Below are 57,105 nucleotides of genomic sequence, written 5' to 3'. Positions count from 1 at the left end.
GAATTACATTTTGAACTTATTAACTACGACTAAAGTCGAATCCCTGTTCCTGAAACGTTCCCGCAACAACGGGGTAACACGATTGATAAGGTGCGAAATATTGTTGAGTACGTCAACAGTTTTTTTTAAACGCCCGTTTTTTCGATATGGTTAAGTTGATGTTTTTTATTGCTTTATTGGATTGGTATAAAAGCTCTACGCAGATGGTTATGCTCCTGCTTTTTCCCATCGGACAACGGCTAATTTGGGCCGTTACCCTGCCCCTCATTTTGTAACTTATTACGTAATAAAATTACAAATGCAAAAACAAATCCCGACCTAACTCCAGGCTGTGACAAAACAGCCGTATAAAGCGCGTTTGAATGTGGTAATGAATGTTTTGCTAATGCTAGACCTGATGGGTGAACGTGCGTTTTAAACTTGGTGTGGTGATGCAGGCTCTGTTGGCACCAGAGGTTGCAGCGATAGAAAGTGAAGCGCAATAACGTAGGTTTGTATCAGTTGTCGGGGGGAATGCCGGAGAGGGAAGGGGGAGACACATTAGTCAATAATACTGCCATCCTTGATAGAATTAGCAGTTTGTCGTTTTTTGCAGATTTCTCGCCAAGGGCCTGAAACTGAGTGCGTTGAACAGGCGATGTGCTGGTGATTGAGCGGCCATCTGGCCGGGCTCAATAGTCATCATCCGGTTCGGCAAGATCGATCACATCCAGCTGGATGACCTGTTCGTCTTCGCTTTCGGTGTGGCAAGGGGTGTCATGAGGAACGGAATAAAGTGTAATGGCGGGTGCGAAATCGGTGTTCTGGTTCATGCCTGGTCCTGTGTTACACGCAAGCCGGACAGTGATCCCTTCACTTGTGTTTCCACCTCCCTGTGTTGTCTACCGGCGGAAAGTTGCGAATCTTAATGAGTTCGGCAAAAAGATTCAAGTGGTTCTGAGTGATTTTTGTGCTTGATAGGCGGGGGGCGTCAGGAGGATAAATCGGAAGCAAAAAAATAGCCCAGTCGTTTGACTGGGCTATTCTCGGGGAAAATGGTCGGTGTGAGAGGATTCGAACCTCCGACCCTCTACACCCCATGCAGATGCGCTACCTGGCTGCGCTACACACCGACGGAGTCAGACTCGGCTGACGGGGAGGAAGTCTAATAGCATGGCCAAACGGGTGCAACTCCTTTTTTATCATAGAGATGCCGATTGCTTCTTTATTGCTCAGCCGGGATGCGGCTTGGGTCTGACGTGCAGATTTGGCATAATCGCTGCCCTGTCACCGCGAGCTATCATGCCTGCTATCTATGGAATTATTTACAGATGTGGATAGCTGGAATGCAAACAGCACAATTGAACAATATAAAGAGGGGATGGGCGTGAAACCATCAGAGGTCCCAGAAACACTGGGTCAGGCTCCGAGTCAGACCGCGCAGGACGAACAGTGGATGCGCCATGCCATGGCATTGGCCGCTCGGGCCGAAGGGATTGGCGAGATCCCGGTCGGTGCCGTTCTGGTGCTGGATGGTCAGGTGGTGGGCGAGGGGTGGAACCGCTCCATCAGCGAACACGATGCCTGTGCCCATGCCGAGGTGATGGCAATTCGGGCGGCGGGCCAGCAGCTGGCGAACTACCGCCTGCTCGACACCACACTTTATGTGACGCTGGAACCCTGCTGCATGTGTGCCGGTGCGCTGATCCATAGCCGGGTCAAGCGGGTGGTTTACGGCGCACGTGATCTCAAGACCGGTGCTGCGGGGTCTGTGTTCGAGATCTTGCAGGACCCGCGCCACAACCACAGTGTCGAGCTGACCGGCGGTGTGCTGGCCGATGCCTGCTCGGCCCAGTTGTCGGCCTTCTTCAAGCGTCGCCGCGCCGAGAAAAAGGCGGCCAAACTGGCGCTGCAACAATCAAACGATGCCCTTTCCTGAATCATTTGGGGGCAGCATAGGCTGCCCTTGCTGATTATTCTCACAAATATCTCTTTATAAACAATATATTGTGTTCACTTTCCCTCGAAAGGACCCCCGCCCATTTTTCCACTAGCAACCTCGGTTAAAGCGCTCTCGATGTAACAAAACTGTCATGCAACCGCCATATAATGCCGCCAAGCCTAGCTTACATTGAGGTCTTGCATGTCATCGGAATCGTTAAACCTGGTCATGGCGGGCAGTAGAAAACGCCGGATCAAGGATAAATTGGCCAAATATGGCGTCACCACAGGCGGAGCCCTGGTACTGGTGGCGCTGCTGCTTATCTTCTTTTATCTGCTCTATGTGGTGAGACCCATCTTCAATGGCGCCTCCATGGAGCCAACTGCCTCATTTACCCTGCCTGCCGCAGGGAAGACCGCCTGGCTCGGCGTGGAAGAGCAGAACGAGATCGGCTATCGCTTCAGCGATAAAGGACTGGTCAACTTCTTCGCGGTGCAGGGAGATGACAAGATCAAGGTCGGGCAATCCCTTGGTCATGCTGAGGTCACCGGTGATGTCACTGCGGTGGCGCCACCGTCCCCTGGTCAGAAGCTGATCGCCTACGGTTTCGCCGATGGCAAGGCGCAGGTCGTCCAGCCTGCGTTCAAGGTCTCCTATCCCAACGATGTGCGGGTGATCGAACCCAGTCTGCAATATCCCTTTGGCGAGGAGCCGGTAGTGGTCGATCCGCAGGGCAAAGCGCTGCGTGCCATGGTATTTGAGGCCACCAAGGACAAGATGGCGACCGCCGCCGTGACCGAAGATGGTCGTGGCGTACTGATGGTGATGAGCGGTGAGGAGAACTTCCTCTCCGGCGAGATTGAGTGGAGCAGTGAGAACTACACCATTCCGTCCCTGCCGCGCCATGTGGATCAGATGCTTTTGACTCCCAATCTGCGGATCCTCTTTGTGCGGGAAGGCAATCGTCTCTCTGTCTATGACATTCATGACCTGAGCAATATATCCGTGCGCAATGTGCTGGAGATCAATGCGCCAGATGCCAACGTGACCCGGGTCGAGCTGCTCTCCGGTGCCTCCTCCCTGCTGGTGGGCAACGACAACGGCATCATCTCCCAGTGGTTTGAAGTGGCAAAAGATGGCAAACGCCAGTTCACTCAGATCCGTGACTTCAAGGGCGATGGCGCGGTGGATCTTCTGACCCCCGAGCACTATCGCAAAGCCTTCATCAGTGCCGACAAGGACGGCATCATCAGCTTCTTCCACGCCACTGGCGAGACCAAGCTGCTGACCGAGACGGTGGAAGGGGGTGAACTCTCTGCCCTGGCCATCTCCCCCCGTCACAACCTGTTGCTGATGCAGCAAGGGGAGACCTTCAAGCTTTTCTCGGTGGAGAACGATCACCCCGAGGTGACCTGGTCGGCCCTGTGGCAGAAGGTATGGTATGAAGGGTATCCGGAGCCCCAGTATGTGTGGCAATCCACCTCCGCCAGCAACGACTTTGAAGCCAAGCTGAGCCTGGTGCCACTGGTATTCGGTACGCTGAAAGCCTCTTTCTACGCCATGGTGTTTGCGGTGCCGCTCGGTGTCGCCGGTGCTATCTATACCGCCTACTTCATGTCGGCGGGGCTGCGCAAATACGTCAAACCGACGGTGGAGATCATGGCGGCGTTGCCGACCGTTATCCTGGGCTTCCTGGCGGGTCTGTGGCTGGCGCCCATCATAGAGGGGGCGCTGCCCGGGGTGATCCTGCTGTTGATCCTGCTGCCGATGGGGATGCTGTTGACCGCACTGGTCTGGAACTACCTGCCGGAGCGTGGCAAGTCCTGGCTGCCGGAGGGATGGCACGCCATCCTGCTTATTCCAGTGCTGCTGCTGATTGGCTGGGGGGCCTTCGCCCTGAGCCCGCTCATCGAGAATGCCTTTATGCACGGTGATTCGCGCATCTGGCTGACCCACGAAATGGGTATCAAGTTTGACCAGCGCAATTCGCTGGTGGTCGGTATCGCCATGGGCTTTGCGGTCATCCCCACCATCTTCTCCATCGCCGAAGATGCGGTCTTCTCGGTGCCCAAGCACCTGACCCAGGGCTCGCTGGCGTTGGGGGCTACCCCGTGGCAGACCCTGAGCCGAGTGGTGATCCTCACTGCCAGCCCGGGCATCTTCTCGGCGGTGATGATGGGCCTTGGCCGTGCCGTGGGCGAAACCATGATCGTACTGATGGCTACCGGCAACACCCCCATCATGGACTTCTCCATGTTCCAGGGGCTGCGTACTCTGGCCGCCAACATTGCGGTGGAGATGCCGGAGTCGGAAGTGGGCAGCTCCCACTATCGGGTATTGTTCCTCGCGGCCTTCGTCCTGTTTGTGTTCACCTTTATGTTCAACACCCTGGCCGAGTTTGTCCGTCAGCGGTTGCGTGAAAAATACAGCTCGATGTAAGGGGCGGCTCTGTAATGGACAAGGAATCGACAATGGGTAAGTGGTTTAAATCAGGGGCCCCCTGGATCTGGATGACCGGCGGAGCCGTCAGCCTGAGTCTGGTGGCGGTACTGGGTCTGCTGCTGCTGATCGGATGGCGTGGTCTGGTCTACTTCTGGCCGCACCCCATCTATGAGTGGCAGCTGGAGGACGCCAGCGGCAACAAGAGCGTGCTGATCGGCGAGATCAACGATCGCGAGCTGGTGCCGGTGGAGCGACTGCGCGCCGCAGGTCTGCCGCTGGAGGGGGAAGAGCGCGAGCTGCTGACCCGCTATCTGGTCAAGACCGGCAACCGTGAGTTCGTCGACCTCGATTTTCGCTGGGTATTGGAGACTGACATCAAGTCCCAGAGCCAGCCAGCCGAGCTGGCCATGGTTGAGCGTGCCACCAACGGTAACTTCTACGGTTATATCGTCGGGGTAAAAGAGGATGGCCGCGAGCTGACTTCGGATCTGCATCCTGCCCTGCAGCGGGTGCTGGCGAGAGCCAATGCCCTCTCCGAACAGGCCAACGATCTGCAAAAAGGGGACATCGGCAGCATCAACTATCAGCTGGAGCGGCTGCGCCTGAAAGAGCGCAAGGCCGAGCTGGAAGAGAAGCTGACCGATCAGCTGAAAGCTCAGCTGGAGCGTGAACGTCAGGCCCTTAACGATCGTTATCAGGTGCTGGAAAAAGAGCTCTTCTCACTGCGCAGTCAGGCTGACCGGGACAGCATCACCGTCAAGGATATGCGTGGCGAGCTGGTGACCATGCCCATGTCCAGGGTACTGGATGTGGTATGGCCCAACGACATGAGCCTGCTGGCCAAGGTGGGTCACTGGTTCCACCAGATCGGCAAGTTTGTATCCGACGATCCCCGTGAGGCGAACACCGAGGGCGGCGTCTTCCCGGCCATCTTCGGCACCGTCTTCATGGTGTTCCTGATGGCGATCATCGTGACCCCGCTCGGCGTGGTGGCGGCGGTCTACCTGCACGAGTACGCAGGCAAGAACAGCCTGACCAAGATCATCCGCATCGCGGTGATCAATCTGGCGGGCGTGCCCTCCATCGTCTACGGCGTGTTTGGTCTGGGCTTCTTCGTCTACACGCTCGGTGGCTCGCTGGATCAGCTGTTCTACCCGGAAGCGCTGCCGAGCCCGACCTTTGGTTCACCTGGCGTGATTTGGTCGGCGCTGACCCTGGCTATCCTGACCCTGCCGGTGGTGATTGTCTCCACCGAAGAGGGGCTGGCGCGGATCCCGAGCACCATCCGTCAGGGCTCGTTGGCACTGGGCGCCACCCAGGCCGAGACCTTGTGGCGCATCGTGCTGCCGATGGCGAGCCCGGCCATCATGACCGGCCTTATTCTGGCGATTGCCCGTGCAGCCGGTGAAGTAGCGCCGCTGATGCTGGTGGGGGTGGTGAAACTGGCACCGACCTTGCCGATGGATGGCAACTTCCCGTATCTGCATGTGGAGCGCAAGTTCATGCACCTGGGCTTCCACATCTATGACGTCGGCTTCCAGAGCCCCAACGTCGAGGCGGCCCGCCCGCTGGTCTACGCCACCTCCTTCCTGCTGGTGACGGTGATCGTGGGCCTGAACCTGACCGCTATCGGTATTCGTAACCACTTGCGCGAGAAATTCCGGTCGCTGGAACATTGATAGGCCAGCCACCACAGAGACGGGCAGGGGACAGGGTTCCCTGCCAGCCAAGCGTTCCGGCCGCGGGCGATGAGATTGCCCGCCGCCACCGACAGATTTTGAGGTAACAGATGATCAACGTAACGACTACGTCTACCCAGCACACCGCGCTGGACCTGCTTAACCTGAGCCCGGAGCAGACCGCGCTGGAGGTGAAGGATCTCAACCTGTACTACGGCAGCAAGCAGGCGTTGTTCAACGTCAACATGAAGATCCCCAAAGGGCAGGTGACCGCCTTCATCGGCCCGTCAGGCTGTGGCAAATCGACCCTGCTGCGCTGCATCAACCGGATGAACGATCTGGTGGAGATCTGCCGCATCGACGGGGAGATCCTGCTGCACGGCCACAACATCTATGACAAGAGCGTGGATGTATCCGCCCTGCGCCGTCAGGTGGGCATGGTGTTCCAGCGCCCGAACCCGTTCCCCAAGTCTATTTACGAGAACGTGGTCTATGGTCTGCGCCTGCAGGGGATCAACGATCGCCGCACCCTGGATGAGGCCGCCGAGCGCTCCCTGCGCGGTGCGGCCCTGTGGGACGAGGTGAAGGATCGTCTGCACGACAACGCCTTCGGTCTCTCCGGGGGTCAGCAGCAGCGTCTGGTGATCGCCCGCGCCATCGCCATCGAGCCGGAAGTGTTGCTGCTCGATGAACCGACCTCGGCGCTCGACCCCATCTCCACCCTCACCATCGAGGAGTTGATCAACGAGCTCAAGAGCCAGTTCACCGTGGTGATTGTGACCCACAACATGCAACAGGCCGCGCGGGTGTCGGATCAGACCGCCTTCATGTACATGGGCGAGCTTATCGAGTACTCGGATACCAACACCATCTTCACTACACCGGCCAAGAAGAAGACCGAGGATTACATCACAGGTCGCTATGGCTAAGGCGTGGTTGAACAAGGGTTATGGATATGAACATGATGAGCATCAATAAACAGATTACCGGTCAGTTCAACGGCTAAGGCATACTCGGAGCATCAAGGATTATTTGTATGGACAATATGAACCTCAATAAACACATCTCCGGTCAATTCAATGCCGAGCTAGAGAGCGTGCGCAATCAGGTGCTGGTGATGGGCGGTCTGGTAGAGCAGCAGCTCACCGACGCCATTGCGGCGATCCACGATCAGGATCTCGATGCGGCGCGCAAGATCGTGGCCAACGACCACAAGGTCAACGCGATGGAAGTGGCGATCGACGAGGAGTGCACCCGCATCATCGCCAAGCGTCAGCCGACCGCCTCCGACCTGCGACTGGTGATGGCCATCATCAAGACCATCACCGATCTGGAGCGCATTGGCGACGTGGCCGACAAGATCGCCCGCATGCTGACCGACAACGCCAACAAGCCGCAGCCGCCGCTGGTGTCGCTGGAGAACATGGGCCGTCGTACCATCAAGATGCTGCACGATGTGCTCGACGCTTTCGCCCGCATGGATCTGGATGCGGCGCTGGCGGTCTACAAGGAAGATGACAAGGTAGACCGCGAGTACGAGTCCATCATCCGCGAGCTGATGACCTATATGATGGAAGATCCCCGCACCATCCCCCAGGTGCTCAACGTCCTGTGGGCGGCACGTGCCATCGAGCGGGTCGGCGATCGCTGCCAGCACATCTGCGAGTACATCGTCTACTACGTGAAAGGCAAGGATGTACGCCACACCAAGGCGGACGATCTGGGCACCTTGCTGGGCAAGGGCTAACCGGAAGTGAATAAAAAGGCGCGTGAAGCGCCTTTTTTGTTGCATAACTGGTCGGAGTAAGATAAAGCCCCCAACTGGCTGTTTTCTGATAGAATACTCCCCCTGTGTGAGTCCCGGATGGGCTCACGGTCCGGTCTCCCGGGCCCAGTTTGCCGTCTTGTGCTAAGGCGGGTGTAGCAATAGGTTAATCATGAGTTTTGCCGATAGTTTGTTCTTTTTAATGCTGCTGGTTGGCGGCAGTGTGTTCTTCTCCCTCTCCGAGATCTCTCTCGCCGCGTCTCGCAAAATCAAATTGCAGGTGATGGCGGATGAAGGTAATCGCCAGGCCGAAAAGGTGCTGGCCCTGCAGGCCCAGCCGGGCAACTTTTTCACCGTGGTGCAGATTGGCCTCAATACCGTCGCCATTCTGGGCGGTATCCTGGGTGAGTCTGCCCTCAACCCCGCCATCAAGGGGATTGTCTCCCAGTTCTACCAGGGACCCTGGCTTGGCGAGATCAGCTCTGGTGCGTCCTTCGTGTTCGTCACCGGTATGTTTATCCTGATCGCCGATCTGATGCCCAAGCGTCTGGCCATGATCATGCCCGAGCAGATTGCCGTGGTGGTGGTGCGCCCCATGCTCTTCTTCGTCACCCTGCTGATGCCGCTGGTATGGATTTTCAATGGTCTGGCCAATACCCTGTTTCGCCTGATGCGCATTTCTACAGAGCGCAACGACGAGATCACCTCCGATGATATCTATGCGGTAATGGATGCCGGTGCCGAGGCTGGAGTTATCCAGCGCGAGGAGCATCAACTCATCGAGAACGTGTTCGAACTGCAGTCACTCTGCGTCACCTCCGCCATGACGGCTCGAGAGAGCCTCATCTACTTCACCCTGCAAGAGGATGAAGAGGACATCAAGGCGAAGATCGCCGAACACCCCCACAACAAGTTTCTGGTCTGTGACCACAACCTCGACAGCATCAAGGGCTTTGTCGATGCCAAGGAGCTGCTGATCCGCGTCATCAGCGGCCAGAGCATCGATCTCAACAGCGGCTCGCTGGTACAAAACGTCATCATCATTCCCGATACCCTGAACCTCTATGAGGCGATGGAGTACTTCAAAAATCATCGTGGCGACTTTGCCGTGGTGATGAACGAGTACGCGCTGGTGGTGGGGATCGTCACCATGAACGACCTGATGAGCACCGTCATGGGCGAGTGGGCGACCCACGTGGTGGAAGAGCAGATCGTCCAGCGCGACGAGAACTCCTGGCTGGTGGACGGGGTCACCCCCATCTCCGACGTGATGCGCGCCTTCGATATAGAAGAGTTTCCGGACGATCAGAACTACGAGACCATCGCCGGTTTCATCATGTATATGCTGCGCAAGATCCCCAAGCGCACTGACTCGGTCAAATACGCCGGTTACAAGTTCGAAGTGGTGGATATCGACAGTTACAAGATCGATCAGCTGCTGGTTACCCGGGTCGAGCCGGTGGTGGCCGAGAAGCCAGCTCAGGAATCGTAAAAGGAGCGACATAAAAGTCATGAAGATGCAGTCTCATTCCCGTGCGCTGGCCTGTGTCGCGCTCGCCCTGGCACTGGGTGCCTGTAGCCAGAGCGCGCCGCGCAAAGCCACAGTGGCAGCCAAGCCGGTTGCCCCCAAGCCCGCGGTGGTCGTGCCGCAGCCGGATCCCGATGCGGTGGTGCAAAGCGGCATGGCCGAGCCGAGCCCGGTCTTTGATGAGCAGTACCATGGCCCGGATCAGGGGTCGCTGGAGTCGGTGACCGCCCTGTTTGCCCGTGGCTACATCGAGTCGGCTATGCGCGAGACCATGCTGGCGGCGGTGCACAACGACTATCCGCTGCTCGGCATGCGGGATGTGCGGTTGACCGATCCGGTCTCCAAATTCCTCACCTCCGAGCATGCGGCCACCACGGCCCATGACTACCTATATGCAGGCGTACAGCGTCGCCTCGGTCGTCCGCTCAGCCCTGCCCAGTGGGAGCAGATCTGGCGCGGTTTGCCGCAGCAGGGTCGGGTCTCCGACTGGGTCAAACAGATTAAGCGAGTGCTGGCCGGGCGTTAAGTCGCCAGCGGATCAAGATAGTGATGAGGCCACCTTCGGGTGGCCTCTTGCATTTCTGCGTTTGCCTCGCCGTTTGCACGCTGATTTCTGCTGATACTGATTGCCGCCCGTGGCACTTTGTTTTATCTTATTTTGGCCATCTAAACATCTATATGTTTTTATGGCCGCATAATAAAAGGGCTTCCCAGGATGAAGCGGGACGATCTGCAGCGATTCGATGCGAAACCGCAGATCAACAAAACAAACAGATAAATACGCAAATAAACAACGCACATAACTAAGAGACACGACAGATGGAAACCAGGGAATTGTGGGTGCTGGATGGGGGTATGGGGCGCGAGCTGGCACGGCGGGGTGCACCGTTTCGTCAGCCGGAGTGGTCGGCGCTGGCCCTGATGGAGGCGCCAGAGACGGTGCGCGACGTGCATCAGGCCTATGTGGCGAGCGGAGCCCGGGTCATTACTACCAATAGCTATGCGCTGGTGCCGTTTCATATCGGCGATGAGCGTTTCTTTGCCGACGGGGAGGGGCTGGCAGCGCTGGCCGGACAACTGGCCCGTGAGGTGGCTGACGCGCAGAAGGGCGCCGTGCAGGTGGCGGGCTCTCTGCCGCCGCTGTTTGGCTCCTACCGTGCCGACCTGTTCAAGGCGGACAAGGTAAGCGAGCTGGCGACGCCGCTTATCCGCGCGCTATCCCCTTATGTGGATATCTGGTTGGCCGAGACCATGAGCCTGATTGCCGAGCCACTGGCCCTGAAAGCGCTGCTGCCTGACGATGGCAAGCCGTTCTGGGCCTCCTTCACGCTGGAAGATGAGGCGCCGGGCAACGAGCCGCGACTGCGTTCCGGCGAGCGGGTGGCTGATGCGGTTACCGCACTGGTGGCGGCCGGAGTCGATGCCATCCTGTTCAATTGCTGTCAGCCCGAGGTGATCGAGGGGGCCCTCGAGGTTGCCCGCACCCGATTGCAGGCGCTGGGCCGCGCAGACATTCGCCTCGGTGCCTATGCCAACGCCTTCCCGCCGCAACCCAAAGAGGCCACCGCCAACGACGGACTGGACGAGATCCGTGCCGATCTGGGGCCGCTGGATTACCTTGGCTGGGCTGAGCGCTGGCGCGCAGCCGGGGCGAACTTGATCGGCGGTTGCTGCGGTATCGGCCCCGAGCATATTCAGGCGCTGAGCCGCCGGTTGCGCTAAGGAGCTTCCATGAAAGAGAGCAAGATTGGGCTCTGGTCACTCACCGCGCTGGTGTTCAGCTCCATGGTGGGGGCGGGGATTTTCAGCCTGCCCCAGAACATGGCCGAGGTGGCAGGAGCGCGCGCCGTGCTGATCGGCTGGGGCGTGACGGGGGTGGGCATCCTGGCGCTCGCCATGAGTTTTCTCTATCTGTCGCGACTCAGACCCGATCTCGACGGCGGCATCTACAGCTACGCCCGCGCCGGTTTTGGCGAGCTGGTGGGCTTCTTCTCCGCCTGGGGCTATTGGCTCTGCGCCACCATCGGCGTGGTGGGTTATCTGGTGATCGCCTTTGCGGCGCTGGGCAGCTTCGTCGATACGCCGGAGCAGGTCTGGTTTGGTGAGGGCAACACTCTGGCGGCGTTTGTCGGCGAGTCCTGCATCCTCTGGGCGGTGCACCTGCTGGTGGCCCGCGGCGTGCAGCAGGCGGCGCTGTTCAATCTGGTGGCGACCCTGGCCAAAAGCCTGCCGCTGCTGCTGTTTATCCTGTTTGCCTGCTACTGGTTCGATCCGGTCACCTTCGCGGCGGATCAGCAGGGCAGCACCCTGGCGGTGCCGGTCTCCGAGCAGGTGCGCAACACCATGCTGATCACCCTCTGGGTCTTCACCGGTATCGAGGGGGCCGCGGTGTTGTCGGCCCGCGCCAGAAACCGGCGGGATGTGGGCACCGCCACCGTGCTTGGGGTGCTATTGGCGCTGCTGCTCTATGTGCTTATCTCGGTGCTGGCGCTCGGAATATTGAGTCGGCCCGAGCTGGCGGCGCTGCCCAACCCCTCCATGGCAGGGCTGATGGCTCAGATGACCGGCTCCTGGGGCAAGCTGCTCATCAGCGTCGGCCTTATCGTCTCGGTGCTTGCCTCCTACGTGAGCTGGACCCTCTTCTCGGCGGAGGTGCCGTTCAGCGCAGCCCGCCACGGCGCATTTCCCGCAATCTTCCGGCGCCAGAACCGCAATGGGACGCCTATCGCCTCGCTCTGGCTCACCAGCTTGACGGTGCAGACTTGCCTGCTGCTGGTGTGGCTGCTCGGCAAGGGCTACACCAGTCTGCTGCTTATCTCCACCTCGATGATTTTGGTGCCCTACCTGCTGATCGGCCTGTTTCTGCTCAAGCTTTCGTTCAGCAAGGAGGGAGAGAGTGGGCAGGGCCGAGGCCTGATGCGGGCGGTGGCACTGGTGGCGAGCGGTTACGGCTTCTGGCTGCTCTATGCTGCCGGGGTGGAGTATCTGCTGCTCTCCTTGCTGCTCTACGGGCCTGGTCTGCTGCTGTTTCTCTACAGCCGCCGTCAGCTGGGCGCAGATCTTTGCCTGAGTGGTCGCGAACGGCTGTTGGCCGGAGTGACCTTGCTGAGCCTGATCCCCGCCGTCTGGTCGTTCGCCCATCTCTGATATCGAAGATGTGACTGACCATAAAAGAGAGCGCCACCGTGGCGCTCTCTTGTTTTCAGGGACTGGTTATCAGGGGCTTGCTATCCGGGAGTTGCGATTCGGGGCGAAGGTTCAGCGGCTGGCAGGTCCGGCCGGTTTGCCAAACAGCACCGCGAGTTTTTGTCGCCAAGGCAGGCCACGGGCGTCGCGCAGCATGTCGCGCCACTCGTGGAAGGTGAGGGTGAGGGGATTGAAGCTGTGGATCGGCTTGGTGATGCCGAAGCGGCACGGCTCGGCCGGGTCTTCTTCCACAAAGGTGCCGAACAGCCGATCCCAGATGATCAGCACCCCGGCAAAGTTGCGGTCTATGTACTTGGCGTTGCTGGCGTGATGCACCCTGTGGTGGGAGGGGGTGTTGAAGATCCACTCCAGCCAGCCGAGTTTGCCCACTACCTGGGTGTGGACGAAGAACTGGAAGCCCAGACTCAGCAGCACGGTGGCGACCACCGCCTCGGGCGGGAAGCCGATGACAATCATCGGGATCCAGAACAGCCACATGCCGGAGATGGGATACATCAGGCTCTGGCGAAAGGCGGTGGAGAGGTTGAGCCGCTCCGAGCTGTGATGTACCACGTGGGAAGCCCACAGCCAGCGCACATGGTGGCTGGTGAAGTGGAACAGCCAGTAACAGAGATCCTGCAACAGAAACAGCAGTAGCACACTCCAGAGATTCAGCTCGATATCGAACAGCCGCCAGCCCCATAGGGTGTCATACAGATAAGCAATGGCGATGGCCGCCAGCGCATCGCCCCCTTGGTGCATCAGGGCCAGGGCGGCGTTGGCGAACAGATCCCGCCACTGGTAGGTGGCGGTTGGAAAGGCCGCGCCATGTTTGCGCAGGTAGAGCATCTCCCAGCCGATAAAGGCCAGAAAAACCGGGGAGAGGTAGAGCAGAAGCAGTTGCACATCCATATGCGGCCATCCATTCAGAGCAATTGCTCTCCAGCATAAAGGATGGCTTTAATATTTCATTAACATTTTTCTGCCAACGAAGAGATGGCATGAAATATGGCGCGGCAGCAGAGGAAGGTGCGGCGGATGGCTATGCTTGATGCAGGCTTTTTCAGGAGGTGCTGGCTTATGCGCGTCTGGTGTTGCTTGTTGCTGGGGTTGTGCATGATGGCCCAGGCCAAAACCCGTGTTGAAATTTTGGCCGATGCCAACTATCCCCCCTACTCCTGGCAGGAGGGGGAGGAGGTCAGGGGGATCTATGCCGATATTATCCGCGAGGTGACCTCTGCCATGCCTGACTATGAGGTGGTGCTCAAGCCGATGCCGTGGCGGCGCGGTCTGAGCATGGTGGAGCAGGGCAGCGCCTTCGCCATCTTTCCGCCTTACTACCAGCCCGACAGTCGCCCCTGGATGTGGCCCTACTCCCAGCCGATGCTGGATGAAGAGCTGGTGGTGATGTGCGGCGCCAGTGTGGCGGCCAATACTCCGCAGGCCAGGTTTCCGCTCGACTATCATGGTTTACGCTTTGGCATGAACGCCGGTTTTGCCGTCGGCGGTGATGCCTTTTGGCAGGCGGTAAAAGAGAAGCAGATCGACGTGGAGGAGGTGAAAAGCAATCGGGAGAACTTGCTCAAGATTGTCCGCGGCCGGGTCGATTGCACCATCAATGATCGCCTCTCCCTGCTCTATGAGTTGCTCAACATGATAAAGGCCGATCAGCTGGCGGTGGCCGATATGTCCTTGCTCAAACAGGGGCCGGTGCTCAGCAAGGAGCAGGGGTTTCTCGGCTACAGCCGCAAGGGGGAGTACCCCTACAAACAGGCCTTTATCGACCAGTTTGACAAGGAGCTCTATCAGCTCAAAAAACGTGACGGGGTGAAAGTGATCGTGGAGCGCTATTTGGGAAAGTCCCCGCGCTGAGCCGATGAGAGGGGCACTCGGGTTCAGCTGGGTTAAGCCTGCTCAGCGTGACGCACAAGAAGAGGGACCTTGCGGTCCCTCTTCGTTTATCCAGCAGAGCGTGTTGGCTACAGCACCTGACTCAGGAACTGGCGCAGGCGTGGGGAGGGGGGATTGTCGAAGAAATCGGCCGGTTTTTCATCCACCAGCAGTTCGCCACTCTCCATAAAAAGCACCCGATCCGCTACCTCACGGGCAAAGCCCATCTCGTGGGTCACCACCACCATGGTCATCCCCTCACGAGCCAGCCCCTTCATCACATCCAGCACTTCCCCCACCATTTCGGGGTCCAGCGCACTGGTGGGCTCGTCAAACAGCATGATGCGCGGCTGCATGGCGAGCGCCCGGGCAATGGCTACCCGCTGTTGCTGACCACCGGAGAGTTGGGAGGGATAGCTGGCTGCTTTCACCGACAGCCCCACTTTCAGCAGCAGCGCCTTGGCTCTGTCTTCGGCCTCACGGCGCGACAGGCCACGCACCTTCTGCGGAGCGAGGCAGATATTATCCAGCACCGTCAGGTGGGGAAAGAGGTTGAAGGACTGGAACACCATGCCCACCTCTTCCCGCAGCTTGTTGACATCGCCCGGCTCGGTCAGGCTGATGCCGTCGACTACTATGTTGCCGTCGTTGATGGTCTCCAGCTGGTTGAGGGTGCGCAGGAAGGTGGACTTGCCCGAGCCACTGGGGCCGACGATCACCACCACTTCCCCTTCGGCGACCTGGGTGCTGACATTTTTCAGGGCATGCACTTCGCTGCCGTAAAACTTCTCGACACCGGTCGCTTTGATGATGGGATCAGTTGCTGCGCGCATATTTCGCCTCCAGAACACGAACCGGGAAGGCGAAGGGGGTGCCGGTGATGGCTGTACATCTCGACGCCTGTTGCATCTTGATGATGGGATCAGTTGCTGCGTGCATATTTCGCCTCCAGAAAACGAACCGGGAAGGCGAAGGGGGTGCCGGTGATGGCTGCACATCTCGACGCCTGTTGCACCTTGATGATGGGATCAGTTGCTGCGTGCATATTTCACCTCGAGACGGCGTACCAGGAAAGAGAGGGTGCCGGTGAGCACCAGATAGAGTAGGGCCACGGTAAACCACACCTCGAACGGACTGAAGGTGGAGCTCACCACCTCGCGCCCCGCCTTGGTCAGGTCGGTGATGGAGATGACCGAGACCAGCGAGGAGTCCTTGATCAGGTTGATGAACTGGCCTGCCAGCGGTGGCAGCACCCGCTTGAACGCCTGCGGCAGGATGACGTAGCGCATGGTCTGGGCCGAGGTCATACCCAGGCTGCGGCCTGCCTCCATCTGCCCCTTGTGGATGGAACTGATACCGGCGCGGACGATCTCCGCCACATAGGCACCGGTAAAGACCGCCAGCGCGGCGACCCCGGCGGTGAAGCGGTCGAGGTTCAGCACGGTGCCGATAAAGAAGTAGACGATAAAGATCTGCACCAGCAGCGGCGTGCCGCGGATCAGCTCAACGTAGGTGACCGCCAGATTGCGCAGGGCGGGATTGGGGGAGAGGCGCGCCAGCCCGGCCAAGGTGCCAAGCAAAATGGCGAAGATGCCCGCCACCAGCGAGAGCTGGACGGTGACCCAGACGCCCCAGGCGATGGGGCCGGCGGTCCAGCTCAGTTGGGTGTCGAGGGTATCGCCACGAAAAACGGTATCCCCTTCGGCGACTTGTACGCCGGTGCTGGCAATGGCTTGCCGCACATTGGGGTCGAGATCGTCTTGCAGGAACAGCTTGCCCTTCTCGGCCTCGCTGGTACCTGCAATCACGGTGCCGTCAAATTCGGCCAGATTCTTCTGCTCCGCTTGATAGGCGATGTATTGGGGAATGCGTTCCCAGCGCCAGGTGTAATCCACTGACTGGACAGCCTTGTAGATGCCGAATACGGCAACCAGCAGCATCAGGAGGAAAACCCCATGCCAGAGCAGCTGATTGGGCTGTTTTTCCATCTGTCTTGTCGGTTTGGGTGTGTGCACAGTCACAACCTCTTCTCGTTATTGTGTGGGGTGTTGCGAGAGGGAGCGGCAAGGCGCCCCCTTTTGAGGTTATTTGAGCTGACTCAGCCAGGCGTTGGATTCGAACCACTTCTTGTAGAGGCGGTCGTAGCTGCCGTCGCCCTTGATCTGGCGCAGGTAGTTGTTGAACCAGTTGAGGGTGTCCTGATCCCCTTTGCGGATGGCCCAGGCCAGCGGCTCGAAGGTGAATGGCTTGTCGAGGTGCACCACGGCGCCCTGATTCTGGGAGGCGAAAATAGCGTTGTAGGGCAGGTCATAGACGAACGCATCGACCTTGCCGTTGATCACTTCCAGCTTGGCGTCATCCTGAGTTTCAAACTGCAGCAGGGTGGCTTTGGGGATCAGGCGCTTGACTGCCTGCTCGCCGGTGGTGCCGAGCTTGACCGCGATCTTGTATTTCGGGTCGTTGAGGTCGGTGAAGGATTTGATTTCGCCCGCCTTCTCTTTGCGCAGGACGATGGTCTGGCCGACCACGATGTAAGGATCGGCAAAGTTGACCCGCAGGTTGCGCTGGGGAGTGACGGTCATGCCGCCCATGATGACGTCGAACTTGTTGGTCAGCAGCGCCGGAATGATGCCATCCCAGGCGGTGTTGACGAACTCGACCTTCACGCCCATCTCTTTGGCGACCATCTTGGCGAGATCCACGTCAAAGCCGATGTACTGGCCCTGCTTGTTGGTCATCTCGAAGGGTTGATAGCCGGCGTCGAAGCCGACTCGCAGCACGCCGCGTTCGAGCACGGCATCCAGGGTGGACGTGGGGGCAGGTGTCGGGGCCGCCGTGGCGATCCCGCAAAACAGCAGGGTAGAAAGAATCAGTTTTTTGATCATAAGTGACGTCTCTGTCGGTGGTGTGTTCGGCCTTGAACCTGATCCCGTGCGACTCCGTGGCACAAGAGACTGCTGCATCCGGCAACAGGCAAGACAGGATGAATGTCTTGAGCGGGACAAAAGCCCCATATGAGATGCTATGAATAGTGGTTGAGTGAAAAATGTACCAAAAACAAATTGTGTCAGAAGACTCAACAGGTTAGAGACATTTATTGCTCATGGCTTCATTCATAAAATCACACGAAAACAACATATCTATCTAATGGGGTGGGTTCAAGCCCAAATTATGCCCAAGACATTTTGTTACAAAGCCAAGGCGCCGCTTGCGGCTCTTATTGCACCGACAAGCTCCATAAGAGACTTTTTTCAGGGGCGGAGACAAATACGTATTGATGGGATATCACGCTCATTGCGCTGTTTGTCAGCAAACGAACGGGCTTTATTATGAAAACCATCAAGTCCCACTGGGTCTTGGCAAACGCTTCTCATATACTCAGTTACCCTCTCTGCATGGCTTTGGTATGGACGCCTCACTACTGCTTAAGCTGGATATTTTTACCTTGATGATCATGGCCTTGTGTGGCTATTGTCTCGGTTTCCTCACTCTTACCATCATTCGTGTTACCCACAACGATATTCCCGGTGTCGGGGTCTGGTGGTGGTCCAGTCTGTTTGCCATGCTGGGTCAGGCGGGATTTGCCAGTTTACTGCTGACCCCCACCCCCTATGGCTCCTGGGTTGGCAATGTCTTTCTGATTTTTCATGTGTCGCTGCTGCTGGTTGCCCAGCGCTGTTTCTTCCGTCAATCGCCAGGCTGGCCTGCCTGCTGGGGATTCATCCTGCTGTTTGCCGCCATCATGACCTGGTCGGTCGCCATCGATGGCCGGATTGCTGTGCGGGTGATGATCAGCAGCGCCACCTTCCTCATGCTCAGTACGCTCATCATCTGGCAGCTCTGGCGGCACGGTCGACCCGATTATCAGGTGGCAGTCTGGGTACTGATTGGCCTCAATCTGGTACTGATTGCCATGACATTGATGCGGATGTTTACCGTGTGGGGCGAGGTGATCGAAAGCCCGTTCCAGCGTCAGCTGTTCAACGTGTTGCCCTATGTCTCCATGCTGGTGGGCAGCTCCATGCTTACCTTCGGGGTGCTGCTGCTCTGCAACCAGCACCGGGCGCTGGAGCTGCGCTATCAGGCCAGTCATGACCCGCTGACCGGCTTGTTCAATCGCCGTGGTTTTATGGAGCGTCTGGCCCGGGGACGCCCTGCACAACAGGGGGCGTTGGTGGTGCTCGATCTGGATGACTTCAAGCAGATCAACGATCGGCATGGTCATGAGGTGGGTGATCGGGTGCTGGAGCGGGTCGGGTTGGCACTGCGCGAGCTGGAGGGGGTATTGGCGGGCCGCTTTGGGGGTGAGGAGTTTGTGCTGCTGTTTCGCCATGTCGCCGCAGACGAGGCCATCGCCCGTTGCCAGTCACTGCTGGTTCAGCTTGCGGCCAGCGAGGTGGAGGGGATTCATATCACCGTCAGCATGGGTATTGCTTACTGGCAGGGGGAGTGGCACTTTGACAGCCTGTTCAGCCGTGCGGATGACGCTCTCTATCGGGCCAAGCGGGAAGGAAAGAACCGGGTCTGTCAGGCGGCCTGATGCAGGAATAGGTTCAGGAATAAAATCAGGGCGCGGTGATCCGCGCCCTGTCTGCTTGCCGGATATAGCTCGTTAGCTGCCACCCGCTAATCTGCATTCGCTTGAGGGGGTCTCGGTGCCTGCGCCTTGAGGAAGGGGAGCAGCAGCAGGGCCGAGACACCTGCCGCCACCGAGATCACCACGAAGAAGCCGTTCCAGTGCCAGATCTCCATCACCTTGGCCAGCGGATAGCCTGACAGCGCCGCCCCCATGTAGGCAAACAGGCCGACAAAGCCGGTGGCGGCCCCCGCCGAGTTTTTGTGGGAGCACTCCGCCGCTGCCATGCCGATCAGCATCTGGGGGCCAAACACGAAGAAGCCGATGGTAAAGAAGCAGGCCGCCTGCATCACATAGCTGAAGAAGGGCATCAGCCAGAGCGATCCCACCGCCAGCAGGATCCCCACCGCAAAGATCAGGTTCATCGGGCCACGGTTGCCGTTGAACAGCTTGTCCGATCCCCAACCCGCCACCAAAGCGCCGATAAAGCCCCCCACCTCGAACATGGAGATGGCCGAGTTGGCGCTCATCAGATTGAAGCCGCGCTGCTCGGTCATGTAGAGGTTGCCCCAGTCATTGATGGCGGTGCGCACCACATAGACCAACACGTAGCAGCAGGCGAGCAGCCAGATATAGGGGTTGCCCAGCACATATTTGCGCAGGATCTGGCGATGGGAGAGCCCCGCATCCTGGGTCTGCTGGGCCAGCTCCATGGCGTCCTTGCGCCACTCGCCCACTGTCGGCAGTCCCATGGCATTCGGGGTATCCCGCAGTCGCCAGCAGAGGAACAACCCCGCAAGGATGGCGATAAGGCCGGGCACTATCATGCCGTAGCGCCAGCCATGTTGCAGGGCGATGGTGCTGACGATGAGGGGGATAAGTGCCCCGCCGACGTTATGGGCGGTGTTCCAGGCCGACCACCAGACCCCGCGCTCGGTACGCGAATACCAGCTTGTGAGCAGCTTGGAGCAGGGGGGCCAGCCCCAGCCCTGGAAGAAGGCGTTGGCGACCCAGAGGGCGGCAAACATCCAGAGTGCCGACGAGAGGCCGAACAGGATATTGATAACGCCGGTGGCCATCAGTCCGACACCCATAAAGTAGCGCGGGTTGGCGCGGTCACTGATGATGCCGGAGAAGAACTTGGAGCAGCCGTAGGTGATGTAGAACAGGGTCCAGAGCATGCCGATGTCGGACTTGTCCAGCATGCCGCTCGCCAGCATGTCCGGCATGGCGAAGTTGAAACTCTTGCGAGTGAAGTAGAAGACCGCGTAGCCCAGATACATGGTCAGCAGCAGGTGCAGCCGCCAGTGGCGATAGGTGGCGTCGATCTCGCCCTGATCCCGGATAAGGGGCCGGGGCGGCGCGCTTCTCATAAAACTCAGCACAGGCAGGCCCTCTGGTGGTGATTAGCCATGACTCTCTTCCCGTCTGCGACTGGGCAGGTTGACCGTCAGCTGGGTGCCGTGGATGCAGGAGAGTTGCAGACTGCCTCCGAGGGCCTGTACCCGTTCGCGAATGCCGAGCAGGCCATAGCCCTGTTGCGGGCGGCTTTCAGGCAGACCGCGGCCATCATCTTCCAGTACCAGTTGCAACAGCTCGCCGCTGGCCCGGGCGCGAATGGTGACCGAGTGGGCGTTGGCATGTTTGACCACGTTGTTGAGCCCCTCCTGACAGACCCGAAACAGGGTGACCCGCTGGGCATCGGAGAGATCGCCATCTGCCAGTTGCCACACCAGCCGGGTGACGATGCCGTGACGCTCCAGCTCCAGCTCTCTGAGCAGTGCCCGTACCGCCTGTTCCAGAGTCATGTCGTCGAGCTGGCGCGGGCGCAGCCGCCCGAGCAGACCGCGCACAGCGTCATAGATCCCGAGCGATAGTGTGTCGATCAGGGCGCTGCTCTGGCCCACCCCGGCATTATCGGGGGCAAGGCGGCGCACGATCCCTGCCTGGGTACGAATGGCTGTGATGGTCTGGCCGATGTCGTCGTGCAGCTCGCGCGCCACCTCCTTGCGGATGCTCTCCTCGGTCTCCAGCAGCCGCTCAGTGAGTTGGCGATTGTGGGCAAGCTGGCGGGTCAGCGCCTGATTGAGCTCGCGCTGGCGCTGGATCCCGGCACCCAGCAGCAGGCCGGTGAGGCTCTGGGCCAGCAGGGAGAGCAGCAGATCGAGGGGGTGGTCATGCCAGGCTTGGCTCGCCAGCAGGGCGATGGTGTTCATCAGGGTGGCGAGCAGCGCCCCCTGCCAGCCGTAGCGCCACGCCATGGCGATGATGGGGATGGCCAGACAAAACGGGGTAAAGCGTACCAGCGAGTTGGGCAACCCCAGTTGCAGCCAGAGGCTCAGCACGAACAGCAGCAGATACCAGACCAGATGGCGAAAGCGCCACTCCACCGGCTGATCCACCAACGCAGGCCCCAGCGGCACCCAGGTGGCGCGGGTGAGGTAGTGCCAGATCAGCATGCAGGTGGAGGTCAGCGTCAGCCCGCCGGTCAGGCTGAGCAGCAGGGCCGAAAGGCCATCTTCCCCCGCCAGATACCAGAGCAGGGCTTGCAGCAGCGCAGCTGCCGTGACGGTGGCGAGCAGCAGCAACAGTTGTTGCCAGTCGTTGCGCACCTGCTGGCGGCGGGCAATCAGCAGCGGTATCAGGGTCAGCAGACTGCCCGCGACCAGCCACGGCCAGTGGGGTAGCCCCACTTCCAGATTGAGCCAGTAGAGCAGCAGCCCTTCGCACAACAACAGCGGCGGCCAGTAGTGGCCCGGGCTTTGCAGCAGCAAGCCGAGGCGCAGGCCGAAGGGGAACAGCAGCACCGCCAGCGCCGGGCCGCCCGCCAGATGCAGGCTGATGCTCCAGAGACAAAACCAGCCGGCGGCAAAGATGAAACAGGCCGCCAGCGCGATGGCGACATAGCTGGCAAAACGGGAGATCACCAGCTATCCAGCATGCGGTGGGCCAGCTCGACGTTGTTGCTGACCTTGAGCTTGTCCATCAGATTGGCGCGATGGACGTGAACCGTCTTGGGGGAGAGGCCAAGCTGCTCGGCGATGGCCTTCACCTCCAGCCCCTGTGCCAGCAACTGGGCAATCTCCCGCTCCCGATTGGTGAGGGGATCCCGGCTGCTGCTGGCCAGTTTCTGGGCGATGTCCGGCGTCAGATAACACCCACCCAGGGCGGCGGTGCGCACGGCAGCGATCAGCTCGTCCGGACTGCAGCGTTTGGAGAGAAAACCCTTGGCGCCTGTTTGCAACGCCTGCTCGATGAGGGCCGGGCTGTCGTGCACCGAGAGCATCACCACCGCAAGGCCGGAGGGGAGCAGCTTGAGCAGCTCCAGCCCCGATTGGTCGGGCATCGAGATGTCGCAGACGCAGACTCGCGCCCCGCTGCCGGGCAGGCCGGCAAGGGCGTCGCTGGCGGAGCCGAATTCGGCGACCACCTGCAGGTCTGGCTCCAGATTGAGCAGTTGGGCAAAACCGGATCGGACGATCTGGTGATCGTCGATGAGGGCAATTTTTATCATGATGTCAGCCTGAAATTCGGTGCGTCATGACCATGACGCGGCCAACAAGATACCTGCCCCCCGAGTCAGGCTCAAGCAGCAGCAGGAAAAGGGGCTAAAAACCGGGGGGCAAGGTGCGCAAAGCTTGATCGGGATCAGCTGGCAAGGGCGAGCAAGCGGGCTGATCAACAGGGGAGGACCAGCCCGGGGGACTCAGCGGTGCAGCTCGCCAGCGCGCTCCGGCTGATAAACCACGTCCAGAATTTCGACCTCGATGGTGCGACCGGCCGGGCCCGGCCAGGCGATGCTGTCGCCCACTTTCAGGCCGAGCAGGGCGCTGCCCACCGGCGCCAGTACCGAGATGTTGCTCTCGTCGCCCTTGGCATCGCGCGGGTAGACCAGGGTCAGGCAGAACTCGTTGCCGCTGCTCTGCATCTTGAAGCGTACCTTGCTGTTCATGGTGACCACGTCCGGCGGCATGTCGGCTGGTTCGCGGATCTCGGCGCGGTCCAGCTCCTCTTGCAGGGCCAGATGCTGCGGGTGGTTGCCGAGCAGTTGTTCAATACGGTCCAGATCAAGGCTGGAGATAACCAGATGAGGTTGTTTCATAAGATATTCCTTATCAATAGCGGATAGGCCCATACCGGCGGGTGCAGGTTGGCCATCACGCAAAGTGTTACAAAAATGGATTCAACAGGTTCAATCGATTGAAAATGCCATGCCCCCAAGCGACTCGCGGCCGAAGGAGCGAGGCGGGGGCTCAGCAGGGTGTGAGCAAATGCGAGGAAATAGCGAGTATTTTCATGGGGCTACCATAACCATTCTGGCCGGCCTTGGCAACCGTGATTGAGTGACTACTCAGGAGAGTGATAGTTGTACTGACGGATGATCCGCGTGAGCGAGCCATCACGGCGCATCTCGTCAATCACGGCTTGCCAGCGACGCCCTTCGGTGAAGGGAAAATCCTTGCTGGCCGCGATAAATAACTGGGTACGCATCAAGGATTCGCCTTTTACTATCTCATCGATGGAAAATCCGCCCGTCTGCTGGTTGTAGAGGATGACGTTCCAGGCTGCGACCCAGGCATCGATGCGTCCTCGTTGCAGTTTGAGGGCATTGAGGTCTTCGGTGGCGACGGTTTGGCTGGCGAGATTCAGCCTCTGCTTGAGCAGATACTGGCCGAAGGAGTGACGCAAGGTGCCCACCTTGAGTGAAGGAAGCGCGTTTATCATGAGCGGGGTGGGATGCTTGTGGCGATTGCTGACAATGAGGAACTCTTCATCAAGGATGGGGGAAACCCAGTAGTAGAGATGCTCCCGTTGAGAGCTGCGTACTGGCGGTATCAGCAGTACATCCTTGCGATGGGCGGTTTGGGTGAGGGCTCGGGCCAGCGGCATCAGCTCGATGGTGAGCGGCTCTTTGAGGCGCCGGGCGGCCTCCTCCATGATCTCGATGGCGACACCGCTTGGTTTGCCGTGAGAGGAGCGAATGACGTAAGGGGGCAGCTCGGCCGCCACCAGCACAATAGCTTGGGCACCGGTGTTCACCAGCAACAACAGCAGGGCAAAAAAGGGCAGGCAGAGAGCGCGCATCAAGGTCGTGAGCCAGAGTCGAATATGCAGAGTGTAACATTCCTGCCTGCGTTGTCGTTGTGCCCGCTGAGAGGTTGGGATCTCAGTCGAAGAAATCCCGCAGATCGCGCACTTCGTAATCAGCGAGTTGCTGCCAGGGGAGCTGCGCAGGCAGCTTGCGCAGGGTCACCTCCATCCGGTAGCTGCGATAGCCATCGAGGCTGGCCGACTCGACCACCAGCGGGATCTGCCACTGACTCGACCAGAGAATGCGGGTTCGTTGCTGCCCTTCGCGCTTTTCATACCAGCGGGCCTGCTCGGGGGCGGCCTCATCCAGCGGGGTCATCCCCTCGATCAGCCCCGGGTTGACGAGATGGCGGATCCGCAGCCAGTCGGGCTTGAAGGCCACCTGGCCATACTCTTCCACCGGCACTTCAACCAGCTGGTTGTGCCAGCTGTCGGCATAGCGCAGCTGAAGTTCACCCTCATCACTGCGGCTGACCCAGCGGGCCGCCATCTGGTGGGTAAAGTGCTTGTGGCCGGGCGTGGCGTCGTGAGTGGCGTGATAGGCACGGGCAAGGGGGAGGGGAATGAGCCGCTGGCTCCACACCTGATTGCCCACCCGCAGCCACTTCTCTTGCCAGACACTCTCTCTGGCGATGCCATCGCTGCCGGTGTTCCGGTCGTGATAGCTGATCCGGGCGGCGAGATCCGGGGGCGTGTCGTCAGCATGCAGGGGGAAGGCGAGGGTGCTGCCAAGCAGCCATAACGAAAGCAAAAGTCGCATCATCATCTGTCGCTCGAAAGAGCCGGGGCCCGGGCCGCTGAGTCGATTGCTCAGATGCAACCGGGCCCCTGCTGCTTACAGGCCGAGCGCCTCCCGCAGTTTGCCAAACACCTTGGTGTTATCCAGCGTGCCTTTGAAGCGGTTGCTGCCGGCGCCATCGGCAAACAGCATCACATCGCCGCCGCCGTGGGTTTCCGATGTCAGTTTGACGCCGGTCTCCTGCAGATAGTCATTGGCCATCACCTGATCGCTGGTGAGGACCGGGCGTACATCGGGGCGGTTGGGGCCGTTACCGAACACCAGGGTGGTGAAGGGCTTGCCATCCACGTCGTTCTGGGTCGAGCCATCGCCATTTTTCACCAGATCCAGCACCGGATTGCCCTTGGCGGAGTAGCCGTTAATGGTCATGGTGTGGTCATGGTCGGCGGTGACCACGATCAGGGTATCTTTCAGATCCACCTTGCCGAGCGCCGTCTTGACCGCCTCATCCAGAGCCACTGCATCGGTGAGCGAGCGCTTGGCGTTGGTGCCGTGCAGGGCATGATCGATACGGCCACCCTCTACCATCAGGAAGTAACCCTGACTGTTCTTGCTCAGCAGGTCGATCGCCTTGGCTGTCATTTCGGAGAGGGACGGCTGGGTATTGGCAGCCCCCTTGGCGACCCGATCCAGCTCGTAGTCGAGGTGGGATTTGCTGCTGAACAGACCGAGCACCTTGCCGCTGGTGACCTTGGCCAGTTCACTTTGGGTGGTGACATAGCTGTATCCCTGCGCCTTCATCTCCGCGGTCAGGTCGCGGTTGTCATTGCGACCGCCCTTGTTGCTGGCGCTGTAGGGGGTCCAGTGGTTGGCACCACCGCCCATCAGCACATCGACCCCATCCTTGAGGGCACTGTTATAGCCAGCGCCCCCAGGAACGGCCTGTGCGGCGATGTCATAAGCTGCATCCCGATGGCAGATGTGGGCGTAGGTAGCCGCCGGGGTCGCGTGGGTCAGCTCGGTAGTGGTGACGGCCCCGACCGATTTGCCTGCCGCCTTGGCCAGCTCCAGGATGGTGGGCACCGGCTTGCCGTTATCGCTGCTGCAATTGTTGACGGTTTTGTTGCCATTGACGTCTTTGCCGGGGGCAACGGCTTTGGTGTCGCTGCTCATGGCGATCACCTCGTTGTTCATCTTGACCCCGGTGGTGTAGGCCGCCATGGAGGGGGCCGAGTCGGTGGTCTGGGCATCGTTGGAGAAGGTCTTGATGCGGGCACTGCGCGGCAGTTTCATCATCTCCAGATTGCCCTCTTCCCCCACCTTGAACAGGCGGGTGGCGGTGAGCACGGTGGGGCCCATGCCATCACCGATAAAGAGAATGACGTTTTTGGCATCACCGGCTTGTGCCTGGGAGGTTGCGCCCAGCGCACTGAACAGGGCGGCGCAGACCAGCGTGTGCTTGATGGATGTGTTCATCTGTTTGCTCATGAAAGTGCTCCTTACAGCTTGGCCGCAGCCTTGATCTTGCCGAACACGGCGGTGTTATCGAGTGAGCCATGGAAGCTGTCAGCCCCCTTGCCGATGGCGCCGAGGAAGACATCGGTGCCGCCGTGGGTCTCGTTGCCGATCTCGCCCACCTTGACCACCACTTCCTGGTGGTAGTCATTGGCGGAGACGGTGGCATCGTCGAGCGGGGCGACGCTGCTGCGCGGGCCATCTACCCGGTTGTAGCCGTTGCCAAAACCTATGATGGTGTAGGGCATGCCCTCGCTATCCTTGCTTGGCTCGCCAGTCTCGTAGTTCTTCACCAACCCGAGTACGCCGGGGTTGTCGGCGGTGGTCTTGCCGGTGCGCTTGGCATAGCCGTTGAGCACGAGCGTGTGGTCGTGATCGGCGGTGACCACGATCAGGGTGTTTTTCAGCTCGGGGTCGCTCTTTTTCACCTCGTCGATGGCGGCTTTTATGGCGTTGTCGAAGGCGATGGTGTCCTGCAGCGCCCGCTTGGCGTTGGTGTCGTGCAGGGCGTGGTCGATGCGGCCCCCTTCCACCATCAGGAAGTAACCCTTCTCTTTGCCCTTGAGCTGCTTGATGGCGGCCAGGGTCATCTGGGCCAGTGACGGCTCGCTGGCGGGACGGTCCAGGTCATATTTCATGTGGCTGGAACCAAACAGACCCAGCAGCGGCTTGCCCGCATCGGCCTTGTTCAGCTCATCCAGATTGCTGGCAAACTGGTAGCCCTTGGCCTGCATTTCGCTGATGAGGTTGCGGCCATCCTCCCGCTTGCCCTTGTCGGCTTTGGGCAGGAAGAAGCTGCTGCCGCCACCGAGCACCACATCCAGTCCCTCCTTGAGGGCGCTGTTGTAGCCTTTGCCGCCCGGTACCAGCTGGACGGCGATATCGGCCTCCAGATCCCGGTTGCAGATATGGGCATAGGTAGCCGCCGGGGTGGCGTGGGTCACCCGGGTACTGGTTACCACGCCGGTACCGCGGCCATCGGCTTTGGCCAGCTCCAGCAGGGTGGTCACCGGCTTGCCGGCGCTCTTGCTGCAGTCGCTCTCATAGGTGGCGTCGCCGTCCATGCTGATGACGCCGTTGTTGCTCTTGACCCCGGTCATGTAGGCCGCCATGGAGGGGGCCGAGTCAGTGACCTGGGCATCGTGGGAGAAGGTCTTGATAAAGGCCGTCTCTGGCAGGGTATCGATGGTGAGATCACCCTCTTCGCCGACACCGTAGATGCGGGCTGCCGTCAGGGTGTTGAGGCCCATGCCGTCACCGAGGAAGAAGATGACGTTGGTGGGTTGGGCTGCGGGCTTGGTCGCCACCGTGTCATTGTCTGATTTGCAGCCGGCAGCCAGGGCGGCGCCGATCATCACTGCAAGTCCTGCCATTTTTCTCATTGGGGTTCGCTCCTTGTAAAACCTGAGCGCAGCCTAGAGGGGGCAGATGACACTTTTACTGACTATCGGTGACGGTTGTGTGAAAAAGTGATGAAAATGTTACACTATATCAATGTGTTATCTATCAATTGAGCCAGTTGGTCCGGTCGCTTCCGGCAAGGTTGCTCCGCCTCGGCGGTTTGCTGATTTGAGGAGGTGATGGTTAGAATGACCTGTCAAAAGAGGCCCGCAGCAGGTAAAATGCGCCCCCTTCGTTCGATGCCCGCGGCAGAGCGCTTGTTGTTCCATGCGCGCGCCCGCAGCCCCCACAGAGAGTAACGGATATGTCCATCAACTGGTTCCCCGGTCACATGCACAAGGCCCGCAAAGAGATTGCCGAGGTCATGCCCCAGGTCGATGTGATCATCGAGATGCTCGATGCCCGCATCCCCTTCTCCAGCGAAAACCCGCTGGTGCCCGAGCTGCGTGGTGATACCCCGGTGATCAAGGTGCTGAACAAGGCGGACCTGGCCGATCCGGCGATCACCGATCTGTGGGTGGCGCACATGGAAAAAGAGAAGGGGATCAAGGCGCTGCCGCTGACGCAACAAGAGCCGGAGAAGATCAAGCAACTGCTGACCCTCTGCCACGAAATGCTGCCGGAGCGCAATTTTGAGCTGCGCGGCGTGCGGGCGATGATCATGGGGATCCCCAACGTGGGCAAGTCCACTCTGATCAATACTCTGGCGGGACGCATCATCGCCCGTACCGGCAACGAGGCGGGGGTGACCAAGTCCCAGCAGCGGATCAAGCTGGATAACAACGTTATCCTGACCGATACCCCGGGTTTTCTCTGGCCCAAGCTCAATCCGCCCTCCTGCGGTTATCGTCTGGCCATCACCGCGGCCATCAAGGACACGGTGTTCGACTATGCCGATATCGCCATGTTCGCCGCCGATTACTTCATCAAGGCCTATCCGGAGCGGATCAAGGCGCGTTACCAGATTGACGAGTTGCCCGAGACCGAGATCGAGCTGCTGGAGATGATCGCCCGCCAGCGGGCGTTTATGCGCAAAGGGGGGCTGGCCGACTTGCACAAGGCGTCCGAGATCCTGATCAACGAGTTCCGCTCCGGCTTGCTTGGCCGCATCTCGCTGGAGACGCCGGAGATGGTGAGCGTCGAGATTGTCGAAGCCGCCGCAGAAGCCGAGCAAAAAGCCAAAGAGAAGGCCGAGCGGGAAGAGGAGCGTCAGGCCCGCGCCCGTCGCAAGTACGCCCGCAAGCGTCAGAGATAATTATCCTCAGGCGTCCCGAGCTTGCCTGACAACGAGCGAGCTTGTGTGACCGAGAGGACAAAACACGAAGAGGCGACCCAAGGGTCGCCTCTTCTGTTTTATCTGGTGAAATGCCGCCCACTCTGATGGGGTGTCCGCGCTATAAGCCATGCCATCAACCAAAACGGTGGAGCGCCGCCTCAAACAGCGACATATGAAGCGGGATCAGCTGTTGCCAGTCGCGGCGATAGCCGCCACCGGGTACAGCGGCGACAGGCAACCCATGCTTGATTGCACAGTCAAATACCATGGCATCGCGCAGGCGCACCCCTTCATCGCTCAGGGAGAGATAGCCAAGCTCGTCGGCATGATGCACATCGACGCCCGCCTGATAGAGGATGAGATCCGGCGAATAGAGGCGCAGTGCCAGTGAGAGTGCCTGTTGCAGTGTGGTGAGATAGGCATCGTCCGTCATGCCGCTTGGCAGCGGAAAGTCGAGGTGAGAGGTGGCTTTGTGATGGGGAAAGTTGTGCTCACCATGGAGGGAGAGGGTGATGATATCGCGCCGTCCAGCGCACAGGGCCGCACTGCCATCTCCCTGATGCACATCGAGATCGACGATCAGCACCTGTTCACAGCGCCCCTCGTCGAGGCAAGCCTGGGCCGCAATCACCAGATCGTTGAACAGACAAAAACCGCTGCCGTGATCCCGGTGGGCGTGGTGGTAGCCACCGGAGATCTGCAAGCCGCAGCCCTGCTCAAGTGCATAGCGGCTGGCGGCAATAGTGGCACCCACCGAGCGCAAGGTGCGCTCCATCAGCATGGGTGACCAGGGAAAACCGATCTTGCGGATGGCGCGCTCTTCAAGTTGGCCACTCAGGGCCGCCGCGACATAATCAGCATCGTGAATGCGACAGATTTGCTCCCGGGTGGCCGACGGCGCTTCGCCAAGGGGGTAACCCTGCACCTGCAAGCGCTCAAACAGCCCCTGATACTTGGCCAGCGGGAAGCGATGGCGTTCGGGCAGGATCAGGGAGGAGTAGAGGGGGTGATAGAAAATATGCAGTGACATCAGGGCATTGTTCCATCGATGCAGAGATGAACCTGGATATGAAAAAGGGGAGCCAGGCTCCCCTTGTCATTCCCGACGGGTCAGGATGATGTTTCCGGATTACTGCTGCTGGATAACCCAGATCTGGAAGGCTTTGCGGGTTTCCGCATCGGCCTTGTTGTACCAGTTTTGCAGCTGGGTCAGGGCTTCCGGATTGCTTTGCGCCTTGCTGGGCGCGGCTTGGGCCGGTGCGCTGGCGGCAGCCATCACGGCAGCAGAGGAGACGGCAACGGTTTTGGGCTGGTTGAAAGCTTTGCCCATGTTGATCAGCTCTTGCTGATAGTCACGGGTCAGCTGGAAGCCCTCTACTTTCGGCATTACGAACTGTTCACTGCTCACTTGCTGGCCACTGACCTTGTCTTTTAGCACCACTTTCTGATCTTTCAGGAACTGTTTGGCTTCTGCTTCATTGCGGGGCTTTTTATAGTCCAGCACCAGCTGCTGATTGTCGGCTGCAGTGAAGTTCAGCACCAGCGGCTCGGCGGTCACCAGCTTGATTTCGTTACGGCTGGAGTAGTTGCCTTCAAAGGCGACGACCAACTGGTGCTTGCCGGCAGAGAGGGGGAAGGTGCTGGTTTTGTCGAGCAGCTGGGGGTTGATGGATTGGCCATCAATCAACTGCACGATGTAAGGGGTGGATACTTCCAGTTTGGCATCAGCCAAGGCGCTACCGGCCCACAACAGACCAGCCAGCGCCGGTACCAGAACAGTCAGTTTCATTTCATCTCCTTGAACAGTCAGGCGATTGCCCACTGAAAACAGGGGCTCATTTTTACAGGTTTGGTCTACTGCGGCAATGGCTCTTTCTGGAGGTGTATGTTCGTGCAGTTGTCAGTTCATTTATCAATAACGGCATGCTTATTTATTCGATCCGCCGTGTAAACGGGGGGAGGGCATCAAGTAACCCCTTGCCATAACGTTTGGTCAGCAGACGCCGGTCAAGAATGGTGACTCGCCCCCGATCGGCCTCTTTGCGGATGAGGCGGCCACAGGCCTGGATCAGTTTGCGCGATGCCTCCGGCACCGTCAGTTGCAGAAAGGGGTTGCCTCCTCGCTGCTCCACCCACTCGGCGGTAGCCTCCTCGACCGGCGAGTTGGGCACCGCAAAGGGGAGTTTGGTGATCACCAGATTGGTGAGGTAGTGACCCGGCAGATCCAGCCCCTCCGAGAAGCTGCCGGTACCAAACAGGATGCTGGCTTGACCGCCATCGCATTTCTGCTTGTGCAGGGTGAGCAGGGCATTGCGGGAGGCTTCCCCCTGCACCAGCAGTGACAGTCCCTTGGCTCGCAAGCCAACGGCCACCTCATTCATCTGGCGGTAGGAGGAGAAGAGCACCAGACTCGCCTCCTTGCCCGCCAGAATACGTGGCAGCACGCTGATGAGTTCATTGGTAAAGGCTGGTGAGTTGGGTTCGTGCTCCATCTTGGGCAGATAGAGCTCGGCTTTCTGGTAGTCAAAGGGGGAGCGCAGGCGCAGATAGCGGGTACCGTCGTGCTCCTTGAGCCCCACCTGATGGCGAAAATAACTAAAGGAAGAGAGTGCGGTGAGGGTCGCGGAGACCAGTACGGCTCCCAGACATTTCGACCAGAGCCACTCCTCCAGCAGATAGCCCACCTCTATCGGTGAAGCGTGCAGCCAGATATCGCCGTCATCGCTCTTGGCCATCCAGCGGGCGAGCGGGGTTTTGCCGGTCGGCACATGGCGCCCCAGCATCTCCCAGAGGGCGCAGAAACTCTCCAGCCGCTGCAGATGAAAACCGCTCTCTGCCAACAGGGGTTCGGCCTCCTTGCGGCGGATCTCGCCATCTTTCAGCGCTTCACCTATGGCCCCTTGCATCCGATCCAGCGCTCGCAGCGCCTTCTTGCTCGACTCCTTGAGATTCTCCGCCAGCATGGGCAGGGGATCCGGCAATACCCCTTCGACGAAGCGGTAGTGGGGTTCCGTGCCAAACAGCCGATCGTTGGCGCTGAGCCACTGCTCGACCGCCTTCAGATCAGGCTGGATGGTGGCCAGTGCATCCTGCAGTTTGAGTTGGGGGTCGAGCAGGCTCTCCTTATTAAGAGTCCGCGCCAGCTTGCCTGCACTTTGTACCAGCTTCTCCAGCCAGCGACGCGAGCCTTTGACGCTGGCCGACGCTGCGCCGTGATCCCGGGCGATGGTGGGCAGGTGATGGGCCTCATCCAGCACATAGATGCACTCATCAGGGGGCGGCAGAATGATGCCGCCGCCCATGGTGAGATCGGAGAGCAGTAGCGCATGGTTGACGACCAGCACATCGGCGCTCTCCATGTCGTTGCGGGCGCGATGAAAGGGGCAGTGCTGGTGATGGCTCAGCGCCTTGTTGCAGGTGTGGCGGTCTGCGGCGATGCGATCCCAGCAAGTGTCGGGAATGGGCTCCGGCCAGTTGTCCCGATCCCCGTCCCACTTGCCATTGGTGTAGGCCTGCCACAGCGCCTGGTAGCGATCCTTGTCGCTGTCCGATGGTTTGGATTTGCTCAAACTGCCAAAGTCGAGCTCGAAGTTGGCCATCTCGGCGCCACTGGCTGCCTGCTCCAGCAGATGCTCGCAACAGTAGCGTTGACGCCCCTTGACCAGCATAAAGCGAAACGGAAGCTCGCTGTGGCGGTGGTAAAAAGGAAGGTCTTTGTGGATCAGCTGCTCTTGCAGGGCCACTGTGGCGGTGGAGATCACCAGCTTCTTCTGGGTGAGTCGCGCCACCGGAATGGCGCCCTGCGCATAGGAGAGGGATTTGCCGATACCGGTACCCGCTTCGGCAACCAGAATACGGCGTTGTTTGTCGTACTCGCCGGTCAGGGTTTTGGCTATCTCGGCCACCAGAAAGTTCTGCTCTTTGCGCGGCACAAAACCGGGTAATCCATCCGAAATCTGGCGATAGGTTTGACGAATGGTTGCTTTGAGGCGAGTAGAGAGCATGAAGAGAAGGCCAGTTAGGGGTTAATCGAAGGACAAGGATACCCGCAACCCCTCGGTGAGGTCGAGGCAACAGCCATTATCACGGAGTTTTACGCTGATCAGACCACTTTGGTTGTTTATCAGGTAGTTAGCGTCATTTGCATGCAAAATAGACTATTTGAGTCCAAATAATCAGCAGGATTCATTGTAAACGTTTTCCTTTTACCTTGCCGTCAGGTGAGACTTGGCTCACATTTTTGCCTCCATGACTATGGTTTCCGTAAAAAGTTCCAAGTTTTTTCATTGCGGTTCAAAAAATCCGGTGCTAGTCTCGGCGGCATAGTGATGCAAAGAACATCGCTAACACAGGGAATAACAACAACTTAGTGTTTAATTACAGTAGGCATTGGAAACTATGAAAAAGACAATTCTGGCTATTGCCATTCCGGCTCTGTTTGCATCCGCCGCTAACGCCGCGGTGATCTATGACAAAGACGGTACCACTTTCGACGTATACGGCCGTGTACAGGCTAACTACTACGGTGAGTACGATGATACCGATGGCGAGCTGATTGGTTCTTCCCGTCTGGGCTGGTCCGGTAAAGTTGCTCTGAACAACACCTGGTCCGGTATCGCCAAGACCGAGTGGCAAGTTGCTGCTGAAAACTCCGACAAGGGCAGTGACGGTAAGTCTAGCAAGTTCGATGCTCGTCATATCTATGCAGGCTTTGACGGCACCCAGTACGGTAAAATCATCTTCGGTCAGACCGACACTGCTTTCTACGACGTACTCGAGCCGACCGATATTTTCAACGAGTGGGGCGATGCGGGTAACTTCTATGACGGTCGTCAGGAAGGCCAGGTTATCTACTCCAACACCTTCGGTGGTTTCAAAGGTAAAGTTTCCTACCAAACCAATGACGACGTAGCGGTCAAGATCACTGACGTTGGTCAGAAGGTCAAAGAAGATGCCATCTTTGGTTCCGACGTTAAGCGTAAGAAAGCTTATGCCGTTGCCGCCGGTTACGATTTTGACTTCGGCCTGGGCTTCAACGCCGGTTATGCCTACTCCGACCTGCAAAACAAAGTTAACGGTCAGACTGGTAAGAAAGACGAGTGGGCTATTGGCGCGCACTACGCTATCAATGGCTTCTATTTTGCCGGTGTTTACACTGAAGGCGAAGTGAAGAACAAGAGCCTGGGTCTGAAAGATGACGGCCGTGGTTACGAGCTGGCTGCTTCTTACAACGTAGATGCTTGGACCTTCCTGGCTGGTTACAACTTCAAAGAAGGCAAGGCCAACGCTCAAGCTGCCGGTTCTACTTACAAGGATCTGGTTGACGAGACCCTGCTGGGTGTTCAGTACGCTTTCACTCCGAAGCTGAAAGCTTACACCGAGTACAAGATCCAGGGTATCGAGAAGCATGACGACGAGTGGACTGTTGCTCTGCAGTACAACTTCTAATAAGTTGAACAAGAGTAATATCCAGGCTTGAGTCTTTGACCAGGCTACAAATGGCCGAGATAATTTCTCGGCCATTTTCTTTTTTGGCGACAGCGGATTGGCGCCATGATAAATCGCCGGATTGCTGTGTTAAGTGATCTTTGGCAAACCATTTGTCTCGGTTAATCTCTCCTGCTTCCTGCTTCCTGCTTCCTGCTTCCTGCTTCCTGCTTCCTGTTTATCTCTTTGATGGGGAGTACACCGTTCTCCTTTGCGTCGTACAGCCTTGCTCGCAGCAGTTTGGTTTGACCGTTAGAGTCTGGCAGCCCTTGCAAGGGGCGGTGCTATTTGCGCGGATTGCGTGGATATTGAGGGGGCATACTTGCTGGATGTGAGGCAGCGCCAGGGGGGGGGTATTGAGGCCAGTCAGCTGTGGGGGCTCGACGTAGGGCCGAGCGTGACTGACGTCAGTGTTTAAATCGGTAACAAATAAAATGGGAAGATGCCCAGGCATCTTCCCATTCTGGCGATATGAGGTAGCTGCTTTTGCAGGATCAGCCGTGTTGGCGGCGGTCGTTGGCCTGGGCCAGTAGCATGCGGCTTTCACGCAGGAACTGGTCGGCATGCTCGCCGAAGAAACCGGAGACTTGCGAGAAGGCATCGATGAAACCGTCTCTGTCCCCTCGTTCCAGCAGCCCCAGCGCTTCGCCGAAGTTTTGGTAGTAGCGACGGATCATCGCCAGATTCTGCGGTGACGACAAAATGATGTCGGCATAGAGGTGGGGATCCTGAGCGAACAGCCGCCCCACCATGGCGAGCTCCAGCCGGTAGATGGGGGAGCTCAAACTCAGCAGGCGATCCAGATTGGCCTGCTCCCGGGAGAGGTGCCAGCCATAGGCAAAGGTGGCGAAGTGACGCAGTGCCTGAATGAGGGTCATCGCCTCATCGTGGGCCTTGGCTTCTACCTGTTGCAAGCGGGCGCCCCAGATGGTCATCTGATCCAGCAGCCATTGGCTGGCGGCGGGGTCACGACCCTGGCAGCAGACGATCACCTGCTTGGCGAGACTCGCCACATCCGGCCCGAACATGGGGTGCAGTCCCAGTACCGGCCCTTGGTGCACCGCCAGCATATGTTCGAGCGGCGCCGCTTTCACGCTGGTGACATCGACCAGCAGGCAGTGGGCGGGCAGGTTGCCGAGGCGGTCGATGATCTGGCAGGTGATATCGATGGGCACCGCCACCATCACCAGACCGGCTCCGGCGAGGATTTCGTCAGCGCGCGGCCAGTCGGCTTGTTCCAGCGTCTCGACCCGATAGCCTGAGAGGCTGAACATATGGCCGAACAAGCGGCCAAGCTGGCCCTGACCGCCGATGATGACCACCTTGCCAAGATCCGGCTTTATGCATTTGAAGCCGGTATCTTTCTCGCTGGCATAAGATTCACGCATCACCCGGCGCAGCACGTCTTCGATGAGATCGCCGGGCACCCCCAACTGCTCAGCCTCGGCGCGGCGGCGGGCCAGCATGCTCGCTTCCCGATCCGGTGCATAGATGGGCAGGCCGTGGCGGCTCTTTACCTCACCCACTTCTCCCACCAGGGCCAGACGGGCGGCCAGCAGATCGATCAGCTGCTTGTCCACCGCATCTATCTTGTCCCTGAGTACATTCAACTCTTCAGCCATATCCAGTCCCTGCTGGCGCCGCGAGCGGCGCCCTGAAAATCAAGATGCAACAAGGTATCACGGCATGAGCGGCCAGATGCCACCTGCGGTGATACCCAGATTGTTCAATAGGTTACGACAAGATACCACGGCTTACCGTGCAGTTCTGCCCTTGAGGGGGTCAGCCAGCTGGTTGTGGCAGCGGGCGAGCAGGGTAGCGGTGGTGTCCCAGTCGATGCAGGCATCTGTGATGGAGACCCCGTAGCGCATCTGCTCCTTGGGCTGCTCGCTGGACTGGTTTCCCTCGAACAGGTTGGATTCGAGCATCACCCCGATGATGGAGCGGTTGCCCTCCTGGATCTGGTGGATGACGTTGTCGGCCACCTTGGGCTGCAAACGGTGATCCTTGCTGGAGTTGCCGTGGCTGCAATCCACCACAAGGCTCGGCAGCAGGCCCGCTTTCTCCAGCGCCTCTTCCGCCAGCGACACGTTGACCGAGTCATAGTTGGGATGTTTGCCGCCGCGCAGGATCACGTGGCCATCCGGGTTGCCCTGGGTCTGCAGCAGCGCAACCTGGCCCTGCTGGTTGATCCCCATAAAGGCGTGAGGGGAGGAGGCCGCCTGCAGCGCATTGATGGCAGTCCCCAGGTTGCCGTCGGTGCCGTTCTTGAAGCCGACCGGCATGGAGAGGCCGGACGCCATCTCCCTGTGGGTCTGGGATTCGGTGGTGCGGGCGCCGATGGCTGACCAGGAGAAGAGCTCCGCCAGGTATTGCGGGCTGATGGGGTCGAGCGCTTCGGTGGCCAGCGGCAACTCCAGCTCCGCCAGCCAGCAGAGCAGCTCGCGGGCACGGTGCAGCCCCAGCTCCACATCGAAGGTGCCATCCAGATTGGGGTCGTTGATAAAGCCTTTCCAGCCGACCGTGGTGCGCGGTTTCTCAAAGTAGACCCGCATGACAATGTAGAGAGAGTCCTGGTAGGCATCATGCAGCGCTTTGAGTCTGGTTGCGTACTCTTTGGCGGCGTCCATATCGTGGATGGAGCAGGGACCACAGATCACCAACAGCCGGTGATCGCGGCGGTGAATGATGTCGGCGATGGTATTGCGGGCCCCTTGCACGAATGCCAGCGCCTTGTCGGAGATGGGTAACTTCTCCTTGAGCTGGGCAGGCGTGATCATCACTTGTTCGGACTGGATATGGATGTTGTTCAGGGGGTCTCTTTGCATGATTTCATTCTCTCTACTGTATTAAGCCAAAAGCGATTGTACCCATATATTTACACTGGTACCTGCTTTGTTACGCAACCGCCCTCACCTTACCAAGGAAAAACAAACAATCAAGTGAAACTAGTGGGTTTACCACTAAAAAGTCAGATAAAGGAGCTGCTATATAGCGCGAACAGGAATAATACAGAGGGTTTTTCGGAGGGTTAATGGTTTTTGTGTAATTTAATGTTTACGATTTGAGGGCGTGAAGGCTGCGTTGCACAGCTGTTAACCCACAGTAAATGGTATCTCTGGGAGACTGCAACGCGATGGCAGTGATGGTGTGAGGTGGCTATCTGGTCAGCCATAGAAAGAGGGAGCCATAATGGCTCCCTTTGCGGTAGGAAGGGGGATCCCGTCTGGCTGCGGATCAGCGCTTTTGTTTTCCCTGCAGCTCTTTGTTCAGGCGAGTGAGCATCCCCTGGGTGACCAGCACTATGCCCTGCTCGGAGCGGTGGAAGCGACGTGCATCTTCATCGGCGTTTTCACCTATCACTGTGCCTTCCGGCAGTTTGCACCCCTTGTCGATCACCACCCGGCGCAGTCGGCAACCGGCACCAATCTCCACACCCGGGAAGATAACGGCCTGATCCAGAGTGCAGAAGGAGTCGACCCGCACATTGGTAAAGAGCACCGAACTCAGGATGAAAGAGCCACTGACGATGGTGCCCCCGGCAAACATGGAGTTGATGGTCATGCCGTGCTGGCCGTTTCGGTCCTGCACGAACTTGGCGGGAGGAGTCATGTTCTGACTGGTCCAGATGGGCCAGTCCTGATCGTAGATATCCAGCTCAGGCGTGACGGAAGCGAGATCCATATTGGCCTCCCAGAAGGAGTCCACGGTGCCCACATCGCGCCAGTAGGGGCGGCGATCCGGACAGCAGCCGACACAGGACATGCCAAACGGGTGAGCGAATGCGGTGCCCTCTTTCACCACGCGGGGGATCACGTCCATGCCGAAATCGTGATGGGACTGCTCGTTGGCAATGTCCTCTTCCAGCAACTGATAGAGATACTCGGCATCGAAGATATAGACGCCCATTGAGGCCAGCGCGGTGTCGGCCTTGCCCGGCATGGCGGGCGGGTTAGCAGGCTTTTCGACGAAGGCATTGATCTTGCGATCATCATCCACCGCCATTACCCCGAAGGCGCTTGCTTCACTGCGTGGCACCTCGATGCAGGCAACGGTCACCTTGGCGCCCATATTGACGTGGTCGAGCAGCATGGCGGCGTAATCCATCTTGTAGATGTGATCGCCTGCCAGCACCACCACATATTTGGGGGCGTGATCGCGGATGATATCCAGATTCTGGTAGACCGCATCGGCGGTACCCCGATACCAGTTCACCTCATCCACCCGCTGCTGGGCAGGGAGCAGATCGATAAACTCGTTCATCTGGTAGCGCAGGAAAGACCAGCCCGATTGGAGATGGCGCAACAGGCTGTGGGATTTGTACTGGGTCACGACACCGACCCGACGGATGCCGGAGTTGATGCAGTTGGAGAGCACGAAATCGATGATGCGGAATTTGCCGCCGAAATGAACGGCAGGTTTTGCACGGTTGTCGGTTAACTGTTTGAGGCGACTACCCCGCCCTCCTGCGAGTACCAAAGCCATGGTCTCGTTCAGCAACTGTCTGGATTTTGCTGTATTGGCAGGTTGTAACAACATCTCATATCCCTTTGTAGATAAATCACTACAATGTTGCCTCCTTTGAGCCCTCAAGAAAGTGCTTTCAGTCACATTTTATGGTTTCCGACGTAATAAAATGACCTTTTTGTTATTAAAAATGACGGGTTGATCCGTCATTGCTTTCAATATGGTCAGTTGTCAATTGAGGCGAGCCGAGCAACAAAAGGGGCGGTGAGAGACCGAGAGGAGGAATGGGAAAAAGCCCCTGCCAATGGTTGGCAGGAGCCCGGTTTGTTGAGGCCCGGTGAGCCGGGCCTGGTTAACAAGGTTCAGGCTGCGTTGGCCAGTGGCTCCTCGCTCTTCTTCTGGTAGGCCTGCGGGGTGAGGCCCAGCAGCTCCTGTACGGTCGAGGCGACGGTGATGGAGGAGACGGTGCCCACCAGGATCCCGGCAAACAGGGTGAAGGAGAAGCCGTAGAGGGCGTCACCGCCAAACAGCAACAGAGCGCCCACGGTAAACAGGGTGGTGCCCGAAGTGATCATGGTGCGACTGAAGGTCGCCTTGATGGCCACATCGGAGCACTCGTGGATCCCCATCTGGGTACGCGAGCTCAGCAGATCCCGCAACCTGTCCGAGATGACGATGCTGTCGTTGAGGGAGTAGCCGATCACCGCCATCAAACCGGCGATGATGTTCAGATCGAATTCGATCTGAAAGAGTGACAGCAGCCCCAGCGCTACGATGGCGTCATGGACCACCGAGAGCAGGATGCCGATGGCCTGACGCCACTCGAAGCGAAACGCCAGATAGGCCGACATCGCCAGCGAAGCCACCAACACCGCTAGCATCCCCTGCTGGAACAGCTCGGCACCCACCTGAGGACCGACGATGGTGGTGCGCAGCAACTCGACCGGCATCCCCAACTGCTGGGTCAGCATGGTGGCGAGATCCGCCGCGGGCCAGGGCAGTTCGTGGGGGGGCAGCTTGATCAGCCACTCGCCGGGAATTCCGGCCGAGCTCAGCTCAACGGCTCCCGCCAGCGGGGAAACCAGCATGGCATTGAGCTCATGGGCCTCTTTCAGGGTCTGGATATGAAACTCCAGCAGGATCCCGCCGGTAAAATCGAGCCCCAGTGTCAGGCCGTTCACCAGCAAGATGGCGACGCTGGCCACGGTCAGCAGGATGGAAGCCCACAGGCCGATATAACGCCAACGGGTCAGCCCCATGGCAACGATCATTCTCAACATAATTCTCTCCTTGGCCAGCCAGCATCAGGCTGTTGGCCCATCACGACGTGTCGCGACACGCCGGGAAATAGTGTTCTGCTTTGGCCGCTCCGGCCATATCCATGGCCGATGGCGCAACCAAAGCCGCTCATCAGAGGGATTGCTGTCCCGTTACACCTTCAGCGTGCGCTCGTTGCTGCGTCCCCACAGGGGATTGATGATGGCGCGCGTTCCCCAGATCCCAGTGATCATGCTGGAGAGCAGACCCAGAATGAGGGTGATGGAGAAGCCCTGCAGCGGCCCGGAGCCGATGGAGTAGAGCACCACGGCGCAGATGAGGGTGGTGATGTTGGCATCGAAAATGGTGTGGAAGGCCGAGCGATAGCCAAAGTCGATGGCGTTGGCCAATGAGCCACCCTCTCGCAGCCGGTCCCTGATCCGCTCGAAGATCAGCACATGGGTATCTACCGCCATGCCCACCGTCAGTACCAGACCGGCGATCCCCGGCAGGGTCAGCACGGCACCCGGCAGCACTGCCAGCATGCCGACCTGCATCAACAGGTTGGCAACCAGCGCCGTGATGGCAACCCAGCCGAATTTGCGGTACCAGGCCATCATGAACAGCATCATGCCTGCCATGCCGAAGGCCAGCGCGGTGAAGCCCGCCTCGATATTCTGCATCCCCAGCGTCGGGCCAATACTGCGTTCTTCCAGGATCTTGAGAGGGGCGGTGAGGGCGCCGGCACGCAGCAGCATGGCCAGCTCTTGCGCTTCCGGCAGACTGCCAATGCCGGTGATGCGGAACTGGTTGCCAAGGGCGGTCTGGATGGTGGCGACGTTGATCACCTCGCTCTGGGCGCGCAGTTTGCCCTGGGCGTTGGTCTTGTACTCGGTGAAGACGGTCGCCATCGGCTTGCCCACATGCTGGCGGCTGAACTGGTTCATCTTGCTGCCACCCAGGGTATCGAGCACGATATTGACCTGGGGTTGACCCATCTCGCCCATATTGGCGCGGGCATCGACGATGTGCTCGCCGGTGAGTACCGGCTTGCGTGCCATGCCGACGGCCTGACCGTTGCGATCGGCGATATAGAAGTGGCTGTCGGCTTTGGCCTCGTAGAAGGCCAGCGAGGCGGTGGCGCCGATCACCTCTTTCGCCTGCTTGGGGTTATGTACCCCGGGCAGTTCGATACGGATACCATCCTGCCCCTGACGCACCACCGAGGCTTCGACGATGCCGAGCTCATTGATCCGTTTTTTCAGGATCGACAGGTTCTGGGTCACGGCGTTGTTGACCAGCAGGGTGCGCTCAGCATCGCTCAGCACCAGTTTCAGATCATTGCCGGAGCGGGTCAGCTTCCACTGATCCTGACGGGTACCGGCACTCTCTTTGATGATAGAGAGCCAGCTATCCTGTTCGGCCACCTCCGGCAGGGTGACGGCTACGGCGCCCTGTGCCGTGCGAGTGACGCTGGCGCCGCGCAGATTGGCTTCACGGAAACGGGTGCGCAGGGTATCCACCAGATTCTTGGTCTGATTGTCGATGACAAAGTCCACGTCCACCCCGATAAGCAGCTGGGAGCCGCCACGCAGGTCCAGTCCCAGCTTGATGGGATCGGCGCCGAGGCGGGTGATCCAGGTCGGCGCGTTGGAGTGAAACTCCAGGGTGAGGGCGGCACTGTCGACCCCTTGCTGCTCCAGCAACTGCTTTGCGCGCTGCTGCTCGCCCTGGCTGGCAAAGACCAGCTCGACCCGCTCAGGTTGCTCAATGACCTTGATCGGGGTCAGGTGCTTGTCGCTCAGCAACATCTGTTGCTGGGGGGTCAGGCGCTGCTGTCCGTGCAGGCCGAGGGAGGGCTGCTCACCAAAAAAGGTGGGCAGGGAGTAAAAGGTAAAGGTCAACAGCATCAACAGCAGCAGTGCGTACTGCCACTTGCTCATGCGGTTGAGAACGGTGCGATTGCTCTTTCTCATGGCAAACAAGCCTCTGTCAGGAGAATGGTGCCCGGGCCGATAGCAACAAGGCTCGGCAAGGCGCAAAAAATGGGATGCATCAAATGCGGATCAGGCAGTTGCCGGATCCGTCAGGAAGAGGAGATGAGCAAACAGTGGATGTGCCAGCCCCTCCGGGGTCAGGCGCTCAGATAGCTCTGGGTGAAGCGGTATTGCAGATGTTGGCGCTGTAGATGGCGCCGGTGGATCGCGCCAAAGCGATCGCGAAAACTCTGTTTGTGATAGAGCTCGGGGGCCAGCATCAGCCAGCCGAGCAGCAACAGCAGGATGGCCTGGGCCGACCAGCTCTGGATCAGCTCGTAGACCACACTCTTGGGCTGGTTGTCACTGCGCAGGGATTGTTCGAGACGCAGTAGGTGATTCTGATGGCTGCCGACAAACTTGATGATGCCATCATCGCTGTCGCTAAGCTGATTGAACACCTGAGTCTGCTGCTGTTCACTCTGGGGAGATGCGGGTAGCAGCGGGCCTTCCATTCGGGCGATGGAACAAAGCAGGGTGAGGGCGATAACCAGAGTTACCAGCACCAGTTTTACTTTGTCGATAAGGCGCAAAAGTTAATTCCCGATAAATAGAAAGGGCAAGCTACCACATGCGCCCGGTTTGAACAAGGTTGCCCCGGGCGCATGGCACCATTCGGTGCTGGCTGTCAGCTGCCGCTCATCTGCTTGAAGTCGCGGGCATAACCCTTGAGCAGGGAGTAGAGATGGGCCCGCTGGGAGATATCCAGCGACTGGCTCATGGCGCTCAGCCAGTTGACGGTACGCTGGCGCGACTGTTCGGTATAGCCGGTAAAGCGGCCATCCATCAGCCCATCCCCCTCGGCCAGCAGGTCAGTCAGCTCGCGGGTAAAGTCGGGACTCTGGCGCTGCTTCATCAGCCTGTCCAGCTCCTGGGTCCAGGACTCCTGAAACTCGAGCCAGGGGGGCATCAGCTCGTATTGCCATTCGGCCCACTGGGCCACCAGTGGTGCCTGTGCCGGTTTCACCTCGCCAATCCAGAACTCGAGCCGCTTGTTCATCTTGTCGCGAAACTCCGCCAGCATCTGCTCTTTGGGCTCAGTGGCAAAGTCCTTTTGCCGCTCCTGTTGCCGCTTGACCCGATCGGTCATGAAGCGGGCTACCTGCTCGTCGGTCAGGGTGCGCGCCAGCCTGACCGTGCGGGGGATAGTGTTTTCAAGGGTACGGGTCAGACTCTGCTGCACCGCATCGAGATTGGTCGAGATCTGCTCCGGCGTCATGGGGCTGGCCACCGCCTTGGCCAGTGCATCGAGATCCTTGGCGTAGCGCGGCAGCTCGTGCTGGCGATGCCAGGCCATCAGCCCCTTCACTTCGCGGCTGAGCAGCTCCTTCTGCGAATAGGAGAGGGCAAAGTAGTCATCCAGCTGCCAGATGATGGCGGTATCGAGCCAGTAGTAGATCACCCGGGTGGAGCAGCCGGTCAGCAGCAGGCTGATCAGCAGCAGACCCCAGGTTTTCGGCTTGTGCCAGCGCACCTTGTTTATCATCTGTTACTCCAGTCGTTGCCGGTTGATGGCGATCAGGGTGTCATAGTCGAGTGAGGGTTGTTGCTCTGCCATCAGCAGGGCCCAGAGCAGGCCGATATAGTCGACCCAGGGTAAAAATGCCTCGCTCTGAAAATCGGGCCACTGGTGGCGCGGCAGGGCCTGCAGATAGTGCGCTTCCAGCTCGTCGCGCCGCTCAGCGGGCCACTCATGGGTGCGCTGGATGCTGGCTAGCTCAAAGCCGGGGTGACCTGCCGCGCCATACTCCCAGTCGATGACCCAGGGTTTGCTTCCCAACAAGTTAGCCGGATTGAGATCATGGTGGCAAGGGCGCCAGCAATCATTTGGCTCACTGCTGGCGAGCAAGCCCCGCTCCAGGGCGGGCAGCCAGGAGGGAATGCGGGCCAGTCGGGCGCGATAGCCCGCCGCGTGGGCTCGCACCGCCATCACCACCGCAGGTAGCGGCAAGCGATGGAGCTTGCGCAGCACCTCAGCCAGCAGACGGGGCTGATCGACTGCCGGTGGCGCCGCGTGCACCCAGTTTGGCTCATCGCACCATTCGAGCAGCATCAGACCGCTGGCGGGATCGCCATAGTGGCAAGGCAGCGCTAGTCCTTCGGCTATCGCCCCCTGATAAAGCTGCCACTCGGTGGGACGGTCGATACCAAGGCGCACCGGGTCGGAGTGGCCCTGACGCAAAAAGTAACTGCGCCCCGAGGGGAGGCGCAGTCGATAGTTGCAGTTGGTCAGGCCTAACCCGAGTGGTTCCAGCTGACCCTCCCGCCAGGGGGCGGGCAGGCTGGCCAGTAGCGGATCACAGTTGCCTGTCACCGGGAGCCTGTTACCAGCCAAAGGTGGATTTCTTCGCCTGTTTGCGGATCTCTTTCTGATCGGCCCACAGCAGTTCGCCGTTTTGCAGATCCATCAGGTTCATGGTCATCTGGTAGTAGACATCCTTCACCTTGCCATTGTCCTTGACGATGCTGGCGAGGTTGCCATAGACCATGTAGCGGGCACCGGTCTGTTTGCCAAGCCGCACCATGGAGGCAGGATCCACCATGCCGCTGCTCTGCTGGTATTCGAGCTGCTGCTTGACGGCGGCCACCTTGCTCATGTCGACGAAGCGGAACTTGCCGGCCCGCAGCAGCTTGGTGCGGATGGTATCGGTGATGGCTTCGGTATCAATGTGCTCGGAGGTCTTGTTGCGGATGGAGTCCATAAACATCACCGGACGACCGCCTGCGGTGATCTCGCTGGTGGCAGGGGAGGCGAGCATGGAGTCCGCCATCTTGTCGGCGATGGCCTGCAGATCGCTTGAGCCGTAATCGACGGTGACGGTTTCGGTTTCAGTGGGATCGCCATAGCTGACGGTGGTGCTGGAGCAGCCGCCCAGCAGCAGCGCGCCGGTCAGGATCAGCAGGGCATGATTCATTTTCATCAGTAGGATTCCTCAATCACTTCGCGTACGTAAATCCGGTAACCCTGCGCCGCCGGGCTGGGCGCCAGGGCCGAGAGGGTGCGGGTCTGATAGCCATGCAGCTTGATGGGGGTCCAGCCGCGGCCATCGCTGGCGACCTCCTGACCGGCCTCATCATACCAATAGAAGATATATTGCAGCTTGTTATCGCTGCGCTGGGTGCTGGCGGCGGCCACATTGACCTGCAGCAGGCCATTTTGCTGGCGGCGGCTCAGCTCGGTCAGGGTGACGTTGACGTTTTGATGCTGCTCCTGCGTGGGTGCACCGCCCGCCGGGCCATAGAGCGCCACGCCGGAGGTGTTGGTGGCGCAGCCGGTCAGCAGCGCGAGCCCGAGGGCCAACCCGTATGCTTTCATCTTGCTCTCCTTAATTGGAGTGAGTGGGGTAGCACTGGGGCTGCCCGGTTAATCGTCTTGCTCATCTCTCTTTGCCGCTTGCTCAGAGCGGCATCACCCGGGTGGTCAGGCCGGCGCCGAGGCGCTGTACCCAGACCAGGGTGGTGCGTCCCTTGTGGATGGTGAGCGGCAATTGCCGCTGCGCCGCCCCCGCGCTCAGGGTGAGGTTGATGTCACCTGCCGGCACCATCCCCTGCCAGCTCGATGCCTGAGCTGGCAGCGTCAGCCAGCTGCGGGTATCGGCTCGCTCCGAGAGGGTGTTGAAGATCCCCACCAGAATATTGCCCACATCCCCCCCCTCTTTGGCGGCGGTGCGGCGCATCTGCTCCTTGGCCACCAGTCGCAGCGCCTGGCGGGTCAGCATGCCGGGCAGCCGCTCCTGCAGATCTTTGGCGGCCAGCGCTTCCAGCCTGACCAGCTCGCTGGTCTGCCAGGCCCGCTTGCCGACTTCCACCGTCAGCGGGCCGGTGTCGCTGGCCCGATTATCGTAATAGGGGATGGCGACGGTAAAGGTGCGAAAATCGCCGCGGGAGGTGGAGATGGGGAGCGGCAGGAACAGTTCGCGCCGTGCCGGGATCAAACCATCTTCAAACAGCACCACCAGCTGGCCTTGATCTTTTGCAAGCGGCGGCGCTTTGCGGCCTATCTTTTTCTCGGTCTCGCGGATCTCGTCCGGTGAGCCACGCAGCCGCGCCAGACGCAGCAAGGCATCTTGCAGGCTGCGGTTGTCCGGCGCTATCTGGTAGCCGCGCTGATAGTCGACCCAGGCATCGTTGAGATCCCCGGCCGCCTCATAGAGCACGGCGGAAAAATAGAAGGTGTAGGCGTTCTGAAAACCGTTTTTGACCTTGCCGATCAACCGATCGAGATCCGGTGCGCCGCGCGACATCAGCTGGCGCATCTCACCTTCAGCCTCGGCCTCTTCGCTCTCATCCTTCGCCTTGCGCACCTCATCGGCTCGCCGTTTCAGGGCCTGCTCCTGCACCTGATTGGCCCGGCGCACCTCCACCAGGGCGCCATCGGCATCACCCCGTTGCAGGTAGTTGAGGGCCAGATAGTGATGCAGCATGGTGCGTTCGTAATCGGGGGTGAGATAGGCCATCGACTGATCGTTGGTGAGCAGACTGCCCACCTGATCCAGACCGTGGCTCAGCCGGTATTCGGCTTGATTGTCTTCCCATTGAAGGCGGCTGTCGGCGGCGGTGAACGCCTGCTTGCTGTCCGCATCTTGCCCCGCCAGCCAGGCGATACGCCCCTGTTCGAGCCGATCGAGGACAAAGGTGTCATCGCCGAGGGTGGAGTCGCGCACTTCGGGCAGCGCCTCGGCGGCATGGCCCAGCAGCAGCTGGTTGCGCAAGGGCACCATCTGGTCGGAGTAGGAGACAAACATATCCTGCCAGTGGGAGGCGCAGCCTCCCAGCAGGAAACTGGCCAGCATCAGGCAGGCCAGTCGAATGCTCGGGAGTATCACAGGCTGAGCAGGGGGCCCAACGGCTCGCCGCCGACCAGATGCAGGTGGATGTGGTAGACCTCCTGCCCACCGTGGCGGTTGCAGTTCATGATGAGGCGGTAGCCATCTTCGGCGATGCCCGCATCGCTTGCCAGCTTGCGGGCCACGGTGAACATCCGGCCAAGGGCCAGTTCATGTTCGGCTTCCACGTCATTGACGGTGGGGATCAGCACATTCGGGATGATCAGGATATGGGTCTTGGCCTTGGGCTGGATATCCCGGAATGCGGTGACCAGATCGTCTTGATAAAGGATGTCGGCAGGGATCTCTTTACGGATGATTTTGCTGAAAATGGTTTCTTGCGCCATGGCTAACTCCCTTATATGAAAAAGAAAATTGAACTTGCATCCCAAGCGGCTCCCGAAAGAAGGCGAGCAGCGCGTCAAGTGTGACACAAGCCGAGATTTGACACAGCTGATGTCCCATTCCCTTCAGTTATTGTTAAGAATACCGATAGCCAGAGGGACGTCATCTGCAGCGCCTGTTCAGGGGTCTGCAGGGTATCAAAAGGACGGGGTACTCAGGCAAGGGACTTTTGCATATACAGCGGGACAATAATGAAACAAACAATGTCGGATCTCTCCATCTTGCAGCGAGTCTACCTTGGCTTCGCGATCCTGGTGGCCGTGATGGTGGCCAGTTCACTACTCACATTTCGTAGTCAGAATACCCTGGGGGGAGCGCTGGAACAGGTGACCCGGCAGTCTATGCCGCTGGTGATTGCCAGCAGCCAGACCCAGATCACCCTGCTTAGTGCCAACAAGTGGCTGGGGGATGTGCTCACCGAGCAGGACCCCAAACTGCTGCCTGCCGAAGTGGCCGAACTGAAACAGGCCAAGGCCGCGGTGGGCAAGAGCCTCGATGCCTTGCGCCAGCAGGTCGCCCACCACCCCGAACTGCAAGGGGAGATGGGCACTCTGAGCCAGCAGGTCGACAGCTACCTGCAACTGACCGATACCCTGCCGGGCGAACACGAGGCGCTGCTCACCCGATTGCACAAGGTCAATCTGGCCAAGGGGCAGTTTCAGGTCAGCTTGCCCCAGTTCAAGAAGAGTCTGGGGGACATGATGATCACCATCGACGACAGCTTCATCAAGATGCTCTCCGAGACCCTGACCACCAAGCTTTCCGCTATCGAACTCTCCACCATGGATGCCCTCAACCAGAGCATTCCGGCCCCCATTGAAGCTGCGCTCAAGCGCAACAGGATGCAGATCGAGGGGTTCAACAGCACCATCAAGGATCTGCAGGGTGAGCTCAAGGATTTCGACAACAACATGGGTCACTACGTCCACGGTTTCGTGCGCGATACGACCGGTAATGAAGGTGTCCTGGCCCAGTATCTGGCGCTGATGCAACAGCAGGAGCAGATGCGGGAGAAGAGCACGCAGGCGAGTGCGCTCATCGTGGCAATTCAGGATCGGCTTGAGCGGATCACCGATCAGAGCCAGCAACTGATGAACCAGAGCATTCAGCATGCCAAAGCCGCACAGAGCCAGAGCACCCTGACTCAGGGAGCCAGCATAGCGGTCGCCATCCTGATTGCCATGCTGGTGGCTTATACCCTGGGCAAGGCCATTCGCCGTCCGCTCAGGGAGTTGCTGCGGGTGCTGACCGAAGTAACCCAGGGCGACATGACCCAGCGCATCGGTTTTCAGAGCAAGAATGAATTTGGTCAGCTGGGCAGCCAGATCAACCTGCTGATCGCCCAGATGGGGGAGGTACTGGCGCAGCTTTCACAAGCATCGGCCCAGCTTAACGATGCCGCCCACGGCAACCGTCGCACCACCGAATCGGTGCGGGCGGATCTGGAGAAACAGCGGCAGGAGACCGCCTCGGTCGCCGCCGCCATGACCCAGATGGAGGCATCGGTGCGGGAAGTGGCGCAGGCCGCCAACCAGACTCTGGAGCGAGTGATGGATGTGGAGAAGGCCTCCGAGATGGGACGCAAGGTGATGGCGGGCAATATCACCACCACCCATCAGCTGGCGGGCAAGCTGCAACAGACCGGCAAGGTGATTGGTGATGTGAGCGCCATGAGCAGCCAGATAGGCAACATCCTCGATGTCATTCGCGGCATTGCCGAGCAGACCAACCTGTTGGCTCTCAACGCGGCCATTGAGGCGGCGCGGGCCGGCGAGCAGGGGCGCGGATTTGCGGTGGTGGCGGATGAGGTGCGCAGTCTGGCGGGCCGCACCGCCCAGTCCACCAGCGAAATTCAGACCATGATCGAGAACCTGCAGCAGGGGGTCGCCAAGGCGGTGACCGTGATGCAGGAGTGCTCTCGCGAGATGGACAGCTGCGTGGATCAGAGCTCTCATGCCAACAACGCCATGGAGGAGGTGCAGGGGATTGTGGTGCTGATCAGCGACATGTCGAGCCAGATTGCCTCTGCCGCCGAGCAGCAGCAGGCCACCAGCGCCGATATCGCCACCAACCTCAACCGCATCTCCGATATCTCGGATCTCAACTATCAGGGGATCGAGCGGGTAGCCGAGACCAGCCAGCAGCTGGACTCCCTTGCAGAGCAGCAGGAGAGCCTGGTCAAGCGCTTCCGCCTCAGTGCCTGATGGTTGTATGTACAAATAAAGAGAAGGCCCCGCAGATGCGGGGCCTTGTTATTGCGGTAGCCAACGCAGAAATCACGCGTAGGCGATAGCACCCTTGCCGACCCCTTCATAGGCGACAATCTTGACGAACTTGTCGCCCACCATCTTCTTCACTTCGCGAGCGATGTAGCAGGCCAGCAGCTCGACCGTGGTGTCGGTGTCGATCATCTCTACCTCGGCGGTGGGGATGGCCAGTTGGAACAGCCCTTGCGGCGCCATATATTTGAAGCCGGTGTGATGCTCGCCAAGCTGGGCATTGGCGCGAGGGCTCAAAGCGAGCTCGGTCAGCGCTACCTTGTCCTCCTCGGTGCCGAGGTAGATATCGCCCCAGCGTTCGGCCCAGTTGAGCTCAAGCTCCTGGTCGCGCTCGCCATCGACGTGGATCTCGATGGGAGAGCGGTGGCCGTGGGCGATACGCTGGCAGTTGCCATCGTGCTTTTTCAGGCCGTGGCTGTAGTGGTAGAAGGCACCGGTGATCGCCTCCTGACGCAGGGTCAGCGACAGATCCTTGATGTTGCCCGGCAGCCGTTTGGCCAGCACCGCCAGCAGGTAGCGGGTCACCGACTCTTTATCAACTTGCGGGGCAGGGATAAAGGCAAAGCCCTGGGATGGGCAGCGCAGATGGATGGAGCGACCCGGGCGCAGCAGATCCACTGTGCTTTCGTCACCATCCAGTGTCTCGACGTGGATCAGCGGGCACTCGGTCGGCACCAGCAGCTTGTGGTCCACCTCTTCATCGATGATCGACTTGATCAGCTTCTTTACCCGGCCAAAGTCCAGCAGCATGCTCATTTCGTTGAGCTCACCGCTCATTTCGATATCTACCAGCCAGCTCTCGCCCACCATGCCGCGGCGTTCGCAGAGGTAGCTGGAGTCGATCACGGTCAAATCTCTTACAAATAACTTCATCAGTCAGGCCTTGCTACAGAGAAAGGGCAGTTTTGCGCTATTATGACCCGCGATTATCGGCAAAGGAACTGGAACCCCCCATGAACAAACTGCTTATCAAAAATGCCACCCTGGTCAACGAAGGCCGCATCTATGCCTCCGATGTGTTGATCGAGGGGGAACGGATTGCCCGCATTGCCCCGGATATCGAGGCGCCCGATGCGCTGGTTATCGATGCGGCAGGTCGCCACCTCATCCCCGGAATGATCGATGATCAGGTCCACTTCCGGGAGCCGGGATTGACCCACAAGGGGACCATCGCCAGCGAATCCCGCGCCGCCGTCGCCGGTGGCACCACCAGTTTCATGGAAATGCCCAACGTCAATCCCCAGACCACCACCCTCGACGCCCTCGAAGCCAAATACCAGATCGCCGCCAACTCCTCCGTCGCCAACTACAGCTTCTATCTCGGCGCCACCAACGACAACCTTGCAGAGATCAAGCGTCTCGACCCCAAGCAGTCCTGCGGGGTCAAGGTGTTTATGGGCTCCTCGACCGGCAACATGCTGGTGGACAATCAGGAGACCCTGGCGGCCATCTTCCGCGAAAGTCCGGTGATGATCGTCACCCACTGCGAAGACACCCCGACCATCGCCAAGGCCGAAGAGGCGGCGCGAGCCAAGTGGGGCGAGAATGTGCCGATGGGCGAGCACGGCCGCATTCGCAGTGACGAGGCGTGCTACAAATCCTCCAGCATGGCGGTGGCGCTGGCGAAAAAATACGGTGCCAAGCTGCATGTGCTGCATCTGACCTCGGCCAAGGAGCTGTCGCTGTTTACCGCCAGCCACGACCTGAGCGAGCTGAAGGACAAGAACATCACCGCCGAGGTGTGCGTTCACCACCTCTTCTTCAATGAAGCCGATTACGAGACCCAGGGCAGCCTGATCAAGTGCAACCCTGCGGTGAAGAGTGCCGCCGACCAGCAGGCACTGCTGGATGCGGTACGCAACGACGTGCTCGACATCATCGCCACCGACCACGCGCCCCACACCTGGGAAGAGAAGCAGAACAGCTACTTCAAGGCGCCGTCCGGCGTACCGCTGGTGCAGCACTCTTTGCAGGCGCTGCTGGAGCTCTACCACAACGGCGTGTTTACCCTGGAGACTATCGTCAAGAAGACCTCCCACGCGGTAGCCGAGCGCTTCCAGGTGCAGGATCGCGGTTATATCCGCGAGGGCTACTTCGCCGATCTGGTGCTGTTGGATCTGGGCAAGCCCTATGTGGTCAACGACGACAACATCCTCTACCACTGTGGCTGGTCACCCTTCAACGGCTACCGCTTCCACAGCACGGTGGAGATGACGCTGGTGAATGGCCAGATCGCCTGGCAAAACGGGCAGGTGACTGACCAGATCCTGGGCAAGCGGCTGACCTTTAACCGCTGATTGTTCGCAAAGCAGGCGAACGCACCGTGGCCGAGGAATTGGCGGCGTTTCCCTGTTGACAGGGCGGGGTCATCTCCATAAACTCTGCCCCCGTCAGCCGAGCTGACTCCGTCGGTGTGTAGCGCAGCCAGGTAGCGCATCTGCATGGGGTGTAGAGGGTCGGAGGTTCGAATCCTCTCACACCGACCAAATTCCCCGGTAAAGGCCTTGTCAAACGACAAGGCCTTTTCTTTTGCCTGCGATTCGCCGCACAGGCGTGAAGCCTGTGGTGATGCACGCTGGTCGCTGCTGGCGTGAGCAGATTGTGCAGTCACCGCGCTTTATGGTGTAGTAACAACTCTGTTGCTCATTTGCCTGGCGAGGCCTCTCGTGTCTGCATCCGTATCTAAACCCTGTTGTCTGCTGATGCTCACCCTGCTGCTGGTGGGCTGCGCCACCCCTTACCAGAGTGAAAAGTCATTCTGGAACGGCCAGACCGGTTTTTCCCAGACCCGGCTTGGCCCGGACAAGTGGCAGCTGGAGTTTGTCGGCAACGATCTGGTGGACAGGGAGACCGCCCGCAAATATGTGCTCAAGCGGGCAGGGGAGCTGGCACTGGCAGAGGGTTACTCCTGGCTCAAGGTCGATGAGCTGACCATTAACCGCGATGCCGTCAGGGTGACCCCATCACGGCCGATCTTCGGCTTTGACGAGGATGAGCCGGATCTCTTTATGGCCCAGATGCAGGTGCAGCATACCATCTCGGCGCTGCTCACTTTTCGCCTGTTGCCACGGGCACTCGATGAGCGAACTCTGGATGCGAAATATCTCGCCGAAATCAAAATAAACAGTGATTAATATTGGTGGTTTGCAAGATCTATATCACATACACCTAATGGCAGGATAAAATTCTGGAGAAAGCCTCTAGATTTACCCCCTGCTTTTAGGCATTCTCCCAGCATACCAGCCGCCAGGAATCAACGGCTCGGATCACAAAAACGGACTGTTGTGGCTCCCATGCCACCGTTTACGGCTTGCACCAATCAAAACCGGGACTCCCCCATGAAAATGAATAAACTGACGGTCGCCATCCTCATCTCCATGATGTTTGGCATCCTCACCGGCCAGGGCTATCGCATGTTTGCCGCAGATCAGGCTGCGGATTTTGCCAATAACATCACGATCCTGACCGATATCTTCCTGCGACTGATCAAGATGATCATCGCTCCCCTGGTCTTCACCACCCTGGTGGTCGGTATCGCCAAGATGGGCGACACCCGCACCGTGGGGCGTATCGGTGCCAAGACCCTCGGCTGGTTTATGCTGGCCTCCCTGATGTCCCTGAGCCTGGGTCTGGTGATGGTGACCCTGATGCAGCCGGGTGTGGGGCTTTCGCTCTCCCTGCCCAATGACACCGCCAGCTCGGGCATTGCTGCCGGTGCCATTACCCTGAAAGATTTCGTGACCCACGCCATCCCCAAAAGCGTGGTAGAGGCAATGGCCACCAACGAGATCCTGCAGATCGTGGTCTTCTCACTCTTCTTCGGTCTGGCCGCCGCTGCGCTCGGCGATCTGGCCAAGCCGGTGGTGGTGCTGATGGCCAGCGCTGCCGAGATCATGCTGAAAGTGACCGGTTACGTGATGAACTTTGCGCCGTTCGCGGTATTTGGCGCCATCGCCGCCATGGTGGCCAAAGAGGGGCTGGGTATTCTGGTTACCTACGGCAGCTTTATGGCCCAGTTCTACATCGCGCTGGCCTGCCTCTGGCTGCTGCTGATCGCCATGGGCAGCGTCTTCCTGCGTGGTCGTGTCATCAAGCTGCTGGCGATGATCCGCGAACCCATCCTGCTCGCCTTCTCGACCGCCAGCTCTGAAGCCGCCTATCCGAAGACCCTGGATCGTCTGGAGAAGTTCGGTTGTGACAAGCGCATTGCCAGCTTCGTGCTGCCGATGGGTTACTCCTTCAACCTCGACGGCTCCATGATGTACTGCACCTTCGCGGTGATGTTCATTGCCCAAGCGTATGGAATCGAGCTCTCCATGGCCCAGCAGATCACCATGCTGCTGCTGCTGATGGTCACCTCCAAGGGGATGGCCGGGGTACCGCGCGCCTCTCTGGTGGTGATTGCCGCCACCCTGAACCAATTCCATATTCCGGAAGCGGGCATCCTGCTGCTGCTGGGGATCGATCACTTCCTCGACATGGGCCGCTCTGCCACCAACGTGCTGGGCAACGCCATCGCCGCCAGCGTGGTGGCCAAGACCGAAGACAGTCTGGGTGAAACCGTCGCGCTGGGCGAGAGTGAGCCAGCCAAAGCCTGATCACAACGCCATGAAAAATAAACAACAACGGCCCGCCAATGCGGGCCGTTGTTGTTTATGGCTCGTCTACACTGCTAGATAGTTTTCATCTGGAGTGTACGGTTATGAATATTGCTCGTCGACTGCAACTGATCGCGCTGCTGGTGATGCTGACGCTCATTTTTCTCAGTTGGTTCAGTATCAACCGCCTCGATTCGGCCAACCGGGATTTAGGCTATGTGACGGACAATACGGTGCCCAGTATTTCGCTGATTAAGCAAGTGCAGGCCGATTTCTATGAATTGCACTCGCTGGTGCAGACACATGTGCTCAATACCGACACCGGCAAGATGCAGCAGATCGAAACGGGTATCACCGAGATACAGGGACAGATCACTTCACTGCTCGACAAATACAAAGCTGAGATGCTCTCCAATGATGAAGATCGGCGCCTGACCGACGATGATCAACGTATTGTCGCGCAATATTATCAGGAGATAGACAAGGTTCTGCAGCTCTCCAGACAAAACAAGAACGATGAAGCGCGAGACATGCTGGCGGGAGAAGCCACCAGAGTGTTCCAGCAGTTTGCCAAGGCAATCGAGCTTCACGTCAACTTCAATATGGATTTGGGACTGGCGCTCAAGAAGCAGGGCCAGGAGAACTACGACAACAGCCTGCAAACCCTGCTGTTTATCGCCGGTGGCACCATTGTGCTGACGATGGGGCTGTTTGTCTGGTTGTTCAATCAGGTGGCCAATCCTCTTCGCACCGCCATGGATACCCTGACCCGGATCCAGCGCGACCTCAACTTTACCCTCAGAGCGGATGTGAAACAGCAGGATGAGATTGGTCTGACCCTCAATGCGGTCAACCGGTTGCTCGATACGCTGCAACAGACATTTACCGAATTTTCCGTCGGCAGCTTGCAGATCAAGAGCACTGCCGAATCCCTCTCTCAAGCGGCGCAGCACCTCGCCAGCTCGGCCAGTCAGGCCAATGATGCTACCAGTCTGATCGCCGCCGGTGTGGAAGAGATGACTGTCAGCATCACAGATATCTCCCAGCGTACCCAGGAGACGAGCCGTATCACCAATGAGTCAGGGCAGCTGGCTAGCGAAGGAAGCAGAACCATAGATCGTACCGTTCATGCCATCAACGAGATCGCCGACTCCATTCGGCAGGCCTCGGCCGAGGTCATTGCGCTGGGTGAGGGCATTTCGCGCATTGGCGGTGTGGTCAACGTGATCCGTGATGTGGCGGGGCAGACCAACTTGCTGGCCTTGAACGCGGCCATTGAGGCGGCGAGGGCCGGGGAGTCCGGCCGTGGCTTTGCGGTGGTGGCAGATGAAGTGCGCAAACTGGCTGAGCGCACAGCCCAATCCACTCAGGAGATATCTGCCACTGTAGAGGCGATCCAGCAGGAGTCGAACAATACGGTCTCCCGCATGCATCTGGTGGAGGAGAAGGTGAGCCAGGGGGTCAACATGGCTACCGAGAGTGGCGCCATTATTGCCGAGATCCGCAGTGCGTCGCACCGGGTGATGGAGCAGGTGGGCGAGATCACCAATGCCATCCGCGAGCAGAGTTCGGCCGCCGAGTCGATCGCTCACCAGGTAGAGCAGATTGCTCAGGTCGTGCAGCAAACCAGCAGCACAGCGGAGGAGACCTCAGCCGCAGCCGAGGAGCTCAATGTCACCACCGAGAGCATCCACCAGCAGATATCCCGCTATCGCATTCAGTAACGCCGACGGTTGTTATCCATCTGCTATCCCCGCCAGCCAGCTGGCGGTTTTTTTTTTATATGGCTTGCTTAGAAGCCTGAGCCCGGTTGCTGCAAAAATGCCGCCTCTTCCGGTGTGCTGGTGCGACCCAAAATGTCGTTGCGGTGGGGGAAGCGGCCAAAGCGTTCGATGATCACCTGATGACGACGGGCAAAGTCGGCAAAGCCCGCGAAGGTCGCTTGCGCCGGTGTGCCAGCCTGCTCGGCAGCCAGTGCCTCGAACAGGGCCACACTTCTGGCTTGTTGTTCGCGGGATTCGGCATGCTCCAGCGGCAGATAGAAGAAGACCCGCTCCAGTGGTGAGAGGGATTTGTCCGCCCCGATGGACAGCCCTTTCAGGCAGAGATCCCGTGCCAGCGGATCCTGGGCAAAGGCTGCAGGCGTGCCGCGATGGATATTGCGCGGCAGCTGGTCGAGCAGCAGGATCAGCGCCAGCCGACCGCTGGAGAGATCGGCCCAGTGGGCGAGACTGCCCTTGGCTGCCGCCTCCGCCAGCTCGCCAAAGCGGCTGGCCAGCAGGGCATCCGTTTCGCTGCTTTTTCCCCACCAGAGCGGGGCTTGCCGTGTGGCCCGCAGAACGTCATCGGCTTCGTCGCCAAACCAGAAATCGAGCAGAGGTTGCCAGGGTTGCATGGGAACTCCTTGAGGTGATTCAGAGGGAACCAGGAACAAATGGCTCTGGGGTGCTGCCGAAACGGCGGCTTCTCGTTACACTGTGCCATCTTTTGCCCGAAAGACGTAACCCCCCGATGGCGAGCGCCGGATTTTTGGCTCGGCCGATGATGGCCTGCGATCGCCATGAGGTGGTCCTGTTGACCCTGATGGTTATCGGGACGTACACCTCTCTCCCGGGGTTGTTCTCACTGATATAAGGAATCTTTGATATGGCCGGAACCAGTTTGTTGGCCCTGCTCGATGATATCGCCAGCGTGCTTGATGACGTGGCGCTGATGACCAAGGTCGTGGTGAACAAGCGCGA

General features: G+C 59.2%; 50 protein-coding genes and 2 tRNA genes. 19 read left to right on the top strand and 33 right to left on the bottom strand.

Annotation, left to right across the window (positions count from 1 at the left end; translation table 11 throughout):
* Window positions 1-671: 671 nt before the first annotated feature.
* Both G5315_RS16565 and G5315_RS16560 read right to left on the bottom strand, forming a co-directional pair.
* On the bottom strand, window positions 672-812 hold the full coding sequence (locus G5315_RS16565; RefSeq protein WP_421204665.1) for a hypothetical protein: 141 nt from the start codon (window positions 810-812) through the stop codon (window positions 672-674).
* 223 nt (window positions 813-1,035) lie between these two features.
* A tRNA-Pro gene (locus tag G5315_RS16560) sits at window positions 1,036-1,112 on the bottom strand.
* Window positions 1,113-1,366: 254 nt separating this feature from the next.
* Here G5315_RS16560 and tadA point away from each other — a divergent pair.
* The 9 genes from tadA to G5315_RS16515 all read left to right on the top strand — a co-directional run bounded on the left by tadA (window position 1,367) and on the right by G5315_RS16515 (window position 12,482).
* Complete coding sequence (tadA, locus tag G5315_RS16555) at window positions 1,367-1,918, top strand: tRNA adenosine(34) deaminase TadA (RefSeq protein WP_266133794.1); 552 nt, start codon at window positions 1,367-1,369, stop codon at window positions 1,916-1,918.
* Between the two features lie 204 nt (window positions 1,919-2,122).
* Window positions 2,123-4,360, top strand: coding sequence for a phosphate ABC transporter permease (locus G5315_RS16550; protein WP_421333439.1), 2,238 nt, complete (start codon window positions 2,123-2,125; stop codon window positions 4,358-4,360).
* A gap of 32 nt (window positions 4,361-4,392) precedes the next feature.
* Complete coding sequence (pstA, locus tag G5315_RS16545) at window positions 4,393-6,042, top strand: phosphate ABC transporter permease PstA (protein ID WP_042012620.1); 1,650 nt, start codon at window positions 4,393-4,395, stop codon at window positions 6,040-6,042.
* 110 nt (window positions 6,043-6,152) lie between these two features.
* The gene (gene pstB, locus G5315_RS16540; protein WP_216954080.1) at window positions 6,153-6,971 is read left to right on the top strand and encodes a phosphate ABC transporter ATP-binding protein PstB; all 819 of its coding nucleotides are present in this window, start codon (window positions 6,153-6,155) and stop codon (window positions 6,969-6,971) included.
* A 107-nt stretch (window positions 6,972-7,078) separates the two neighbouring features.
* Window positions 7,079-7,789, top strand: coding sequence for a phosphate signaling complex protein PhoU (gene phoU, locus G5315_RS16535; protein WP_005334097.1), 711 nt, complete (start codon window positions 7,079-7,081; stop codon window positions 7,787-7,789).
* A 190-nt stretch (window positions 7,790-7,979) separates the two neighbouring features.
* Window positions 7,980-9,299, top strand: coding sequence for a hemolysin family protein (locus G5315_RS16530; RefSeq protein WP_216954078.1), 1,320 nt, complete (start codon window positions 7,980-7,982; stop codon window positions 9,297-9,299).
* 19 nt (window positions 9,300-9,318) lie between these two features.
* Window positions 9,319-9,861 carry a hypothetical protein gene (locus tag G5315_RS16525; protein WP_069555291.1) on the top strand — a complete coding sequence of 181 codons (543 nt, stop codon included), beginning with the start codon at window positions 9,319-9,321 and terminating at the stop codon, window positions 9,859-9,861.
* Between the two features lie 293 nt (window positions 9,862-10,154).
* Window positions 10,155-11,057: a homocysteine S-methyltransferase family protein gene (locus G5315_RS16520; protein WP_421324653.1), complete on the top strand. Its 903-nt coding sequence runs from the start codon at window positions 10,155-10,157 to the stop codon at window positions 11,055-11,057.
* A 9-nt stretch (window positions 11,058-11,066) separates the two neighbouring features.
* A complete protein-coding gene (locus G5315_RS16515; protein ID WP_421333437.1) occupies window positions 11,067-12,482 on the top strand; it encodes a basic amino acid/polyamine antiporter in 1,416 nt (471 codons plus the stop codon).
* Window positions 12,483-12,593: 111 nt separating this feature from the next.
* On the opposite strand, the gene G5315_RS16510 is transcribed toward G5315_RS16515, so the two are convergent.
* Window positions 12,594-13,433, bottom strand: a complete 840-nt coding sequence (locus tag G5315_RS16510; RefSeq protein WP_319889271.1) for a sterol desaturase family protein — start codon at window positions 13,431-13,433, stop codon at window positions 12,594-12,596.
* Between the two features lie 168 nt (window positions 13,434-13,601).
* Here G5315_RS16510 and G5315_RS16505 point away from each other — a divergent pair, with 168 nt between their 5' ends.
* Window positions 13,602-14,393, top strand: a complete 792-nt coding sequence (locus G5315_RS16505; protein WP_216979056.1) for a substrate-binding periplasmic protein — start codon at window positions 13,602-13,604, stop codon at window positions 14,391-14,393.
* A gap of 107 nt (window positions 14,394-14,500) precedes the next feature.
* On the opposite strand, the gene G5315_RS16500 is transcribed toward G5315_RS16505, so the two are convergent.
* The 5 genes from G5315_RS16500 to G5315_RS16480 form a co-directional block, all read right to left on the bottom strand.
* Window positions 14,501-15,244, bottom strand: a complete 744-nt coding sequence (locus G5315_RS16500; protein ID WP_120414562.1) for an amino acid ABC transporter ATP-binding protein — start codon at window positions 15,242-15,244, stop codon at window positions 14,501-14,503.
* Window positions 15,228-15,350 (bottom strand): hypothetical protein, encoded by a 123-nt coding sequence (locus G5315_RS16495; protein ID WP_265177923.1) that lies wholly within the window; start codon window positions 15,348-15,350, stop codon window positions 15,228-15,230. The genes G5315_RS16500 and G5315_RS16495 overlap by 17 nt, the downstream gene beginning before the upstream one ends.
* The gene (locus G5315_RS16490) at window positions 15,334-15,456 is read right to left on the bottom strand and encodes a hypothetical protein (RefSeq protein ID WP_265177924.1); all 123 of its coding nucleotides are present in this window, start codon (window positions 15,454-15,456) and stop codon (window positions 15,334-15,336) included. The genes G5315_RS16495 and G5315_RS16490 overlap by 17 nt, the downstream gene beginning before the upstream one ends.
* The gene (locus G5315_RS16485) at window positions 15,440-16,399 is read right to left on the bottom strand and encodes an amino acid ABC transporter permease (RefSeq protein WP_421263586.1); all 960 of its coding nucleotides are present in this window, start codon (window positions 16,397-16,399) and stop codon (window positions 15,440-15,442) included. The genes G5315_RS16490 and G5315_RS16485 overlap by 17 nt, the downstream gene beginning before the upstream one ends.
* Before the next feature lie 96 nt (window positions 16,400-16,495).
* Window positions 16,496-17,296, bottom strand: coding sequence for a transporter substrate-binding domain-containing protein (locus tag G5315_RS16480; protein ID WP_166740534.1), 801 nt, complete (start codon window positions 17,294-17,296; stop codon window positions 16,496-16,498).
* Window positions 17,297-17,817: 521 nt separating this feature from the next.
* Here G5315_RS16480 and G5315_RS16475 point away from each other — a divergent pair.
* Window positions 17,818-18,951, top strand: coding sequence for a GGDEF domain-containing protein (locus G5315_RS16475; RefSeq protein ID WP_227340823.1), 1,134 nt, complete (start codon window positions 17,818-17,820; stop codon window positions 18,949-18,951).
* 86 nt (window positions 18,952-19,037) lie between these two features.
* Here the strand turns inward: G5315_RS16475 and G5315_RS16470 are convergent, their stop codons facing one another.
* From G5315_RS16470 to G5315_RS16435, 8 genes are all read right to left on the bottom strand, one after another.
* Window positions 19,038-20,372 carry an MFS transporter gene (locus G5315_RS16470; RefSeq protein WP_421333434.1) on the bottom strand — a complete coding sequence of 445 codons (1,335 nt, stop codon included), beginning with the start codon at window positions 20,370-20,372 and terminating at the stop codon, window positions 19,038-19,040.
* A gap of 21 nt (window positions 20,373-20,393) precedes the next feature.
* The gene (gene uhpB / locus G5315_RS16465; protein WP_421243976.1) at window positions 20,394-21,914 is read right to left on the bottom strand and encodes a signal transduction histidine-protein kinase/phosphatase UhpB; all 1,521 of its coding nucleotides are present in this window, start codon (window positions 21,912-21,914) and stop codon (window positions 20,394-20,396) included.
* Complete coding sequence (gene uhpA / locus G5315_RS16460) at window positions 21,911-22,501, bottom strand: transcriptional regulator UhpA (protein WP_101325220.1); 591 nt, start codon at window positions 22,499-22,501, stop codon at window positions 21,911-21,913. The genes uhpB and uhpA overlap by 4 nt, the downstream gene beginning before the upstream one ends.
* A gap of 192 nt (window positions 22,502-22,693) precedes the next feature.
* Window positions 22,694-23,089 (bottom strand): nucleoside diphosphate kinase regulator, encoded by a 396-nt coding sequence (gene rnk / locus G5315_RS16455; RefSeq protein WP_185227373.1) that lies wholly within the window; start codon window positions 23,087-23,089, stop codon window positions 22,694-22,696.
* Window positions 23,090-23,334: 245 nt separating this feature from the next.
* The gene (locus G5315_RS16450) at window positions 23,335-24,072 is read right to left on the bottom strand and encodes a substrate-binding periplasmic protein (RefSeq protein ID WP_421263582.1); all 738 of its coding nucleotides are present in this window, start codon (window positions 24,070-24,072) and stop codon (window positions 23,335-23,337) included.
* Between the two features lie 82 nt (window positions 24,073-24,154).
* Window positions 24,155-24,841, bottom strand: coding sequence for a hypothetical protein (locus tag G5315_RS16445; protein ID WP_167566591.1), 687 nt, complete (start codon window positions 24,839-24,841; stop codon window positions 24,155-24,157).
* 72 nt (window positions 24,842-24,913) lie between these two features.
* Window positions 24,914-26,305 (bottom strand): alkaline phosphatase, encoded by a 1,392-nt coding sequence (locus G5315_RS16440; RefSeq protein WP_042655860.1) that lies wholly within the window; start codon window positions 26,303-26,305, stop codon window positions 24,914-24,916.
* An 11-nt stretch (window positions 26,306-26,316) separates the two neighbouring features.
* Window positions 26,317-27,714, bottom strand: a complete 1,398-nt coding sequence (locus G5315_RS16435) for an alkaline phosphatase (RefSeq protein WP_005334065.1) — start codon at window positions 27,712-27,714, stop codon at window positions 26,317-26,319.
* A 323-nt stretch (window positions 27,715-28,037) separates the two neighbouring features.
* On the opposite strand from G5315_RS16435, the gene ylqF reads away from it, so the two are divergent.
* Window positions 28,038-28,988, top strand: coding sequence for a ribosome biogenesis GTPase YlqF (ylqF, locus tag G5315_RS16430; RefSeq protein WP_421208174.1), 951 nt, complete (start codon window positions 28,038-28,040; stop codon window positions 28,986-28,988).
* 154 nt (window positions 28,989-29,142) lie between these two features.
* Here the strand turns inward: ylqF and G5315_RS16425 are convergent, their stop codons facing one another.
* The 3 genes from G5315_RS16425 to dinG form a co-directional block, all read right to left on the bottom strand.
* Window positions 29,143-30,039 (bottom strand): histone deacetylase, encoded by an 897-nt coding sequence (locus G5315_RS16425; RefSeq protein ID WP_421258581.1) that lies wholly within the window; start codon window positions 30,037-30,039, stop codon window positions 29,143-29,145.
* 99 nt (window positions 30,040-30,138) lie between these two features.
* Window positions 30,139-30,798 (bottom strand): DUF2057 family protein, encoded by a 660-nt coding sequence (locus tag G5315_RS16420; RefSeq protein ID WP_421254841.1) that lies wholly within the window; start codon window positions 30,796-30,798, stop codon window positions 30,139-30,141.
* Between the two features lie 142 nt (window positions 30,799-30,940).
* Window positions 30,941-33,013 carry an ATP-dependent DNA helicase DinG gene (gene dinG / locus G5315_RS16415; protein ID WP_421173160.1) on the bottom strand — a complete coding sequence of 691 codons (2,073 nt, stop codon included), beginning with the start codon at window positions 33,011-33,013 and terminating at the stop codon, window positions 30,941-30,943.
* 394 nt (window positions 33,014-33,407) lie between these two features.
* On the opposite strand from dinG, the gene G5315_RS16410 reads away from it, so the two are divergent.
* Window positions 33,408-34,457: a porin gene (locus G5315_RS16410; protein ID WP_421333432.1), complete on the top strand. Its 1,050-nt coding sequence runs from the start codon at window positions 33,408-33,410 to the stop codon at window positions 34,455-34,457.
* A 533-nt stretch (window positions 34,458-34,990) separates the two neighbouring features.
* Here the strand turns inward: G5315_RS16410 and tyrA are convergent.
* The 12 genes from tyrA to hinT all read right to left on the bottom strand — a co-directional run bounded on the left by tyrA (window position 34,991) and on the right by hinT (window position 47,429).
* Window positions 34,991-36,118 carry a bifunctional chorismate mutase/prephenate dehydrogenase gene (gene tyrA / locus G5315_RS16405; RefSeq protein ID WP_005334049.1) on the bottom strand — a complete coding sequence of 376 codons (1,128 nt, stop codon included), beginning with the start codon at window positions 36,116-36,118 and terminating at the stop codon, window positions 34,991-34,993.
* Window positions 36,119-36,250: 132 nt separating this feature from the next.
* Entirely contained in the window at window positions 36,251-37,324 is a 1,074-nt protein-coding gene (locus G5315_RS16400) for a 3-deoxy-7-phosphoheptulonate synthase (RefSeq protein ID WP_021231016.1), read from the bottom strand.
* A 409-nt stretch (window positions 37,325-37,733) separates the two neighbouring features.
* Window positions 37,734-39,035, bottom strand: a complete 1,302-nt coding sequence (gene glgC, locus G5315_RS16395; RefSeq protein ID WP_005334047.1) for a glucose-1-phosphate adenylyltransferase — start codon at window positions 39,033-39,035, stop codon at window positions 37,734-37,736.
* A 290-nt stretch (window positions 39,036-39,325) separates the two neighbouring features.
* A complete protein-coding gene (secF, locus tag G5315_RS16390; protein WP_005334046.1) occupies window positions 39,326-40,243 on the bottom strand; it encodes a protein translocase subunit SecF in 918 nt (305 codons plus the stop codon).
* A gap of 150 nt (window positions 40,244-40,393) precedes the next feature.
* On the bottom strand, window positions 40,394-42,196 hold the full coding sequence (gene secD / locus G5315_RS16385) for a protein translocase subunit SecD (RefSeq protein ID WP_421333430.1): 1,803 nt from the start codon (window positions 42,194-42,196) through the stop codon (window positions 40,394-40,396).
* 158 nt (window positions 42,197-42,354) lie between these two features.
* Window positions 42,355-42,789, bottom strand: coding sequence for a hypothetical protein (locus G5315_RS16380; RefSeq protein ID WP_005334044.1), 435 nt, complete (start codon window positions 42,787-42,789; stop codon window positions 42,355-42,357).
* 95 nt (window positions 42,790-42,884) lie between these two features.
* The gene (locus G5315_RS16375; protein WP_421333429.1) at window positions 42,885-43,742 is read right to left on the bottom strand and encodes a DUF6279 family lipoprotein; all 858 of its coding nucleotides are present in this window, start codon (window positions 43,740-43,742) and stop codon (window positions 42,885-42,887) included.
* A gap of 3 nt (window positions 43,743-43,745) precedes the next feature.
* The gene (locus G5315_RS16370; RefSeq protein ID WP_421333427.1) at window positions 43,746-44,570 is read right to left on the bottom strand and encodes a phosphotransferase; all 825 of its coding nucleotides are present in this window, start codon (window positions 44,568-44,570) and stop codon (window positions 43,746-43,748) included.
* 10 nt (window positions 44,571-44,580) lie between these two features.
* A complete protein-coding gene (gene lpoB / locus G5315_RS16365; protein WP_005302153.1) occupies window positions 44,581-45,177 on the bottom strand; it encodes a penicillin-binding protein activator LpoB in 597 nt (198 codons plus the stop codon).
* Entirely contained in the window at window positions 45,177-45,572 is a 396-nt protein-coding gene (locus G5315_RS16360; protein WP_421333425.1) for a YcfL family protein, read from the bottom strand. Before G5315_RS16360 ends, lpoB begins: the two co-directional genes overlap by 1 nt.
* Window positions 45,573-45,654: 82 nt before the next feature.
* Entirely contained in the window at window positions 45,655-47,049 is a 1,395-nt protein-coding gene (locus tag G5315_RS16355; protein WP_421333423.1) for a COG3014 family protein, read from the bottom strand.
* Window positions 47,050-47,078: 29 nt separating this feature from the next.
* Window positions 47,079-47,429 carry a purine nucleoside phosphoramidase gene (gene hinT / locus G5315_RS16350; protein ID WP_266133813.1) on the bottom strand — a complete coding sequence of 117 codons (351 nt, stop codon included), beginning with the start codon at window positions 47,427-47,429 and terminating at the stop codon, window positions 47,079-47,081.
* Window positions 47,430-47,678: 249 nt separating this feature from the next.
* Between hinT and G5315_RS16345 the strand changes: the two genes are divergently transcribed.
* Window positions 47,679-49,691 carry a methyl-accepting chemotaxis protein gene (locus G5315_RS16345; protein ID WP_421333421.1) on the top strand — a complete coding sequence of 671 codons (2,013 nt, stop codon included), beginning with the start codon at window positions 47,679-47,681 and terminating at the stop codon, window positions 49,689-49,691.
* A 72-nt stretch (window positions 49,692-49,763) separates the two neighbouring features.
* Here G5315_RS16345 and G5315_RS16340 read toward each other — a convergent pair whose 3' ends face one another.
* Window positions 49,764-50,639 (bottom strand): 6-pyruvoyl trahydropterin synthase family protein, encoded by an 876-nt coding sequence (locus G5315_RS16340; RefSeq protein WP_236354169.1) that lies wholly within the window; start codon window positions 50,637-50,639, stop codon window positions 49,764-49,766.
* An 80-nt stretch (window positions 50,640-50,719) separates the two neighbouring features.
* Between G5315_RS16340 and G5315_RS16335 the strand changes: the two genes are divergently transcribed.
* The 5 genes from G5315_RS16335 (at window position 50,720) to G5315_RS16315 (ending at window position 56,088) form a co-directional block, all read left to right on the top strand.
* Window positions 50,720-52,063 (top strand): dihydroorotase, encoded by a 1,344-nt coding sequence (locus tag G5315_RS16335; protein ID WP_075115531.1) that lies wholly within the window; start codon window positions 50,720-50,722, stop codon window positions 52,061-52,063.
* Window positions 52,064-52,175: 112 nt separating this feature from the next.
* Window positions 52,176-52,252, top strand: a tRNA-Pro gene (locus G5315_RS16330).
* A 216-nt stretch (window positions 52,253-52,468) separates the two neighbouring features.
* On the top strand, window positions 52,469-52,900 hold the full coding sequence (locus tag G5315_RS16325) for a CC0125/CC1285 family lipoprotein (protein ID WP_216980324.1): 432 nt from the start codon (window positions 52,469-52,471) through the stop codon (window positions 52,898-52,900).
* 204 nt (window positions 52,901-53,104) lie between these two features.
* On the top strand, window positions 53,105-54,364 hold the full coding sequence (locus G5315_RS16320) for a dicarboxylate/amino acid:cation symporter (RefSeq protein WP_005334018.1): 1,260 nt from the start codon (window positions 53,105-53,107) through the stop codon (window positions 54,362-54,364).
* Between the two features lie 104 nt (window positions 54,365-54,468).
* Window positions 54,469-56,088 (top strand): methyl-accepting chemotaxis protein, encoded by a 1,620-nt coding sequence (locus tag G5315_RS16315; RefSeq protein ID WP_266133816.1) that lies wholly within the window; start codon window positions 54,469-54,471, stop codon window positions 56,086-56,088.
* Window positions 56,089-56,156: 68 nt separating this feature from the next.
* Here G5315_RS16315 and G5315_RS16310 read toward each other — a convergent pair whose 3' ends face one another.
* Complete coding sequence (locus G5315_RS16310) at window positions 56,157-56,759, bottom strand: DUF924 family protein (protein WP_421333419.1); 603 nt, start codon at window positions 56,757-56,759, stop codon at window positions 56,157-56,159.
* Between the last annotated feature and the right edge of the window lie 346 nt (window positions 56,760-57,105).

Origin of the sequence: Aeromonas sp. 603607, assembly GCF_049171595.1 — a bacterium.
Lineage (GTDB): Bacteria > Pseudomonadota > Gammaproteobacteria > Enterobacterales > Aeromonadaceae > Aeromonas > Aeromonas veronii.
Note: the sequence above shows the minus strand (reverse complement) of the source record. Positions and strands in the feature narration are given on the sequence as shown.

What these genes read in the sequence shown, in the direction of transcription:
- G5315_RS16565 (WP_421204665.1), bottom strand. Translation starts at nt 812, where the DNA reads ATGAACCAGAACACCGATTTCGCACCCGCCATTACACTTTATTCCGTT.
- G5315_RS16550 (WP_421333439.1), top strand. Translation starts at nt 2,123, where the DNA reads ATGTCATCGGAATCGTTAAACCTGGTCATGGCGGGCAGTAGAAAACGC.
- pstA (WP_042012620.1), top strand. Translation starts at nt 4,393, where the DNA reads ATGGGTAAGTGGTTTAAATCAGGGGCCCCCTGGATCTGGATGACCGGC.
- pstB (WP_216954080.1), top strand. Translation starts at nt 6,153, where the DNA reads ATGATCAACGTAACGACTACGTCTACCCAGCACACCGCGCTGGACCTG.
- phoU (WP_005334097.1), top strand. Translation starts at nt 7,079, where the DNA reads ATGGACAATATGAACCTCAATAAACACATCTCCGGTCAATTCAATGCC.
- G5315_RS16530 (WP_216954078.1), top strand. Translation starts at nt 7,980, where the DNA reads ATGAGTTTTGCCGATAGTTTGTTCTTTTTAATGCTGCTGGTTGGCGGC.
- G5315_RS16525 (WP_069555291.1), top strand. Translation starts at nt 9,319, where the DNA reads ATGAAGATGCAGTCTCATTCCCGTGCGCTGGCCTGTGTCGCGCTCGCC.
- G5315_RS16520 (WP_421324653.1), top strand. Translation starts at nt 10,155, where the DNA reads ATGGAAACCAGGGAATTGTGGGTGCTGGATGGGGGTATGGGGCGCGAG.
- G5315_RS16515 (WP_421333437.1), top strand. Translation starts at nt 11,067, where the DNA reads ATGAAAGAGAGCAAGATTGGGCTCTGGTCACTCACCGCGCTGGTGTTC.
- G5315_RS16510 (WP_319889271.1), bottom strand. Translation starts at nt 13,433, where the DNA reads ATGGATGTGCAACTGCTTCTGCTCTACCTCTCCCCGGTTTTTCTGGCC.
- G5315_RS16505 (WP_216979056.1), top strand. Translation starts at nt 13,602, where the DNA reads ATGCGCGTCTGGTGTTGCTTGTTGCTGGGGTTGTGCATGATGGCCCAG.
- G5315_RS16500 (WP_120414562.1), bottom strand. Translation starts at nt 15,244, where the DNA reads ATGCGCGCAGCAACTGATCCCATCATCAAAGCGACCGGTGTCGAGAAG.
- G5315_RS16495 (WP_265177923.1), bottom strand. Translation starts at nt 15,350, where the DNA reads ATGCACGCAGCAACTGATCCCATCATCAAGATGCAACAGGCGTCGAGA.
- G5315_RS16490 (WP_265177924.1), bottom strand. Translation starts at nt 15,456, where the DNA reads ATGCACGCAGCAACTGATCCCATCATCAAGGTGCAACAGGCGTCGAGA.
- G5315_RS16485 (WP_421263586.1), bottom strand. Translation starts at nt 16,399, where the DNA reads ATGGAAAAACAGCCCAATCAGCTGCTCTGGCATGGGGTTTTCCTCCTG.
- G5315_RS16480 (WP_166740534.1), bottom strand. Translation starts at nt 17,296, where the DNA reads ATGATCAAAAAACTGATTCTTTCTACCCTGCTGTTTTGCGGGATCGCC.
- G5315_RS16475 (WP_227340823.1), top strand. Translation starts at nt 17,818, where the DNA reads ATGGACGCCTCACTACTGCTTAAGCTGGATATTTTTACCTTGATGATC.
- uhpA (WP_101325220.1), bottom strand. Translation starts at nt 22,501, where the DNA reads ATGATAAAAATTGCCCTCATCGACGATCACCAGATCGTCCGATCCGGT.
- rnk (WP_185227373.1), bottom strand. Translation starts at nt 23,089, where the DNA reads ATGAAACAACCTCATCTGGTTATCTCCAGCCTTGATCTGGACCGTATT.
- G5315_RS16450 (WP_421263582.1), bottom strand. Translation starts at nt 24,072, where the DNA reads ATGCGCGCTCTCTGCCTGCCCTTTTTTGCCCTGCTGTTGTTGCTGGTG.
- G5315_RS16445 (WP_167566591.1), bottom strand. Translation starts at nt 24,841, where the DNA reads ATGATGCGACTTTTGCTTTCGTTATGGCTGCTTGGCAGCACCCTCGCC.
- G5315_RS16440 (WP_042655860.1), bottom strand. Translation starts at nt 26,305, where the DNA reads ATGAGCAAACAGATGAACACATCCATCAAGCACACGCTGGTCTGCGCC.
- G5315_RS16435 (WP_005334065.1), bottom strand. Translation starts at nt 27,714, where the DNA reads ATGAGAAAAATGGCAGGACTTGCAGTGATGATCGGCGCCGCCCTGGCT.
- ylqF (WP_421208174.1), top strand. Translation starts at nt 28,038, where the DNA reads ATGTCCATCAACTGGTTCCCCGGTCACATGCACAAGGCCCGCAAAGAG.
- G5315_RS16425 (WP_421258581.1), bottom strand. Translation starts at nt 30,039, where the DNA reads ATGTCACTGCATATTTTCTATCACCCCCTCTACTCCTCCCTGATCCTG.
- G5315_RS16420 (WP_421254841.1), bottom strand. Translation starts at nt 30,798, where the DNA reads ATGAAACTGACTGTTCTGGTACCGGCGCTGGCTGGTCTGTTGTGGGCC.
- dinG (WP_421173160.1), bottom strand. Translation starts at nt 33,013, where the DNA reads ATGCTCTCTACTCGCCTCAAAGCAACCATTCGTCAAACCTATCGCCAG.
- G5315_RS16410 (WP_421333432.1), top strand. Translation starts at nt 33,408, where the DNA reads ATGAAAAAGACAATTCTGGCTATTGCCATTCCGGCTCTGTTTGCATCC.
- tyrA (WP_005334049.1), bottom strand. Translation starts at nt 36,118, where the DNA reads ATGGCTGAAGAGTTGAATGTACTCAGGGACAAGATAGATGCGGTGGAC.
- G5315_RS16400 (WP_021231016.1), bottom strand. Translation starts at nt 37,324, where the DNA reads ATGCAAAGAGACCCCCTGAACAACATCCATATCCAGTCCGAACAAGTG.
- glgC (WP_005334047.1), bottom strand. Translation starts at nt 39,035, where the DNA reads ATGTTGTTACAACCTGCCAATACAGCAAAATCCAGACAGTTGCTGAAC.
- secF (WP_005334046.1), bottom strand. Translation starts at nt 40,243, where the DNA reads ATGTTGAGAATGATCGTTGCCATGGGGCTGACCCGTTGGCGTTATATC.
- secD (WP_421333430.1), bottom strand. Translation starts at nt 42,196, where the DNA reads ATGAGAAAGAGCAATCGCACCGTTCTCAACCGCATGAGCAAGTGGCAG.
- G5315_RS16375 (WP_421333429.1), bottom strand. Translation starts at nt 43,742, where the DNA reads ATGATAAACAAGGTGCGCTGGCACAAGCCGAAAACCTGGGGTCTGCTG.
- lpoB (WP_005302153.1), bottom strand. Translation starts at nt 45,177, where the DNA reads ATGAAAATGAATCATGCCCTGCTGATCCTGACCGGCGCGCTGCTGCTG.
- G5315_RS16360 (WP_421333425.1), bottom strand. Translation starts at nt 45,572, where the DNA reads ATGAAAGCATACGGGTTGGCCCTCGGGCTCGCGCTGCTGACCGGCTGC.
- G5315_RS16355 (WP_421333423.1), bottom strand. Translation starts at nt 47,049, where the DNA reads ATGCTGGCCAGTTTCCTGCTGGGAGGCTGCGCCTCCCACTGGCAGGAT.
- hinT (WP_266133813.1), bottom strand. Translation starts at nt 47,429, where the DNA reads ATGGCGCAAGAAACCATTTTCAGCAAAATCATCCGTAAAGAGATCCCT.
- G5315_RS16345 (WP_421333421.1), top strand. Translation starts at nt 47,679, where the DNA reads ATGAAACAAACAATGTCGGATCTCTCCATCTTGCAGCGAGTCTACCTT.
- G5315_RS16340 (WP_236354169.1), bottom strand. Translation starts at nt 50,639, where the DNA reads ATGAAGTTATTTGTAAGAGATTTGACCGTGATCGACTCCAGCTACCTC.
- G5315_RS16335 (WP_075115531.1), top strand. Translation starts at nt 50,720, where the DNA reads ATGAACAAACTGCTTATCAAAAATGCCACCCTGGTCAACGAAGGCCGC.
- G5315_RS16325 (WP_216980324.1), top strand. Translation starts at nt 52,469, where the DNA reads ATGCTCACCCTGCTGCTGGTGGGCTGCGCCACCCCTTACCAGAGTGAA.
- G5315_RS16320 (WP_005334018.1), top strand. Translation starts at nt 53,105, where the DNA reads ATGAAAATGAATAAACTGACGGTCGCCATCCTCATCTCCATGATGTTT.
- G5315_RS16315 (WP_266133816.1), top strand. Translation starts at nt 54,469, where the DNA reads ATGAATATTGCTCGTCGACTGCAACTGATCGCGCTGCTGGTGATGCTG.
- G5315_RS16310 (WP_421333419.1), bottom strand. Translation starts at nt 56,759, where the DNA reads ATGCAACCCTGGCAACCTCTGCTCGATTTCTGGTTTGGCGACGAAGCC.